A 57,671-nucleotide genomic window follows, 5' to 3' on the forward strand; every position below is an offset into this window, starting at 1 on the left:
GTACTGGTCGGTATGTTGCTTCAACTAACAACTTAATCGAGAAAATTGCACCCTGACGGGTTATATTTTTCATGAGGCAACAGTGATGTCAGGGTTAGCTTTTTAAATGAGGCAAAACGCCTGCCACATCGACGAGGAGTTGCAGATTTCTCCACTTCGGCTGCTTCGCAGCCTTCGGTCGAAATGACAAAAGATCTATTGTGGTATCAGTGCAAGAAGTTTGGGACCAAGCACGATGGCGCCGACGACTACTGCTGTAAGAGACGCGCAGAGGACGGCGGCGGCGGCGGTGTCTTTGGCGTAGCGGGCTGACTCGTGATATTCGCCTTTGGCGTAGAGGTTCACTAAGTGTTCAAGCGATGTGTTGAGGAATTCGGTGATTAGAACCAAGCCGATGGAAAATGCTAGAGAAATGCATCCCAGTGTGTCCACTTTCAGCCATACAGCTGCTGCGGCAACAGCGATGGCGGCGAGGAAGTGGATGCGGACGTTGCGTTCTTCTTTTAGTCCGACCCAGATGCCGTGAAATGCATGGTAAAAGGATTCGATCATGTTTAACGCCCGCCCTGATTTGCGCTGCCAGCTAGCCGGTACAAAAGATGTGGTCCGCGAACTGACGGTTCCCGGACGGTCTTTTACTCTTTCTTGTAATTCGGTGGCGATGGCTGGTTCTCCTAAGCCCGACTTGCCTGAATTTGCCAAGACGATAACACGCAGGTCGCCAAGGCGGCAAATGTTGTTAAGCCTTTTTCAGTTTCGGGGCTACATATATATGCAGAACAAGGGCGCATGCAATGCGCCCCTACAAGGACCAGCGACGTGTCCGGAAGCGCATGCAATGCGCCCCTACGAGTTCATAAGGAAAGTCGACCGTGGGGTTACCGCTTGATGCCGGCAGCCTTCAGTATTGCCTTTTGGCGACCGAACATTTCCTTCTCTTCGGCTGGGGTTTCGTGGTCGAAACCCAATACATGGAGGAACCCATGCACAAAAAGGAAAGCCATTTCCCGTTCAAATGAATGCCCGTATTCGCCGGCCTGCTCATGGGCTTTTTCGGCTGAAATGACAATTTCGCCAATTTCCCAGGGAGCGCCTGGGGGCGGGATTTCCAGCTCTAAGGGAAAGGACAAAACGTCGGTTGCATAGTCCTTGCCGCGCCACTGCTTGTTAAGCTTGCGTATGGCGGCATTTGAGACGATAACCAGGCTAAAGGCGCCCCTGCGCGGCATTTCAGCCAATAGGCGGGCTTTTAGGTGCTTTGGACGGTTATTTTTAAGGTTTCTAAGAGCCTCGGCGGCTAATAGGTCGACTGTTTCCTCAAACCAGGCTAGGTCCACCTTTTGGCGGCGCTGCTGATTCTGGAGCTGGATTTGAAGAGGCATAAAACCCTCAACCACCTTGAAAAATGACGAGCCGACATGCTAGCATGAAAGCCTAAGAAATCTGATTGTCGTAGACTTAAGTTAGTCTACGGCATGATGCTGTTCTAGGCGTCCAAGCTCCCTGAGCCTTCGGGTTCAAGAGATGCGGGGCGTTTCAACTGGCGTTAAGCCGGTTTTCGAGGAGGCAACCTTGCCGGCCAATCTGGACAAAGTCACTGATATCGCCGAAAGCGTCTGTAAGAAGCTTGGCTATATTTTTGTTGATGCCAGAATTGGACAAAGCGGCAGTCGTCGATGTCTGACTGTAACTATCCACAACGAAGATGGTCATATCGGATTTGAAGACTGCGAAAAGGTCAGCCGCACCTTGGAAGAATTGCTGGACAACGAGGAGCCACCTTTAATTCAAGGAGCTTTCTTGCTGGAAGTAGAAAGTCCAGGACTTGATCGAGAACTGAAAACCGAAAGGGAATTTGCCGTATTCAAAGGCTATCCTGTTGAAGTTAAAGCTCGTCAAAAACTGGACGGTATCGGAGATTCATTCACTGGAACTCTGATGGGTCTTAAGGATGGCATTGCCAGCTTTGCTAATCCAAAACCAATTGTGTCTAAAAGCAAAAATGCAAAAACACAAAAGGCAAAGTCCGCAAAAGTTCAAACTCTGACATTGCCCAAAAAGTTGGAAGTTGAACTCTCAAAACTGAATAAAGTCCGTTTATATCCGGAGGTAGAGTCGTGATTAAAATAGGCGACAAATTGCTGGAAGCAGCAGAAGAACTAGAGCGCGAGCGCAATATTCCGCAGGAGGAATTCATTTCCTATGTCTGCGATGCCATTGTTGCTGCTTATAAGAAGAAAGTGCCAGATCATGACGTAGAGGGCGTACGCGCAATCTTCGATCCGGAGACAGGCGAAATAGGAATTTTTGCACCGAAAGAAGTTGTCGAAAAGGTTGCTAACTCCTATCACCAGATTTCACTCAAAGACGCTAAGGATCTAATTCCTGACGTTGCTGTAGGCGAAGTTCTGGAAATTGAAGTTACACCAACTGATTTCTCTGAATTCGGTCGTATTGCTGCACAAACAGCAAAACAACTGATCACACAAAGACTGCGCGAAGCAGAAAAAGAGTTGATCAAGAAAGAATTCGAAGCACGTAAGGGCACCTGTACAACAGGTCAAATCGAGCGTATCGAAGTAATAAGCAACACAAGAAACAACGTCATCATCAACTTGGGTCGCGTCGAAGGCTGCATGCCGACACGTGAGCAATTGCCTGGTGAAACATATCGCGTCGGCAACCGTGTTCGCGTATACGTTCTTGAATTGCGTGACACCGGACGCGTTCCGCAAATTATTGTTTCACAAGCGCATCCTGAATTGGTGCGTGAATTGTTTGAACTCTATGTGCCTGAAATTGAAGACGGTACAGTTGAAATCAAATCAATTGCTCGTGAAGCTGGTTACAGAACCAAAATTGCAGTTCACTCCGAAGATGCCGATGTTGATCCGGTAGGAGCATGTATCGGTACTCGTGGTGTGCGTATTCAAAACGTTGTTGCCGAATTGCGCAACGAGAAGATTGACGTCATCCGTTTCTCAACAGATCCGGTCGACTACATCTCCAACTCGTTGAGCCCGGCTCGCATCACAACCGTTGCGCTGTACGAAGATGCACCGGAAATGGGCGGCAAGCGTGCTGAAGTTATCGTTCCAGACGATCAATTGAGCTTGGCGATAGGCCGTGGCGGACAAAACGTCCGTTTGGCTGCCAAACTCACCGGCTGGAAGATAGACATCAAGTCCGAAAGTCAAACTGGCGGTACGTACAAAAACGTAACGGCCGGCGTTGAAGAATAGTTATGAGAGGGCTTAGACGTAAATACTTCGAATAGAAAAGACACTAAAGCACAGGCGGTACACGACCGCCTGTGCGTGTCCTGTCGAAGTTTTGCTCCTCAGTCCCAACTCATTCGTCTAACAGCCGACAATGCCAGCGGGCAAGTAATTGCTCGTTTTGATTGCTTAACATATCCACATTCTGACAGCCCTGTAATTGGGCGCTCCGCTTACTTATGCCCGAATGCCAAATGTGTCGAAGAGGCGCTAAAGGGCACCAGGCTTAAGTTTGCCCTATCCGGCCGCAAGGTCAAAGGGCAGGCAAGTAAGCGGTCTATAACCTGGCCTCTTGAGTCACAACTTATCAATGTTTTGCTAAGTAAATTTACAGATAGGGCACAAACATGCCAAAATACTCAGGGGAAGGCAACTTCACCAATAGCAACGCAACAACCGCCCAAGGCGGGTAGTGCCGAGCGCGACAAAGCTGGAGCAAAAACAAACAAATGAACGATAGAGTTCGTATCTATGAACTAGCGCGGCAGATGAATCTTCCCAACCAGGATCTCGTCGTAACCTTACGCGAACTGGGGTATGAGGTGAAGAGCCACTCCAGCACAATCGACGGGTCAACCGTCGGGCTTTTGATTTCCGCCCTCGGTAAGAAGAAAGCCGGTGAGAAAGTCAGTGCCGCCACAACGCCGGCAGCGGCACCAGCTGCTAAGACCCCAAAAGCATCCAAAGCAACTATCGCTCCGCCTCCGGAACCAGTCGTTGTGAAGCCGCGTGTTCTTTCTCGCCGCAAACCGACCCCACCACCAGGTGAAATTGTCGCTGAACCAGTTGCCGAGCCGTTGGCTCCAGCGGCTGCTGAAGCACCAGCGGCACCGGCACCAGTTGCCGCTCCTGAGCCTACCGCTCCTACACCACCACCGGTTGCCCCAATTGCAAGACCATCACTAATTCTTCCACCTCCAGCGCCTCCTGTTGTGGCTGCTCCAGAGGCGCCCGCTATTGAAGAACAAAAGTCTGAGGGTGGTAAGAAAGACGGCAAGAAGGACAAGAAGCATCATAGAGACGACGATGATGAAGACGAGAAGAACAGCCCGTTGGTTGTGAAGGCAACTCCATCGCAGCCGGTTCGTGTTGCTGCTCCATCTATTCGCGCAACCCCACCACGTCCTCCGAAGTCACACCGCCAAGGTGGCGCAGACAGGCATGCGAAGAAGGAAGAGAAATCAAAACCGGCTGCTGCAATTCTTGAAGTGCCGAAGATCATTACTCTGACGCAGCCTCTCACAGTAAAAGAATTGGCTGAGCGCATGCTTGTTCCCGAAACAGAAGTGATCAAGCGTCTGTTTATGAAGGGCTTCATGCGTACAGTCAACCAAATGGTTGAGTTGGAATTGGCTCGCGATTTGGCCACTGAGATGGAGTACGAAGTACTTACTGAAGAGCTGAAAGCTGAAAAAGCGGAAGAAGTTGCCCTCACTGATGAAGAAAAGGCCGCTCTGGTTACCAGACCACCTGTTGTAACCATCATGGGGCACGTTGACCACGGCAAGACAAGCTTGCTTGACGCTATTCGCCAAACCAAGTTCCAAATAACCGCAGGCGAAGCAGGTGGTATCACTCAACACATCGGCGCGTATCACGTTGAAATTCCGGGTGAAGACGGCACGATAAAGCAAATCGTATTCTTGGATACACCTGGTCACGAAGCTTTTACAGCTATGCGTGCCCGTGGAGCGAAGGCAACCGATATCGCAATTCTGGTTGTTGCCGCTGATGACGGTGTTATGCCTCAGACAATTGAAGCTATCGACCATGCTAAGGCTGCCGGCGTACCAATTATTGTTGCTGTCAACAAAGTGGACAAAGCCGAATCCGATCCGGATCGCGTGCTGAGTCAATTGATGGAACATGAATTGGTTGCTGAAAAATATGGTGGTGACACGGTTACTGTTGAAGTATCGGCTAAAAAGCGTGTTGGTCTCGATCAACTCTTGGAGATGATTCTCCTTGTTGCAGATGTTTTGGAATTGAAAGCCAATCCGGATGGACCAGCTCAAGGTCTTATCGTGGAGGCCGAACTTTCACGTGGGCGTGGTGCAGTTGCTACAGCCTTGGTTCAAAACGGTACATTGCATGAAGGCGACTACATTGTTGCCGGAACCTGTCAGGGCAGAGTTCGTGCCTTGTTTGATGACCGCGGCGAAAGAGTAAAAGCTGCCGGTCCGTCAATGCCGGTTGAAGTATTGGGTCTTGATGAAGTTCCGCAAGCAGGCGATCGCTTCGAAGTCGCAAACGACATCCAATCAGGTAAAGCAATTGCCGAAGAAAGACGTCTTGTTGAAGTCGATAAGTTTAGACATCGCGTTACTCTTGAGTCGTTGCATGATTTGCTCGAGCAGGGTGAAGTCAAAGAATTGAACGTCATCATCAAAGCTGACGTGCAGGGTACTGCCGAAGCCATTGCCGAGTCCGTTAAGCGCTTGTCCAACAAAGAAGTTGCCGTGCGTGTATTGCGCACAGCCTCTGGTGATATTTCCGAAAATGACGTCAACCTGGCGGCATCATCGGAAGCGATCATCATTGGCTTCAACGTTCAGCCTGACGCTAACGCTAATCGCGTGAAGGAATCGGCCGGTGTTGATGTCCGTACGTACAGCATCATCTATCAAATCACTGATGACCTGATTGCCGCTATCGAAGGTCTCATCCAACCGTTGAGAACTGAGGTCAAGATCGGTACTGCTGAAGTGCGCCAGATATTCAAGTTCGGCAAGAATTTGATGATTGCTGGTTGTATGGTTAGCAGCGGTAAGATTACGCGTGGTTGTATCGCACGTATCGAGCGTGATGGACAAACTATCTTCGACGGCAAGCTTGATACGCTTAAGCGCTTCAAGGATGACGCCAAGGAAGTTGCGCAAGGCTTCGAGTGCGGTATGAGCTTTGCCGGCTTTACCGATATCAAGGAAGGCGATATCATCCACGCCTTTACGATCCAAGAAACCAAGCGTGAGATTCCACGCTGAGGGGGTAAAAATGTCGACTCCTCGTTCACTTAGAGTAGCTCAATCCCTTAAGCGTGAGATGTCTGCCATGCTCATGCGTGATTTGAAAGATGAGAGAATATCAGGCATCGTATCCGTAGTTGATGTTGATCTGACAGGCGATTGCCGTTCTGCCAAGATATTCATTTCTGTGTATGGTGATGAAGCTGCTCAAAAAGGCACTGTGGATGCATTGAATGAAAAGCAAGGCTATATTCGCGGTGAACTTTGCCGCAGACTTTCCTTGCGCTTTGCTCCGGAAATTGTTTTCAAACTCGATAGTTCGTTGGAGCGCGGATCACGCGTAACTGATCTCATTTCCAAGATCTCTCGCGGCGAGATTTAAGTCCTTCTCAATGACATACTTTCTCAACATCCATAAAGAGTCTGGCATGACTGCGCATGATGTTGTAGCTATCGTGCGCAAGATAACCGGCATTAAACAGGTTGGTCATGCAGGTACTCTTGATCCGGCTGCCACTGGCGTATTGCCGGTTGCAGTTGGTAAGGCCTGCCGATTGCTTCGCTATTTGTCGTCCGATAAGACTTATATCGCAGAGATATTGCTTGGAGTTTCCACTGCGACTGATGATCTCGATGGTGAAGTGCTTGAGAAAAAAGATGTTGCGTTGAGCAATGAACAAATTGCTGAAGCGCTCAAGTCTTTCGTTGGATTATTGGAACAGCGACCGCCGAATTATAGTGCCGTGCACCATCAAGGTAAGCGCTTATACGATTTAGCCCGTAAAGGAATTACAGTTGAAGATATTCCACTGCGCAAAGTAACGGTGCACAAACTTGAAGTGCTTGATATAACAATGCCTGTTATACGAGTGCGCATAGCATGTTCTGCCGGGACGTACATTCGATCAATTGCCAGAGATCTAGGTGAGAAATTATCCGTTGGTGGTTGTTTGCAGTCTTTAGTCAGAGAAGTTGCAGGACCATTTACTCTCGATAAATCAATAACTTTAGGTCAACTGAAAGAGCTATCGTCCGAAAAGCGCATGAGCGAAGTAATGACGGATCCTGGTTCAATGCTGGATTTGAAGAGCATATCTATAAATGAGGATATAGCCAAAAAGCTGTCATTCGGACAGGCTGTAACGCTGGAAATGCTCTCAAATGCTGGCATTCATGATATAACTGAGGCTTCTTGGCAGGAGCCTCACCCGGTCATTTTGAGATATGACGGACAGTCTGAGGACTCGTTGTTAGCCGTATGCCGACTAGTAACTGCTGCCGAGACGTCAGATACTTTGCTTAAGCCGGAGGTTGTAATTGTCTGAGCAGCCTAAAAACGCAGTCCAAAATATTGATAGAGTTGCGCTTCTGCAACTAACTATCTTTGTTGAAGCGTTCATTCTATTGGGCGCTACATTTTGGTCGCGAGTTTCCGAAGTAAGGTTGATTGAATTAATCGATGAAGTTACAACGCCAGATTTATTGCTTGGTCTAGGCTTAGGATTTGTTTTATCCGCTGTAAGTATTTTTCTTTTCTGGCTTGGAAAATACGTAAAACCACTTGGAGACTTGCGCTCAATAGTGGTTGATCAACTGGCACCAATATTTTGTCAGTTGACATGGTCTGATGTTTTTATTCTTGCAATAGTTTCCGGCTTTTGCGAAGAAGTCATGTTTCGTGGAGTTGTCCAACAACAATTCGGAATATGGTGGGCAAGTTTGTTTTTCGGATTATTTCACTGCCCCAGCTTCAAACACTTTTCCTATGGGCTCTGGGCACTCGCTGCCGGGCTGTTGCTTGGCTGGATTGTTGTCTACACGGGAAGTCTGTGGCCGGCGATCATCACGCACGCTGTTAGCAACGTGTTGTCGTTGATTTTCCTGCGTCGTGCCGGTAAACAGGCGACCACTGTCTAGCGTTTTGATTTGCCAAGGAAAGGGCGCATGCAATGCGCCCCTACAAAGGCAATAGTACAACGTCTGTATTTCAAAATGAAACGCGCACGAAAGGTTCTGCGTAGGGGCGCATTGCATGCGCCCGGCTGCTGTTTCCTGCTGCTGCCCCGCGCACAAAAAAATGGCGAGTCTTGCGACCCGCCATTTTTAATTGTCTTACTCAGACCTACCGATTAACGGCGGCTTTTCTTTTTGGAAGCGGTCTTCTTAGCCGGCTTTTTAGCAGCTGACTTCTTGGAAGAAGCAGACTTGCTTGGCTTGGAAGATTTGCTTTCAATTTTCGGAGCAACGAGTCTGGATTGACCGTTGATGATGGACTTCAACTCGCGACCAGCGCGGAAAGCTGGCACTTTGGCTGCAGCGATCTTGAGCTTTTGCGATGGGTTTTGTGGGTTAACGCCGGTACGAGCGCGACGGTGTCTTTGCTCGAATGTACCGAAACCAACGAGGGTAACCTTGTGTCCTTTGAGGATGGACGAAGTAATGATGTGAATGAAAGCGCTGATGTTATCACGAACAACATTTTTCGGTTGTCCTGTAATTTCTACGATTTCATCGATCAATTCTGCTCTATTCATGCGAATCTCCACAAATGTGAGAGTAAATAACGCAGGTGATACTACCACCTGCGTAACTCAACATTCAACACTTGGCGAACGGAAATTTTTGAAATTGCAAAAACAAAAAAAGGGCAAACCCTAAAGCTGGTGTTGGGCTAGGTTGCGGCTGCTACTAATGTTTACGAGCCGATCCTCCACGCCGAACCTTCGGGTCCACCCCATAGGTGGAATATACCCGTGAAAAAGTGGCAAATAACTGCATAAACATTAAGAGTAATTACGGTTTGGATAGGTCATCATAGGATATGTTTTGCACATGCAAAACACTAACGCCAGTAACGAAACAATTGCCGCTATAGCTACAGCCCCTGGAGTGGGCGCTATTGCTATTGTTCGTCTATCTGGACCCAGAGCATTTGAAATTGCGAATTCTATTTTCGCAATCGACAAAAATGTATTGTCGCAAACAATTGACTTAAAGAGTCATCATGTTCAACACGGCTATATAGTTGATCGCGATTTGCAGACTATAGTCGACGAAGTCGTTTTGATTCCCTACAAATCGCCGCGCAGTTATACAGGTGAGGATTTAGTAGAAGTCACTTGCCATGGTGGACCTGTAGTAACTTCTGCAATTCTTGCGCTCATGTTGAAAAACGGCGCCCGTTTGGCGCGCGCCGGCGAATTCACCGAAAGAGCTTTCCTGTCCGGCAAATTGGACCTAACGCAAGCCGAGGCGGTTTTAGATTTAATACAAGCAAAGACAACTCGCCAATCGCGTATGGCGCTATCAGCGCTCGCAGGACATCTGGGCGGCAATATTCAAAAGATTCGTTTGGACTTGTTGAATTTGATGTCCGCGGTTGTTGCCGGAATTGATTTCCCTGAAGAAGTTGGTGAAGCCGATGTCAATGAAGTCGCAAAAGTAAGTGCGCAAAGTCGCAAGGCGCTGGAAGAGTTAACAAAGACTGCCCGTTCGGGAAGATTTATGCGTGATGGTTTGCGCTTAGCAATTGTTGGTCGACCCAACGCCGGAAAAAGCAGTCTGATGAATCAGTTGCTTAAATTTGAACGTGCGATTGTTACCGAAATTGCCGGAACGACAAGAGACTCTTTGGAAGAACTGTTAGATCTCAATGGTATACCCGTAGTATTAATTGATACAGCAGGTATAAGACACACAGACGATACTGTCGAAAAAATCGGCATTGAGCGCAGCCGCAAAGCAGTCGCCGAATCCGATCTTGTTTTATTCGTTGTTGATTTAACAGCAGGCTTTGATGAAACCGAGCGCGATATTCTAAATGTGATTGGCACAAGACCATTTGTTTTGATCGGCAATAAAGTAGATGTCGCAAAAAACAACGGACATTTTGCAGAATCCAAATCATCCAATTGCGTGGGCGCCCTTAATATTTCCGCCGCTACGGGCGAAGGCGTCGACACTGTCGCCGGTCAAGTAGAGTCCTGGGTATTTGGTGAAAGCTCCCTGCGTAATGGGCAGGCGTCCCTAAACCAACGGCAAGCCGAACTATGCCGCCGGGCTGCAGAAGCCCTGGCTCACGTGGAAACGACCTTGGCAAGCGGGCTTCCGCAGGATTGCCTGGCTACCGACCTGAAAACAGCCGTAGACGCCCTCTCGGAGGTCTGTGGGGAGTCGGTCTCGGAAGAGGTCATTCACCAGGTGTTTGCCAACTTCTGTATCGGTAAGTAAAGCCCTTAACGCGCGACTCATTCAGGGCTCGATTGGCTACAGCAAAGTGCCGCAGCGGAGCGCAGGATTGCGACAGAGCAATCCGTAGCGAGAGCGTCCAAAGGCGTATGGCAAGCGCAGGCGAAGGCGTTTGCCGCAGCCGGAGCGTAATCGTGGCTGCCTGTCCTGCTAAAATGGCGATGCAGCAGTTTGTTCATGCTGCTATAAAAGGAGTGTAATTCAATGTCGAATGTTCAAACCCAGATTAGCGTCATTCTCCCCGATGGGTCCAAGAGAGAGCTAACCCCTGGGTCAACCGGTGCTGACCTGGCAAAGTCCATCGCCCAAGGGCTGTTTCGTAAGTCCGTTGGTCTAACAATAAATGGAGAGATTCGTGACCTCTATACGCCTTTAACTGATGGCGATACAGTCAAAATCCTCACACCGGACGATGCTGAATCCATTGAACTTCTTCGACACTCCACAGCTCACGTCATGGCGGAAGCTGTTCAGAAGATTTTCCCAGAGGCAAAAATTGCCATTGGTCCAACTATTGAAGACGGCTTCTACTACGACTTCGAAATTAAAGGTCATCCGCTAACTCCGGAAGACCTTGAAAAAATCGAAGCCGAGATGAAGCGTATTGCTTCGGAAGACCAGCGTCTTGTCCGCCATCAGATTTCTGATGTGGATAAGCAAATTGCTGAATTTAAGAGCCAAGGCGAGAAATTCAAGGCTGAGCTTCTTGAAGAGCACCGTGACCATTCGCCTACTATGTATTTGATGCAAGACAAAGATGGCAAAACCATTTGGAATGACCTTTGCCGCGGACCTCACCTGCCAAGCACAAGCGCCATCAAAGCATTTAAATTACTTAAGGTTTCTGGCTCCTATTGGAGAGGCGACGAGAAGCGCGAACAGCTTCAGAGAATCTACGCCACTTGCTGGTGGAAGCAAAGCGATTTGGATGATTACTTGCACCGCTTGGAAGAAGCAGAAAAGCGTGACCACAGAAAATTGTCAAAGCAACTGGATCTCTTTTCGCAACACGAAGAGGTTGGTCCCGGTCTAGTTTTCTGGCATCCAAATCTCGCCACCGTGCGTACCATCATTGAAGACTTCTGGCGCACTGAGCACAAGCGCCGTGGTTATCAATTTGTCTTTACGCCGCATATTGCCAGCGAAGACTTGTACAAAATAAGTGGACACTTGGAGTCATACGGCGAAAATATGTATTCGTCGATGGACATTGATGGACTGCCGTATCGCGTCAAGCCAATGAATTGTCCAGGTCACATCATGATCTACAAGTCGCGTCTGCATAGTTATCGTGATCTGCCATTGCGTTTTGCAGAACTTGGTACTGTGTATCGCTATGAAAGATCAGGCGTCTTGCACGGCATGTTGCGCGTACGCGGATTTACCCAAGATGATTCGCACATCTTCTGCACACCGCAGCAACTCGAATCCGAAATCAATGGCATCCTCGATCTCATTGAGATGATGATGGATACTTTTGGTTATACCTACAAAGCCTATCTATCAACTCGTCCGGAAAAATACATTGGTACCGACGAAGAGTGGACAATGGCGACTAATGCATTGGAAGCAGCGCTCAAATCCCGCGGTCGTGATTACGAAATTGATGAAGGTGGCGGAGTATTCTACGCGCCGAAAATTGATATCAAACTCTACGATGCGATTGGTCGCGAATGGCAAGGACCGACTGTACAAGTCGATCTCAACTTACCGAGACGCTTCGATGTAACCTACATCGGAGAAGACGGCGAGCGCCATCAAGCAATCATGGTGCACCGCGCAGTATTGGGTTCGTTGGAGCGCTTTGTCGGCGGTCTCATCGAGCACTATGCCGGAGTCTTCCCGACTTGGCTGGCACCAACGCAAGTTGCCGTTCTGCCAATTTCCGACAGACACGAAGCATACGCCCGCGAATTGCACGATCAATTGCAAGCCCGCGACTTCCGCGTGAAGCTGGACGACCGCTCCGAACGCATCAACTACCGCATCCGGGAAGCTCAAGTAGAGCAAATCCCATACATGCTCGTAGTCGGTGACAAGGAACTCGAATCCAAATCCGTAGCCGTCCGCCACCGCAGAGACGGCGACCTCGGAACAATCCCCTTCACCGAATTCGTCGAGCGCCTAACAAAAGAAGTCAACGAGCGGACATAATTGGTCCTTGCCTTGTCGTTTCGAGCGAGACGCCGAAGGTAGCATCGGTAAGCATTTTCATAATTGACTCGGCGGCGGCTTCGCCGCTGGAAACGCAGTTTGGAATTCCCGGACCCATAAGATAGTTCCCGGCTAATACAAGTCGTTTATGGGCAGCCACAGATTTTTGTATATTGTCGATGAGAGTCAAATGTCCCAAGCTGTATTGTGGCGCTGCGTGTTCATGACGAGTAAGTCTTATATGTATGGGTTCAGCAAAAATTTGCAAGTATTTTTTTAAATCCTCCTTGGCGCTCTTAACTAGATCGAGATCTTTAAGTGAATAGATATCTTTGTTCAAATAATTACCCATAAAAACGCGAATCACCACGGTTTCTTTGGGGGCCCGTCCGGCATACTTTTGACTGGCAAATGTACACGCGATAATATGACTCTTTTCTTTTGCCGATACGACGAAACCGTAACCCTTTAATTTGGGAACGTCCGATTTTTTGTACACAAGATTGAGCACGACGGACTGTGCGTGAGTGATTTGCGACAGCTGTTTAGAAATCGTTGTATCAAAATTGGACAAAATTTGGCTTGCCTGATTGGACGAGGTCGCAATAATTAGTCCGTCAGCTTTAATAGATCCGCTATTTTTCGTCTCCACAATAAATCCCATGGTGTCACTCTTGATTCCGCAAACCTCGGTATTGGTTCTGATTGCTGAGCCCAGCCTGGAAACAATTGTTTCGGAAAGGACAGCTAGTCCTCTGCTGAATGAAATGAAAGGACCCGTGCCGTCTTTTGAAGATCTCCTGGCCGACTTCATTAATCCGGAAATAACGCTACCATGGCGTTTTTCCAAATCCAGAAAGCGTGGCATGGTAGCTTTGAGACTTAACTTCTCTGGATCGCATCGGTAAATTCCGCCAACTAACGGTTGTACAACTCTTTCTAAAGCCTCTTTGCCAAAGCGACGACGAACAAACGCAGCTAAGGACTCATCATCAACTTCTTTCTTGGCAGGTAGGAATGTTTCCAGCGCCATTCGCAATTTGCCCAATGGTGAAAATAAGGTTGAGGCGAAAAACGCAAGGAAGTTTGTGGGAGCTAAAACAATGAAGCCTTGTGGTACGACATGTAATTTGCCATTCCAGGCAACATAAGTTCGGTTGTTTTGTTTTTCCGTCGCAATTACTTGATCTTCTAAACCGAGTCGGGTAATTAGGCTAAGTGCTATTGGCTTTTCTGTCAAAAGGGAATCCGGTCCTTCCTCCAGAATAAAATGTCCTTGGCGTATTGTCGAAATTGCTCCGCCACATCTATCTGATGCCTCTAGAACTGTTATCTTTAATGCAGGTTGGAGTTCGTGCAGTTTGAATGCTGCCGACAAACCGGATATGCCACCACCTATGATAACTACATGCGGGCTTTGCTTGTTGTTCGGAACTTCCATTATGTATTCAGAGACAGGAAAAACTAATTCTGTATTATCGTGCACTGACTACATTTTCGGATCGCCCGAGCGAAGTACTCCGATCATCCATTAGGATGATTTCGGAATTAATAAACGTGCTCACGTTTGCCTAATTAAACCAAACCGCTCCGCATAGCTTGAACTGCTGCTTGAGTTCGATCGTCTACCGCTAGTTTATTTAAAATATTACGGACATGAGTCTTAGCTGTTGACAGAGAAACTATAAGCCGATCAGCTATTTCTTGATTGGACAAGCCCTCCACAATAAGCTTCAATACTTCCAATTCTCTAGACGATAGTTGCTCCGGCAAAGAATTACCGGCAGTTGAAGATGGCTCTGTGTTCACCGGTGCTTCGGCTTTAGTAAATTCCCAGGCTTTTTCAGACTTTGTTTCTTGGGATAATCGATTTTTCAAAACTTTAGCCGCAATAGTGGTGTCAAGCCAGATGTCTCCTGAAGATACACTGCGAATTGCAGTGTACAGACGATCAGGTTGTACATCCTTTAGGCAATAGCCGCCGGCGCCTGCTGCTAATGAAGCTGCAATATCCTGTTCGTTGTCATGTGACGTAAGCATTATTATTTTGGCTTCCGGATTACTTACAAAAATGAGCTTGGAAGCCTCTATCCCATCCATTACTGGCATGCCTACATCCATTAGGACAACATCTGGCTTGATTGAGCTATAGGCTGTCACCGCTTCTTGCCCATTTGAAGCTTCACCAATCACCTTCAAATCGCTCGTTCGCTCTAGGACTGCCTTTATCCCGATGCGAGTCAGCAGATGATCTTCAACTAATAGAATCGTTATTTGGGTGGGCGTTTTCTCTTGATTGCTCATAATTCACCGGTCAACATCTAACAACAGAGTATTTTTGATTATTATATATTCTATGACTGAAACGCCTAAGCCAAACTGGGAGAGCAAAGACGAAATCGAGTTGCGCAAGCGCTGGCTCGAATTCGGTTCTCAAGATGAAGAAGTACTTGCTGAACTTGATCCGTTCGTGTCAGGTCAAGCACAACAACTGATTGATTATGTATATCGACACTTTCTTTCGTTTCCGGAAACCTCCGGATTTTTTCCCGATAAGGAAACGCTAGAGAGAGCGAAGTCCGCTCAAATTGCTTACTTCGATCGTCTGACAAAGGGAAGCTATGATGAGAATTACGTCAAGGATCGCTTGCGCGTTGGGTCAACACATTACCGCATTGACTTGGATCCTAAATGGTACTTGGGTGCATACAGCCGCGCTATGCAGTGGTTTTCAGATCGGCTGTTTGAGAAAATGTCCCAGGAACCGGCAAAGCTTCTAAAAGCAATTTCTGCTTTCAGAAAAATAGTTTTCTTTGATATGGGCTTGGCTATCGAAACCTATATCCGGGCAAAAGAGACGGCAATACGGTCCCATATGGAGGCACTACATGAATTAGCCACGGAAAAGAAAGTTACAAAAAGCATTCTTGAGAATGCTCCCATTGGTATTGTGAGACTTAGCAGTGAACTTGCCTGTCTCGAGTCCAATCAAAAATTCCTCGAAATGGCGGGCATTGGTCGGAGTGAAAAAATAATGGGTCGATCACTTTCCTCCTTCGCTCCTAGTTTGCCAATACAAGTCTTTGAACAGGTTCTTTTAACTGGAAATGCTTTTGCTGCTACTGCGGAGCCCCTTATCTTTAATTCCGATATAAAAGCTGTTCCTGATTATTTTGACTGGGCTGTTTGGCCTATCAAAGACAATATTGGTCGGACAGTCGGACTGGTCGCTAAATTTACTAACGCCAGTGATCGCATTATGGTACAGCAGCAACGTGAAGATTTCGTAGCGACGCTAACACATGATTTAAAAACACCGATACTCGCTGCCAATCGTGCGGTAAAACTTCTTATGGATGGCGACTTTGGTTCTGTATCCGAGGAGCAGACGAAGATTCTGCAAACAATTCATGATAGTAATTCGTCGCTTTACACACTTGTTCTAACTTTGCTAGATGTTTATAGATATGAGTCCGGTTCAAAGGAGCTAAATATTGCACCGGCTGACTTGACTGTCACGATAAGTCATTTAGCCGATGAATTAAGATCACTTGCTCAAACACAATCAATCAAACTCACGGTGGTTTTGCCAAAGACGTCTCTAAAAGTCATGTGTGATGAAGAGGAAATCAGGCGTGTAATTCAAAACCTTGTGGACAATGCTCTCAAATATACGCCAATCGGTGGAACGATTACCATCTCCATGCAGCAATCCAACGAAGAAACTCTTATAGAGGTCAAGGATACGGGCAAAGGCATAGCCGACGAAGATCAGCCGAAATTATTTCAAAGGTTCTGGCAAGCAGCAGGCAGCGGTCGTTATTATGCTGGTACAGGTTTAGGACTTTTTCTCTGCCGCAAAATCGTAGAAAGGCATAATGGACGAATTTGGTGCGAAAGCAAACCGGGTCAAGGATCTACTTTCCGATTTACTATTAGTCACATGCAAGTTCGGGCTAGCTGAATCGGGTATTGCTACAAGCCTTTGGTCTTTGCGTGACGCTCTAAGCGTCTAACAAAGAAGTACAGACTTAATACCCCTGTAAACAGCAATCCAGAAAAAATTGCGCCGGGAATAGCCGCATCATGATGTCCGGATAGATAGGCTTCTAGAGATGCTGTAAGCAGCCACATTTGAACTACCAGAAGAACAACAATGATTGCAAACGAGCCATCTATCGCTACCATGTACTGGTGTCGGGAAAGAGTTCGTTTTTCAAGATTGTCTTTACTCATGAATCTTTATACCGGTTGCGATTAATAGTCCATTTTCCTGCTCTAGTATTACACGCGGCAATGGACGAGGCGGAGGTCCTTTGAGAACTTCTCCGGTTTCGATAGCAAATGACCCTTCGTGACAGGGACATTCCAGTGTGCTTTTCTCTTTAGAAAAGTATACTGGACACGACAAATGAGTACACTTTTGACTGTATGCTACGAATGTATCAGGATTCGTGCGTACCATAATACAACGATCTTCGGCGTTCGGATAAGCAAACAGTTTTGTGCCGCCTACAGGAATTTCGGAGGCGTTTGCAATTGCTTGACGAGGAAAAACAGGTTTTCTGTACAGCCATGCTTTTCCTAATATCCATAAATTGCCTACAAACATAGCTAGGCTCGTGAGGGTAAGAAACTTTGTGAATTGCCTGCGGTTAACAAAAGTTTCGTGTGCTGACTCTATGGAAAACTCGTCCTTCCATAAAGGTTCCCCTTCAGAATGACGAACTGGTTTCATAGTCATGGCTCCTTTCCCACATGTAGTCTACGACATCAACGCTGATGGATTCCATTTCAGGCGATGTCATCATGAAGACCTTTGTTGTAACTGTCTGATTGCCGAAGTGAAAGACATTGGTCGGAATAAGCTTGCGCTCCTGCTCGATTTTTTCTTTCGGTACAAAAGCCAAGGCTTGGCTTGGGCACACTGTTGCGCACATCGGCCGCTTGCCTTGAGAGGTACGGTCATAGCACATATCACACTTCATCATCAGGTCTAACTTGGTCATCATTTTAGGTACGCCAAAAGGACAACCGAGTACGCAATTAGAACAAGCTACGCAGCGGGGTTTCAGAGATGACTGTACTACGCCGTCGTCCGTCTTCTTGATAGCATCGGCTGGACAAACCTGAGCGCACGTCGGGTCGTCACAGTGCATGCACACCGTCGGAACTGTAGCTATGCTATTTGCGCGATCTATAAAGTCAACTTGAATCATTGGGTAGCCACGATGTGTCTCACATTCGGCGCAAGCATTCTCGCAGGCACGGCACCCTATGCATCGGGATGGATCAATAAAAAACGCGAAGTCGTTCATGGTGGCACTCCTAAGTGGCCCAGGCAGGCTGTTTGTCTGCCTTGGCTATTCGACAAGCAGAGACTTTGTATTCCGGTATCTTGCTGCGAGGATCAATTGTACGATGGGTAAGTCTGTTAATACTTTTGTCGCCCGGCCAATGGTAGGGTACAAACACCGTATCCGGTCTGATTGTACGTACAACCATTGCTCTGAAGGTTAGCCCTTGCCTGCGTGTAGTGACAGTGACCCAGTCACCATCAGCGATACCGTGCTCTTTGGCAAGACGGGGGTGTATTTCAATACGTGGCTCAGGATAAATATCAACCAGAGCACCTATGCGTCTTGTTTGAGTTCCGGAAAGGTACTGACTAACAACGCGACCAGTAGTTAGATATATTGGATAATCAGAATCGACAGGATCACCACTTTGCCTATAAGGAGTGAGCATGAAATGTGCTTTGCCGTCTTTGTGAAAGAAGTGATTGTCTTCAAACAATCGTGGTGTGCCTGGATGAGCTTCCGTTGGACATGGCCAAAAAACACCCATTTGTTTGTCGATTTTTTCGTATGTGATGCCGTAATAATCTGCGTTGCCGCCCTTTGAGGCTTCTCGCAACTCGTTAAAAATTTCACGCGATGTATTGTAAGGAAAGTATTTTTCTTTACCCAAACGCCTAGATAGATCGCAGAATATTTCCCAGTCAACTCGGGCGTTACCGGGTGGGTCAACGCATTTTTGAATATGCAAGACCCGCCCTTCCACATTTGCCACCACGCCCTCGTCTTCTTCCTGAAGACTGCCGGCTAGAACTACATCTGCATAATGCGCCGTCTCGGACATAAATGGGTCAACAATGCAAACAAATTCTGCTTTTTCTAAAGCTTCCTGCGTAAATTGAACATTGGGCAAGGAAACTATTGGGTTAAAGCATATGGATACAAGCGCTTTTATTTCGCCTTTATGCAAGGCTTCCATAATCTCCATCGCCGAATAGCCGGCTTGTGGAATATCCTCAGGCTCGATACCCCAAACCTTTGCTACGTGCTTTCTTGCTTCCGGGTCGTCAATTGAACGCTGTCCCGGTAGTTGGTCACATTTTTGTCCATGTTCGCGACCACCCTGCCCATTGCCCTGCCCGGTGATCATCAAACAACCTGCACCTTCGCGGCCTATATTACCTGTGGCAAGCGCGATATTAATCAATGCGGAGCAATTTTCGACACCTTTGGAGTGGTGTTCAACTCCACGTGCGTGCATGATCATTGCTTTATCGGCAAGTCCTAGCCAGCGAGCGGCTTTCTCAATTGCATCTGGAGGCACGCCCGTTATATCAGCGGCAACAGCAGGTGTGTATTGCTGGACAGCTGCGGCAATCTCGGCAAACCCGGTTGTGTATGCATCAATAAACTCCTGCTTGTGCATTCCTTCTCGAAGAATGACATTAAGTATGCTCATGTACAAAACGACGTCCGTGCCGGGACGCACCGGAAGGTATAAATCGGTATTGCGGCTGATGGGGGTCATGCGTGGATCAACAATAATCAGCTTGCCGCCGTTATCTTTCATACGCCAGACATAATCCGTTGTGATTGGCGAGCACTCCGCTGTGTTTGAGCCTGCGATCATCACGACATCGGCGTGTGGAATGTCGGCCCAAGGATTCGGTGAGCGATCAACCCCAAAAGCGAGCTTGTAGGCAGTTCCGGCAGAGACCATGCAAAGGCGGCCATTGTAGTCGATGTGTTTCGTGCCGAGTGCCACGCGAGCAAACTTACCTAGTAGATAGGATTTTTCCGTTGTCAGCGAAGCGCCACCATACACAGCCACCGCATCCTTACCATATTTAGCTTGAATCTCTTCAATTCGCTTCACAGTCAAATCAAGCGCCTGATCCCAGGTAGCTTCTGCAAACCCGGAGTCCGTGCGTAAAAGTGGTGTAAGCAACCTGTCCTGGTGGTTGCTTTGCATATAACGCTTTACGCCCTTTGGGCAAAGCATGCCTTTGTTGAAGGGGAAATCTTCCCAAGGTTCAAAGCCTATCACCTGGTCGTCTCTAACCTTCAATTGGATTCCGCATTGCATGCCGCAAAAACAACAGTGTGTTTTAACCAGTTTGTCGGCCGGATTAGATGCTTCGTCCTGCCAGCCACCGGGTGGCTCATAGTTGAGATGCGGCCCATAAATATCATTAAGCCTGGAAATTGGCAGCGGTGGTTTGGCCATGTCTAGTTTCCTTTTGATCTGAGCTGGGCATTGGCGATGGACTTGCGTTTGCAGGGCGGACAGATTTCCTGCCAAGTCTTGGCGGTTCCGGACCCTGATAGTGAGTAATCAAAACCTAATTGGGGCAAGATCGTATTAAGATCATCTATGTGCATGCGCGATGCGAAGCGTTCTCCACAACGTCCGCAAAAAGCACCAGGATCGCGTGAGCCGACATCTTGATATAGTTTCACACCTAGCTGAGCTGGACGCTGAAAAATATGAAAGAACTTGCCGAAGGGTAAATATATGAGTGCAGACACGACGGTTATTGCGTGAATGATCGAAAGAAAGTCATAGAAAATTCCTTCGAAATAGAGGTTCGACACAGTTAATGCTATTCCGGTAAGGGATATGGCAAAAAGCATGATCAATGGCACAAAGTCCATTGCGAAAGACTGAACAGCTTGAGCTCCCTGGTCGCGTAGACGACGAAAAAGCGATAGCGCGACGCCTGCTATAACCATTACTGCGGCAATATCCAGGATATGAAAAGTAATCCAGCCGACTAAACTGTGCACAGGAAATGACATGGTTGGAAAACCAAACAGATAAGGCACATATTGAGTTGCATCATTCGGCAATGTTCCGAAATAGATCCAGCCAAACACAAGCGGGAATGTGATTGCGCCTGCAAGCATACAGCCCCAAGCAAGCATCATATGTGTAAGCCATCGCATCTTAGAGCGCCGCGCTATAAATGTCTGTGCAAATATATGCGTGAAAGAAACTCTTGCCAGTTTTACTGATGCCGAAAAGCCTTCTTGTGCTAAAAGCTGCCAGCCGCGTCTCCAATACATTTTTGTTGGCGGTTTTTGAAGCCAAACAGAGTAGTGATAGGTGACACCCCAGGTGGCAAATATGGTAGCGAATGTGTAAATTACAAGTGCCGGGTCGAAGTTCTGTAGATTTCTCGACCCAACAACTATGGCAGCAAGTAAAACACCGGTCACAATAGTCGACACAAAGCCAGCGCGTAATCTATCGGCAGTGCGTACAAGATGTGGTGGCAAAGAAAGATCATGGAGGTTTTGTTGAGAGACAAATACTTTTTCGTTAGCTAGCCACAGCACAAAAGAGAGAAAAGACAAGAGCGCAAAACACGGCCATATCATTCCTAAATATTGCTTGCTTAGTCCTAAAAGAAGCGGCGGAAAAAATCCGCCCAGTCCTCCGAATGCGCCCACCAAGCCACCGACAGTGGCGACTTGCTTTGGGAATATTTCCGGCACTAGTTTAAAAACTGCACCATTACCCAAGCCAAGAAAGAGAGCACAAGAAAGTGCCCCTACTGTAAAGGGCACCATTTGATTCCAGGCAAGCAGCGGTGCAAAAAGAGTAACTCCTAAAAATACAGCAGAGAGCACTTTGGCTCCCCCAATCCTGTCCGCCAGCCAGCCTCCTAAAGGACGAACGCCAGTGGCCACAAGAACAAAGCCGGCTGCTCGAAAGCCGGCATCGCTTGCCGTCAAAGCAAATTCTTCGCGCAAGAGCGACGGCAAGTAAATTGCAAAGGCAATGAATCCACCAAAGGTAAGGAAGTAAAACAGCGAAAGGAGCCAGCAGGACTTTTGAGTAATAAGTACATTCAGCATGTCGCTGAAAGAAACGGGTTTTACTTTCTGAGATGAATTGCTGGACATAAGGAAAAAGATAATTGCCCATATACCTAACAAACCAGCCACGGAATAGAATGCGTATTGCCAACCAAAACGATCTGCAATAAGAGGGGACAGAAATACTACGGCTGATTGTCCGATATTGCCGAGTCCATAAAGTCCAAGTGCACCGCCTTGTTTGTCAGGTGCTGTCCAGCCTGAGACGTAACCGACTCCTGCTGCAAATGAAGAGCCCGCTAGTCCAAGAAAAAATGCACCTACAAGGATTAGCGGCCATGAAGCCAAGGATGGCAGGGTGGCCGCTACCGCAGCCGACAAAAGAAGCAAAACCGTAAAAACATGCCGTGCGCCGAATCTATCCGTGAGCATCCCTACTGGTATACGGGCAAGCGAACCCAGCAATACTGGCACGGCAACAAGAGTTGCCGTCTGCGTGCTTGTCAAAGAGAGAAGTGCTTTGAAAGTAGGAGCCAGCCCACTTATTAATCCCCACGCCATAAAGCAAAGGGCAAACGAGATAGTTGCAATGAGTAAGTGCAAGTTAGAGATCCTTGAGAGTTGTTTATTTTCTCATAGCCGCACATCAAAAAAAATAGCTGCAAAGCGGACTAGCTGTGAAAATATGTCTCAAGCTGTCCGAGGGAGCAACCGACAAACCACAATAGATGCAAGAAACGAAAGCCCTGATGCAAATAAGACAATTAGCCAATCAGAAAGATCAAGGTGCGTAGTTTTCAATACAGCTTCAATGGGCCGCACGTAAATTGCTATAAACATCAAAGCATAAGAGATGAGCATGTTTACCATAAAAACCGGATTGAGATGTTTCCATCCTCCACTCATAAACGATCTATCGGAAAATGCCCAGAGCCATGCTTGGAATAGAAGCGCGCAAGAAAGCGTTGCAAAGCTTATTGTGGTCATTTTAAAGGAGTTTCCTAAGAAGTGTCCTTGGACAATAACCGCTGTAAGTGTTCCTGCCGCCACCAAAAATGACCTGATAAGAATTTGCATATACTCAGATCTGCCAAGAATTGAGTCAGTGGTTTTGCGCGGACTAAGTTTCATGACCATCTTGTGAGACGGCAAAAGAGAAATCCCAAGGGCGGGAAATACATGCATGATTAAGTTCAGCCACAATAGCTGAAGAGGTAAAAGCGGCAACCCTGTATCAAATAAGACAGCTGCTGCCACGGTCGCTACGGCTGCCAGCGAAGCTGTTAATAGATAGGCTATCGCATTTTGAATATTGGCATAGATCACACGTCCTTGTTCTATCGCTTTCACAATCGAACTGAAATTATCATCTGTAATTACAATCTTGGCTGACTCGCAGGCAAGATCGGCACCACCTTTACCCATGGCTACGCCAATGTCGGACTGTCTTAGTGCAGGGGCATCATTAACACCATCCCCGGTCATTGCCACTACTGAACCGTCTGCCTGAAGAGCTCGTACCACTTTCAATTTCATTTCAGGACTAACGCGCGCCAGTATGTTTGTTGTGCGTAACTTTGTCGCTAAATCATTCTCGTTTAGTTGGCAAATCTCTGCACCACTTAAAACAGAATCGTCGTCAATAGAGTCAATAATACCTAAGTCATCCCCAATGGATTTAGCTGTTTGAGCTTGATCGCCAGTCAGCATTACGACCCTTATACCGGCAGCTTTGCATTGCAAAATTGCTTCCTTGACCCCTTTCTTTGCTCTGTCTTGCATGCCGATTAAACCAAGAAATGTCAAATCGGACTCAATTTCTCCATCGACTGGGTCGTTTATCGATAGTTTTTTGTTAGCAATAGCAAGAACGCGTAGACCTTTTTTAGCCATTTCGAAATTGTTTTTGAGAATAGAGTTGCGCTCAGCATCATTGAGTTCGTTAATTCCATTTTCTTTCTGTATAAACTTGCATTGTTTCAAGACGGATTCTGGTGATCCCTTGGTTAGACAAATCAGTCCACCTTGTGGGACTTGATTAATGGTGGTCATACGCTTGCGTGTTAAATCAAAGGGCAACTCATCCACACGTGGATACGAAGCGGTTAACTGCGCATGATTCAGCCCAGCCTTAGCTGCTACTACAAGTAGCGCCCCCTCAGTTGGATCTCCATGTATATGCCAATCTTCTTTACCGGCATGGTCTTCTAAAAAGGCATCATTACACACAGCGGCCGTTATTAGAATCTGGTGTAAGTTGTTTTCCTCTTGGACATCTATTTTGTTTTGACGATATTGAAAATGTCCAACAGGTATATAGCCCTCACCAGATACAGTAAATTGTTTGCCATCAGAAAATATTTCAGTAACTTGCATGCGATTTTCAGTGAGTGTGCCTGTCTTATCGCTGCAAATGACAGCACAGCAACCAAGCGTTTCTACTGAGGACAATTGCCTGATCAACACGGCGCTTTTAACCATGCGTTGCGTGCCAACAGCCAGGGCGAGAGTAGCTACGACCGCCAAGCCTTCCGGAATTGCTGCCACGGCGAGAGCTATCGAGGTTTGTGTCATTTTTACAATGGGCTCATTGTGCAAGATGCCGATCACTAAAAGGACAAGACAAAGTATTAGCGTCATCCAGCATAGCTGTTTGCCTAATCCTTCCAATTCAAGTTCAAGTGGTGTTCGCCTACCGGATATTTCGGTCAATAATTTACCCAGCTTACCTAACCTTGATTGTAAGGCTGTGGCAGTAACAATAGCCCAGGCTTGTCCATCAAGAACAAGAGTACCTTGATAGACAATATCATTACCCTCATCTGTCGATGGCAACGATTTAAAAACAGCCACACTTTCTCCAGTCAAGGCTGATTCATCCACATTGATACCGCAAGTCTTAAACAGCTTCACGTCTGCAGGGACTCTTACCCCAGCTTCGAGACTAACAACGTCGCCAGGAACGAGTTCATGTGTAGGTAAGTCAATTTCCTCTCCATTGCGCCTGGCTCTAATCTTCGGTGAAGAGAGCTTCCTAAGTGTCTGAAGAGAAACCTTCGCTCTAAATTCTGTAATAAACCCGACAAACGCGTTCACGGCTACCGCAGTCAAAATTGCCAGCGATTGCAAATGTTCTGAAAATATATACGAGATTACTGCAGCCACAAGCAAAAGAACAATAACGCTTGATTGAAACTGGCGAGTCAATAAAAACAGCCAACCGTCCTCAGCAGTCGTAATGCTGATCTCATTTGGTCCCCATTGCGCTAGTCTTTTTGAGACTTGTTCGTTGCTTAATCCGCTGTTGAAATTTGTGTCGCTCAAAATGGGTTCAACTGTAAAATTGGCTTGCATACGTGTAAACCCTTACCCTGACTAACTATCTAAATCTAGTATCTTCTTTGAAAAGTGAATGTTCAATCAACCGCCCGGGCAGTTTTCCAAAGTGTGCGAAGCTAAATCACTTAAATAAACCATTCGAAAGGAGGATTCCAGTAGGTCATATACATATAAAGGCGGAGAACAAATATCATCAACTTGAGCAATAATTATCTGGGGCTACTAACGGAACCTATAGGGAAATGACGGACCTGAAACAATCAAGAGTAATTGCGGTTTTTCTTGTTTTCTCTTTAATGAGCAGCTTTAGTAACCATAACTTAGCTCTAGCCAGCCAACAAGACGTACAGGCGACTCAAACTGACGCCATTACACAAATTCAGGATCATACCGAAGAGCCAGCAATTGCTTATATAGCAACCAACGACCGCGAAAAACTGCAGCTATTAACCAACAAAATAGTGCAAAAGGAATTGGGGTTGCTCAAAATAAATACCTATTTTCGCCTGGAAACAACAGAGCAAAGCCGAATAAAACCCTGGCGTGTTTTTGCATTCAACCTTGCCGGAGCCGGTGTAGCCAATGCCGGTATTACAACTATCGCCGCTGAGCGCTGGCAAACCTGGCGCAATCCCGCCAAAGCAGATCGCACAACCCTTAAGGCAGGACCTCTTCTGCTTTTAATAAGCCATTCAATCGTCACTGCCGGACTTTTGACCGAGATGTGTTTTGATGCAGTTGGTGACTATAAGCGCAAGAAAAAAGGGATGGACATAAAGACTGCAACTAAAAAAGTAAAAGCGGCCCAAGTTGAATTACAAGACTTGCTCAGTCAGCGCGAAGCTTTGATCAAGAACTCAACAGAACTTAGCTCTCAGGATGCAAAGTTGGCGAATGCGGAAGGACTCATATTAAAGGATTTGCGTGATCTTTCTTTAGTTGAATACTCAAAATTCTATACTCGCGGTATTAAGCGGCGTGTTTCTCGCGATCTTTCCTATTTCAACGGTTTAGCCGCCGCAACAACAGGTGGTTATATTGGTTCATTATGTGGCTTGCTTGCCATTTGCGATCGCAAGCCAAAACTGGCCGGACCAGCCGGTATAGGTTTCATTTTGTCAGGAGCTTTCATAACCGTAGCTCCGATAATTAATCGATATGGCTCTAAGTTTGCCGGTAATTTGGCCAAGAAAAAAATCGCTAAAGAATTAGGCGGTTTAAATTCCACAGTAAACGCACAGTTGGGTACCGATGTAAAAAATCTGCAGGCGTATACTGTCGCAGAACAAACTGCCAACGAAGACTCATTCAAGAAACGATTGTTAGTCTATTCTGATGTGCAAGAGATACTGAAAAATCAAAACGTAATGGATGCCAAAGAGAAAGCGAAGGCAGATCGCGAGTTTCGTGAGCGTCTGTTATTCAATTCTGCAATCGGTGGCACCAAGATGGGCTGGGGCATTCAGCTCGCCAATGCAGGCTTTAGTTATCATCCGGCTCCTGCCTGGCCAAAAATTACCCGAACACTGCCCTTTGGTGGCTCAAAGGTTGTAGTAACTATACCTCGTCCGAAAGTTCCGCACACACCGGCTCAACTTTTTTCCAAACGAGTTGCTGAAGGCGCAACTACATATATACCAGGAACTGGAATCTGGATAATTGATGCCTTGCAATCAAGAGCGCGTGGAGAAATGGAAGTATTTACGATGGGCTCTCAACAAGCGCTGCCGCACCAGAAGGTTAAGCAGAGATTGGAAAAGCTTGAACAGCTTGAGTTATCGTTGAATCAACCATAGTTACCAAAAGGTAATCACTCCAGAGAACGAAGGACAATAGGCCTTTAGGTTCTGTTTCTAAGTCTAAAACAAGCCATACTTATTAGTGAACTAAGTGACACGGTCCTCCTGAGGTAAGACAAGTACCGGACAGAAACGCAAGAGACAAGATGGACAAGAAACCTCCAGTGAAGCATCGCTTTAACATCCTTGGTCCCCAATGCGCCTGTCCGGTACTTGCCGATTTTGCAAAGCAAATTCAACATGACCAATTTGGCACATAGACCGGTTATAGATTTTGACCAATCACCATTTTTAGTGTTATGGGAACTTACAAGAGCATGTTTGCTTGCCTGTCGCCACTGTCGAGCCCAAGCGATTCGTCAACGCAATGTCAATGAATTGACTTTTGCTGAATGCATAAAAGTTTTGGATCAGCTTGAGGAATTTGGCCGCCCGCTAATTGTTTTTACCGGAGGGGATCCAGCCCAGCGTGCGGATCTTTATGACCTTATCAAAGAGGCCGGCAGGCGCGGATTCAAATCAGCAGTAACGCCTAGCGCCACGCCTGTAATGACTCAAGACGTGGTTGAGAAGATGGCTGATGCCGGTGTAGATAGGCTGGCTATTAGTATTGACGGTGCTGATAGTCAAACTCACGATGCCTTTCGTAGGGTCAGAGGTTCTTTTGATTGGAGTAAATCCATTATTGACTGGGCGCACAAGGCGAAGCTTCCCGTCCAAATCAATACGACGATTTGCCGCCATAATCTACACCAATTCGACAAATTTGCTAACCTGGCTGAAGAACTCGGTGCTGTTCTTTGGAGCGTATTCTTTTTGGTGCCGACAGGGCGCGCCAGCCAAGATATGCAAATTAACGCTTCAGAAGCTGAAGATGTTCTCCAGCGTATGGCACAGCTTTGCCGGACAGCTTCTTATGACGTTAAGGCTACTGCCGCGCCACATTTTAGGCGGGTTTTGATTGAGCAATATTCGGACAAGAATAATGCTCCGGATTCAGCAGCCATAAATAAGCTAAATTCCAAATTGAAGTTAGGAGCCTTGCGCTCGTATCAATCAGTCAATGACGGCAGGGGCCTGATTTTTATTTCTCATACAGGCGACATTTTGCCTAGTGGGTTTTTGCCTCTTGCTGCGGGCAATGTGCGAAATGATTCCATAGTGTCTGTCTATCGGAAGAGCGAACTTTTTAAAAGCCTGCGCAATCCGGAATTACTTAAAGGGAAATGCGGCACTTGCTCTTATCGTCAAGTTTGTGGCGGCTCACGTGCGCGCGCCTTTGCTGAGACGGGCGATTATCTGGCTGAAGATAGTCTTTGTTCACTAGGGATTTAAATCATCAAGAATATCATTGGCTCGAGAAAGATTAGCCATCATTGATGGAAATCCAAGAGTCGTCACCCCAAGAATCATCGCTTGCCTTATTTCAGCTGCGGTCAACCCTTCATCTAAAGCCCTGCGGCAGTGTGCGTGCACGGCTCCTTCCAGTCTTGCACCGGCTGCGGTGGCAAGTCGCACTAGAGCAATTTCCCGTTTACTCAAAGGACCGGCTTTTTTTGCAGCATTGCCTAATTGATCATAGCTGTCAAAGACTTCTTTATAGTCTTTTTGAAAATCCATAAATGCCTTTGGAAGTTTGCTCATTGCTTCTCCTAATTATTTTGCTTTTCAAGACAATCTTGCTTTTTCAAGACAGATATTTTATTACATACGCAAGTTCAGTGCTGGAAAATTGTCAGCTTTTTTACTATCCGGCACAACAAGCCAATGAATGTTATAGACCAGGCTAGTAAGGCCAGGTAAATAAAATACCGTGGTATGGTCATAAGAAACGTCAGACCAGTCACCTGCGCTAGTTGGAATGTGGCAGCCGTATACATTCCGAGAGGAAATACAAGTCCCCAATAAAGGGGGTCATACGTCAAAGGAAAGCGTTTCCCGATATGTCGCCATACGGCTAAAGTGATAAGCATTGGTATCCACCAGGTGGCAGTTGCCCAGAAAAACAAAGTGAAGCCTTCCAGGAACGGCATTAAGCCACTAAGCAGTGGACTTTTGTCGGCATTGGTAATTAGTCTGGTGCCGGCAAGCGTCGTTATGGCAACAGCTCCCATATTTATCCAGTAAGGCGGCGCCAGATCAGAAGGCAAAAATTTGAAAAACGTATAGCGATAAAAGATTAGCGAAATCATCCAAATATACAGCATGCCGCCGCATAACCACATAGCCAGAGTGAAGAACAAAATTTCTTGTTCAAATGGTTTCAAGCTTGAGGCGACAAGTCCGCCCAGATTAGAGACAGCCTGTGTTGCAACTACAGCTAAGAGCCAACCGCCGTTTATCCCTTCGGCAAGAGAAGGCTTATTTTCCTTAACTGTCAAAATCGTAAAAATAGCATACGTCAAACTAAGCCAGAAGAACGTTCCTAGAAACCAGAAAATAATTGCAGTTGGATAATCATGAAAAAGCACAACAAATTGACTGCCTAAGACACAAATGGCAGCAACAATGCTGAAAAAGCCGACGCATCGATTGTGGTCCGTAAGATCAAAAACAAATGATTTCGTATAACAAAAAAGTCTAAGCGCCGTAAGCAAACAGAGGATAGCAAAGAGCACTAAATTAAGTACAAACATGGAAATAGCAATTGCACGCATGGCAAGAAATTGGCAGGCAACAGAAACTATTCCTGTCGCCATAACCAGGGCAAAATAGGCAGGATGCAATTTTTCGATTTCGTCGTAAATCGTATTTTTCATATGCCAACTATAGCAGTTGTGGACAATGGCAAAACTAAATGCAGCAGAGCAACTTAAAAGTAACCATGTTTAGTCTTTTGGGATCAGCCGAAAGGCTGAGTCTAAACAAGCAGAAAGGATGTTTGATACAGCCTATTCCTATAGAAGAATTGAAGAAGTTAAGGCGTTAGACTTAGAACAAATCGAAACTAGAACAAATTTGTATAGGGAGGCTAAGCGCAGGCTTGGATAAGTTATGAAGACACCAGAACAGAAAGCTCTTTTGTTGGGCACCCTGGCTTTTACAGTATCCTTTGCAATCTGGGGATTATTGGCTGGCTTGATGCCGATACTAAAAAAAGAACTTGCACTTAGTGCCGGGCAGGCTAGCTTATTGGTGGCAATACCGGTAATTCTGGGTTCACTGGGAAGGATTCCCATAGGAATTTTGGCCGACCGCTTTGGCGGAAGAAAGGTTTTTTCGGCGATTTTATTGTTCATGATTTTGCCGGCGGTTGTGCTGGGTTTCGTGCATTCTTACGAAGCATTTCTCATTTGTGGGTTGTTCTTGGGTGTTGCCGGCACATCATTTGCTGTAGGTGTTAGTTTTGTCTCGCGCTGGTTTCCAGCTTCCAAGCAAGGATCGGCACTAGGAATTTATGGTGCCGGCAATATTGGACAGTCAATTGCTGTTTTTGGCGCACCTGCCTTAGCCTCCGCCCTTGGTGGCATGCAATGGGCTGTTTGGGCTTTTAGTGTGGTGGCATTGCTATTTGCAATTTACTTCCTCATCAATGCTGAAGATGCTCCTTGGAAAGAACCGCCAAAGAGTTTAATGAATTCGCTTGGGCTCTTTTTTACTAGACCGCGCTGCTGGCTATTGAGCATGTTCTACTTTCAAACATTTGGCGGCTTTGTGGCCCTTTCCATTTACATGCCGATGCTGTTGAAAGACATATTTGACTTGCCAATAACTGATGCGGGTTTCCGCACAGGCATGTTCGTGTTGCTGGCAACAGGCGCTAGACCGATTGGTGGTTTCCTGTCCGACAAGTTTGGCGGCGGCGCCATACTGAGCATCTGTTATGCAGGACTTTTACCTTGCGCCTTTATGCTCACAAGTTCGGATCTTGGTTACTTTACAGTCGGCGCTTTAGGGGCGGCATTTTTGGTTGGTCTTGGCAATGGAGGGGTATTTCGGCTGGTGCCTGAATATTTCCCCAAAGATACCGGTTCGGTTACAGGTTTGGTTGGCGCAGCCGGTGGCATGGGCGGCTTTTTTCCTCCGCTTGTCCTGGGATTTTGTAAGGATCACTTCGGTACTTTCAATCCTGGTTTTTACTTGCTCGCTCTGTTTAGTCTTATTTGTTGGCTGGCTGTATATTTCACAATTCTCAAAACAAAAAAGGCATTTGAGCCGGTTCTCAATCATCCTTTAGGATGATTCGTTATCAAAATGACTGACCGTCAACTTACAAATCGACCTAATGGATGTTTTTGAGCTATAGCAAAAGATGGGATAATTCTTTGTGGTGGTAGGGGTTGCCAAAAGGTAACAGCTTAGTTGGGAGATGCAATGAAAATCCTCAAGCAACGCGATCCGGATCAATTTACATTTACTACCAAAGTTTTCGCCTTACTAGTTTGTCTATGCGGTCTCTGGGGAACAGTTAGCGTGCGAGCAGAAGAAGGTGCTCAGCAGGCGCAACTTTTTGGTGAGAAATGTTCCGGTTGCCACACGGTTGGCAAAGGTAAATTGGTCGGTCCTGATTTGCAAAACGTTGTAAATTGGCCAACCGCTGAATTAACTGCCGCGGTTAGTCGCATGCAAAAAATGGCCGGACCCCTAAGCGATGCTGAAACTAAAAGTTTGGTTTCTTTTTTGAAGAACGTCAAGGCTCCTGAGCTGGTGAAAAAATCAGAGGAGCATGCCTTGGCTGAGGCTACAACGGCAGCTCCTGCTTCTGCCGAAGTAGGCAAGGAGCTTTTCACAGGGAGCAAGGCATTCGTAAACGGTGGTCCTTCATGCATAGCTTGCCACCAAACGGAAGGCACCGGTGGCACGCTTGGTCCTAATCTGACTAATGCCTTTGATAAATTCGGCGAAAGCGCCCTGGTATCAGCCTGCGAACAAACAAATTTCAAAATCATGAAAGCAGCATACAAAGATCATCCAGTGACCAGACAAGAAGCGTTGCATCTAACTAAGTATTTTGGGTCTATTAAAGGTCGAGAAGTGAAAAATACTGATCCGCCAATTAATGCCATTGGCTTTGGCGGCGCTCTTATTTATCTTGCTGGTTTGACTTTGTTCTACAGACGGCGTAAGGGCGACGCGCGCGATAAATTACACAGGAGATAAGTCATGTCCTGGATTAAAGACATATTTGCACCGAAAGAAAGACAGTGGGAAGATTTTTATCGAAACCGTTGGTCGTACGACAAGATAGTGCGCAGCACTCACGGCGTAAATTGCACGGGTTCTTGCAGCTGGAATGTCTATGTGAAACAGGGAATTGTTACCTGGGAATTGCAGGCTCTGGACTATCCGATTTTCAATAAGGAAATTCCACCGCACGAGCCACGTGGCTGCCAGCGCGGCATATCTTGTTCCTGGTATGTTTACAGCCCGTTGCGAGTGAAATACCCTTACGTTCGCGGGGCTTTGCTCGATCTTTGGCGGCAAGCAAAACAAAAGCATGCAGGCGATGTTGTATCTGCTTGGTCGGAAATAGTAAGCACTCCGGAGATGCGTTCTCGCTATCAGCAGGCGCGAGGCAAGGGAGGCTTCCGGCGCGCCTCCTGGGATGAAGCTAATGAGCTCATCGCAGCAGCTAATGTCCACACAATTAAAAAGCACGGACCGGATCGCATCGTCGGCTTCTCGCCAATTCCAGCTATGTCCATGGTCAGCTATGCGTCCGGTGCTCGCTTTCTGCAACTAATGGGCGGCGTTTGCTTATCCTTTTACGACTGGTACTGCGATTTGCCGCCGGCATCTCCTGAGGTTTGGGGTGAGCAGACAGATGTTGCCGAAAGCGCTGACTGGTATCACTCTAAGTATGTAGCCGTTGTCGGCTCCAATGTTTTGATGACACGCACTCCGGATGCTCACTTCCTTGTTGAAGGTCGCCACCGTGGCTCAAAAGTTGTCGTGTTTTCTCCTGATTTTTCCCAGGCTTCTAAAATTGCCGACGAATGGATCCCTGTTCACCAGGGGCAGGATGGTGCATTCTGGATGGCCGTAGGTCACGTAATTCTTAAGGAGTCTTACAAAGACAGACAGGTTCCATACTTTATTGACTATGTAAAGAAGTACAGTGACTCGCCATTTTTAGTGAAGCTGGAAAAAGATAGTTCAGGAGCATATAAACCTGGTAAGTTGCTGCGTGCAGCAGAAATTTCCGCCACTGAGTCTCTTGATAATGCCGACTGGAAAATGTTTGTCATTGATGAACATAGCGGTGAATTGAAAATACCCAAGGGCACAGTGGGGCATCGTTGGCAGAAGAAAAAAGGCGAATGGAACTTAAAACTAGAAGACAGCATTACAAGTGAAAAAATTGATCCTCTGTTGTTTTTATCAGATAAATCAGATGCTTCTGCTGAAGTAATATTTGATGATTTCTCAAATAGCTTAAGCACGGAAGCTTTTAAGCGTACGGTACCAGCCAAAAAAGTTGAGACAAAAGATGGAGTTGTGCTTGTTACAACGGTTATGGAACTGCTTATGGCACAGTACGGTATTGATAACGGACTGGAAGGCGACTTTCCGAAAAACTATGAAGATGATCAAAGTCCTTTTACACCTGCTTGGCAGGAGAAATTCACCGGCATAAAATCATCCGTTGTGGTTGATTTCGCTAGAGAATGGGCAAAGACGGCAGAAACCAGCAGAGGTAAGTGCAGCGTCATAATAGGCGCCGGCGTAAATCACTGGTATCACAACAACTTAATTTATCGGGCAGCCATTAATGCTTTGCTCTTCTGCGGTTGCGTGGGAGTTAACGGTGGCGGGCTTAATCACTACGTCGGACAAGAGAAACTGGCTCCTATTGCCTCCTGGATGCCGATTGCTTTTGGCACTGATTGGTCAGGGCCTCCGCGCTTGCAAAACGCCCCCTCTTTCCACTATGTAAATTCCGACCAGTGGCGTTACGATCCGGAATTCACAGAAATATGTGCTGTCTCGGATAAGAATCATGTGATGGCTCAGGGACACACCATCGACAAGCAAATAATGGCTGTGAAAAACGGCTGGCTGCCTTGTTATCCCCAATTCGATCAAAGCGTATTTGAAGTCATTGCCCAGGCTCAAGCAGAAGGCGCAAAGACCGACGATGAAATAATTGCCTTTGTGGTAAGGCAACTAAAAGATAGAAAGCTCAAGTTCGCTATGGAAGATCCGGACTCGCCGGAAAGCTTCCCGCGTGTATGGTACATCTGGCGCGGCAACGCCTTAATGGCGTCAGCCAAGGGGCATGAGTACTTCCTTAAATATTATCTGGGCACGCACAACAACTTAGTGGCCAAAGAAATAGCTAAGGATTCTGTCAAGGAAGTGACTTGGCACGACAAAGTTGACTTAGGAAAATTAGACCTTGTAGTCGATCTCAATTTCCGCATGGATACCTCAGCACTCTACTCAGACATCGTATTGCCGGCAGCAAGTTATTATGAAAAAAATGATTTGAACAGTACAGATATGCACACGTTTATTCATCCACTGCAAGCAGCTGTTCCGCCAGTTTGGGAAGCAAAACCGGATTGGGATATTTTTAAAGGCATTGCTTTGCACACAGCAAAACTCTCTGAAAAATATTTGCCGGAAATACAAAAAGACATTGTGCTTACGCCATTGATGCACGATACACCGGGGGAAATTGCTCAACCAACTGTTCAACAATGGTCAAAAGGCGAATGTGAAGCAATTCCTGGTAAAACGATGCCTAACATGAAAATAGTGGGACGCGATTATGTCAATCTCTATAATCGATACATCTCACTGGGCAGGAACTTTCGAGATAACGGACTGGCTGTGCACGGCACACATTATGATGTCGACGATGAGTACGACAAACAATTAAATGAATCGCCGACTGAGACGTGGGGTGGCAAAACCTATCCATCCTTAAATAGAGACATTGATGTCTGCGAGACAATTCTTACTTTCGCCGCCGAGACTAATGGAGAAATGGCCTATCGTGCTTTTGCTGCTGAATCGGTTAAGACAGGAATTGATCACACACATCTAGCATCTGACACGCGAGGTGTGCGGTACAGATTCCAGGATTTAGTAACACAACCTCGCCGCATACTGTCATCTCCTTTCTGGACAGGTATTGTAAATAATGGACGCACGTATTCGGCTTACTGCCAAAACGTAGAAGAGCATATTCCCTGGAGAACACTAACAGGACGTCAACACTTGTACTTTGATCATGAGGCTTATATTGCTTACGGCGAACATCTGCCGACATTTAAACCGCGTGCCGATGCTCGGACGACAAGGGATTTGGAGGAAAGCAAAAATCATGGCCCGTCATTGACCCTCAATTATTTGACGCCTCACGGAAAATGGCATATTCACTCAACTTTTGGCGATACATTAAGGATGAAGACTTTATCCAGAGGTATCTATCCAATCTGGCTAAATGACAAGGATGCTGATCTGATAGGCATTGAAGATAACGACTGGGTTGAAATTTACAACGATCACGGAGTTGTCTGCACACGGGCAATTGTTAGCGCCAGAATTCCGCGTGGAGTAACTCTTATTTATCACTCGCCTGAACGCACACTGTCTGTTCCGAAATCAAAAGAACGCGGCATGCGCAGGGCCGGTGGTCACAATAGTCTGACGCGCACGAGGCTTAAGCCGTTGTTGATGGTCGGTGGTTATGCGCAATTTTCTTATGGTTTTAATTACTGGGGTCCAACCGGTGTTAACCGTGACACCTACGTCATTGTTAAGAAGATGGGCAAACCGGTATTTTAGGGGAGGACGTTATGGATGTTAGAGCGCAAGTCTCAATGGTCTTTCATCTAGACAAATGCATCGGCTGCCACACGTGTAGCGTTGCTTGCAAAAACGTCTGGACCGATCGTGCCGGCGCTGAGTATATGTGGTGGAATAATGTGGAGACCAAACCAGGTACAGGATTTCCCACGCTGTGGGAAGATCAGGAGCATTATAAAGGCGGCTGGCAGCTCAAGAACAATGGTCAGAAGGACCTTGAGCTGCGCTGTCAAGGCAAAGCCGATGCTTTCTTAAAACTCTTCTACAATCCCAATCAACCTGGTTTGGAAGATTACTACGAACCATGGACTTACAAGTATCAGGATTTATTTGATGCGCCGGAAGGCGACGACCAACCAACCGCTATTCCTATTTCGCAAATTACCGGTGAGCCCATCGATATTGAAGCTGGCCCTAACTGGGATGATGACCTGGGCGGTTCTCCCCTGTATGCAGAAAATGACCCTAATCTTGAAGGATTAACGCCTGAAGAAAGAGAACAATTATTTGAAATCCAACGTGTTTCTTTCTTTTACCTGCCGCGCATATGCAATCATTGCGCTAATCCTAGTTGTGTTGCTTCTTGTCCTTCCGGTGCATTATATAAACGTGGCGAAGACGGCATTGTCCTCATTAACCAGGAAGTATGCAAGGGTTGGCGAGCCTGTGTTTCAGCCTGCCCTTACAAGAAAATTTACTACAACTGGAAAACGGGCAAATCAGAAAAGTGTATTCTATGCTACCCACGACTGGAAACAGGACAACCCCCATCCTGCTTCCAGTCGTGCGTAGGCAGAATTCGTTATCTTGGTGTTTTGTTATATGATGCTGAGCGAATTCCCGATGCCATGAAAGTACCAGATGATCAATTGGTGGAATCGCAGAGAAATGCATTATGCGATCCCTTTGATCCAAAAGTAATTCAAGCGGCAAGAAAAAATGGCATTAGCGAGGAATTTATAACTGCGGCTCAAAGGAGTCCAGTCTGGAAATACGTGATGGAATGGAAGCTGGCTTTGCCTCTACACGTTGAATATCGCACCATGCCTATGCTTTTTTATGTGCCACCGCTCCTGCCTGTTATGGGAAAATCGGGCGATGGACCCTATGAAAACAACAAAGACGGCTTCTTCTCAGGACTGGAGACGGCGCGTCTGCCAATTAAATACTTAGCCAATTTATTTAGTGCGGGCAATACTCAAATAATCGAAGACGTGTTGAAAAAGCTGATGGCCGTTAGATACTACAAGCGAGCACTCGACATGGGTGAATTTGATATCAAGCAAAGCACCAGTATCTTAAGAGAAGCAAAAACTACTCCTAGCGAATGTGAACAAATCTACGCTTTAACAACGCTTGCTACTCCTTTCGATAGATATGCATTACCGCCAATTCAAAGAGAAGAAGCACTAGAGGGCACTTGCAATCCGGAAATATGCAAAGGCTCCTGCGGGCTTGGCTTTAGTGAATCTGCTGAGAGAGGTCCTTAATGTTGAAAGACACCATTAACATAAAAAATACCATTGAGACAAATAGACAGGCTGTCCTAGAAAAAATTGCCATCTTATTTGATTACCCAACTAGCAGCTATCTAGAAACAGCCGAAGATTTGGTAAATAAAAGTCGTGATAAATATCCTGAGCTTTCAAAGTTGCTGGTGGAGTTTATCGATGCTCTTAAGCCACTTAGTCCAGAGGAGCAGGAAGAGGTTTTCACCAGGACTTTTGATATAGCTCCAATCTGTGTGCCTTACTTAAGTTCCTACACGTTCGGAGAAGAAAGTTATGAGCGTGGTGATTTAATGGCAAAATTAAAGGAGATATACGCTATTGCCGGGTTTCAATCAGGCAATGAATTGCCTGATCATATTAGGGTTACTTTGTCTTTTCTATCTACCTTGGATGATCAGGCAGGTGCTGATCTTGTTCATTATGTACTTGCCAAGCCGATTACTGAGATGTTCGATAAGCTCAAGAACGCCAACAACCCATATTCATTGCTTATGAACGCTGTTATAAACCTACTAGAAGTCGATTTTTCCCAGGAGGACAGGAATGCTTGATTCCTTTTTGTTTGTCGGACTTCCCTATATTTCTCTTGCCGTTTGTGTTCTGGTGACCTTTTACAGGCTGCGCCACCAACGATTTGCCCAATCTGCTTTGTCCTCGCAATTTTTAGAGAATAAACAATTGCTGTGGGGATCGATGCCCTGGCATATAGGCATAGCCGTCATATTGTTAGCCCATTTTTTCATCCTTGCTTTCCCAGGACTTTGGCAAGCTCTTGTCGCTAATAAAACTGTTCTTTATATTTTCGAATCGGCCGGGATTGCTTTGTCGATGCTAGCTTTGGTTGGACTTGCCGTTTTACTTGTTCGCCGTATTACCTCAGCCAGAATACAGGCAGTAACAACGACGATGGATCTGGTGATTTTGCTTCTTTTGCTGGGGCAGGTCGTCTTAGGTATGGCTACAGCTGGACTCTACCGCTGGGGGTCAGCCTGGGCTGTTAATACAGCTGTTCCATATGTTTGGAGCCTGATTTTATTCAAGCCGGAAATTGCCTATGTAACTGACTTGCCGCCTCTTATGAAAGGACACATAATTGGCGCCTGGTTGCTTCTCTTGCTTATTCCATTTTCCAGGCTTATCCATGTCTTTGCTTTGCCATTGCAATACCTCTTTCGTCCTCCTCAAAAGGTAGTCTGGATGGACAGTCGTCATCAAGAAGGTGAATTATCGCTTGCTGAGGCTCAAGAATCTAGACGCTATTTTTTGCGTGCTGCTCTCGGCATAGTAGGAGGCGCATGTCTGCTTTTTGTGGGCGCTGCTGATAAACTATTTCGCTTTTTCTTCGGTCCCCGATTGAGTCAGAAAGAAGAGGCGTCCATTATGTCCGAGCGCCTGTCTCTTATGCAAAAGACAGTTGAGCAAAAGAAATATGAATTGGAACGACAACAAAACGACTACATTTTCATCTCTAAACTTTCCGATCTAAGCGCACAAAAAGGGAAATATTTCATCGATTACGCGATGACTCCGGCACTTGCCTTTCTGGATAAAGACAACTTACCGCTTTTGCTGTCGGCAAAGTGCACTCACCTTGGTTGCACAGTTGGCTCCAATGTTGACGCTGATGGAAAAATTCTTTGTCCATGTCACATTTCATATTTCGATATTCATTCGGGCATGCCCAATCCGGATTCTCCGGCGAAGGCTCCACTTCCCCACATTGGCTGGGTGCTTATGGATCAATCCGGAAAAATGGTTGCCAGCAAAACTGCCAATGGCAAAGTTACGGGCAATCCTGATTTAACTGATCTAAGTCAGTACAGTGTGTTCGTTGCCAGATATCAGAAGGAGGATGCCTAATGAGCTCCGGTTCAGCATTTAGTGCGCTGGCTAACTTTTTTGCCGAACGGTTTCCTGTCGACAAACTTGATTTTCATTCACTTATCGAAAAAAAGGAAGTGCCTGTCCACAAAATGACCTGGGGGTATTACACAGGTGGGCTGACATTGTTTTTTTTCCTTGTTCAAGTGGCAACCGGTTTACTTCTGCTCTTCTATTATCAGCCAACGGTTAGCGACGCTTATGTATCCGTTAAATACATTAGTGAGCATGTTGTCTGCGGCGCTCTCATACGAAATATGCATGCATGGTCGTCATCGCTGATGATTTTCTTTGCCGTCGTTCATTTGCTGACAAGCTTTGCTATGAAAGCCTTCGCTAAACCCAGAGAAATTACCTGGGTAGCAGGCGTTCTTCTTTTATTCATTACTTTTACGTTCGGTTTTACCGGTTACCTTTTGCCCTGGAATCAAATTGCCGTCAATGCCACCAAGGTTGGACTCCAGTCTATTGAACAGGCAGGCGCCTATTTGCCGGGTACACTTGCTGAGTTGCCTCGCTATCTGCGCGAGACATTTCAAGGCGAGGCAAGTGTCGGTCAATCTACTTTAGGCCGATTCTATACCATGCATGTGGTTCTATTGCCGCTTGCCTTAGTTGCCGTATTGGGCTTGCACTTGTTGCAGGTGCAATTGCACGGCATGAGTCAAGGTGTTGATAAGGCGGCTGTCAAAACAGAGAAGTTTTTCCCTATCTTTTTCTCCAAGGACTTATGTGTTTGGTCTGTAGCCTTGTTTGTTTTATTTGTATTGGCGCTTTGCTTGCCGTTTGAGTCGTTTTTGCCATTCCCTCTTTTGGAAGCATATAATCCTCTTGGTTCAACACCTGCCGGAATAAAACCGGAGTGGTATTTTTACTTTGTGTATTACCCGCTGGAGCTTTTGCCGTTCTGGGCAATCATGCTTGCGATGGGAGTGCTTACATTGGTACTTTTCTTAGTGCCCTGGATATTTAAGGGCACCAGTCGTAGAACACTTTCAATGTTGGCAATTGCTGCCGGCATTTATCTGGTGGCAATGACGGTCTTTGGTGAACAGATATATCAACTCTTTAAGGGTGGTGCCTGATGATAATGAAATCACGCTTGGTGCAATGTTTTAGTCTTTTAACTGCCCTTGTTCTCCAGCCCATAGGAACAGCCGCCTACCCTGAGTTCCAATCTTTTATCGAGAAAAATTCGGGACGCACTGTTAACTGTGCAATGTGCCATACAAACCCTGATGGGCCTATAGGCGACGGTGAAGGACAATTAGGCAGCCTCAAGGATGAGCAGCTAAAAAATGTCAATAAGGCCAGATCCGCTATGGAACCCGGTGTTGATGTAGATAGTCCAATCATGAACGAATTTGGAAACTACATTATTAAAAATGTCGGCATGAAGAAGGTTTTGGAGGCAAAAGCTAAGCCGCAGTTGCTGGCTGAGGCACTAGGAGATAAAAGTGATTTAGATGCTGACGGTATTGCTGATGCTCACGAGTTTCTTGCCGGAACTGATCCAAGGAACAAACTTCACGGCTCGCCGGCTTCACTATTTATGATCAACCTCAGCCGCCAGAAATTTCACATCGTTATGGCTCTAGTGGCAAGCGTATTGATTATCTTTGGGTTTTTGAACTTTATAAAGGCTCTTCACATTCTAGATAACCGTAAATCGAAACGATAAATAAAGACTATTTGTCTGCACAATTCTCCATTGCCACCAGAGGCGGCTTGAGAAATGTCACTAACATATTGGCAGCGAAAATGACCACTCCGGTAAGTTCAAGCGTGGCAGAAATTGGCAACAATAACCACGCCGAAGAGGCGTAATTCTCATATGCCGATATCTCCGACAAAACTCTCAAGAAACAACCAATATTGATAAGAACAAGAGAAAGAAACATGAGCCCCATGCTATAGAGCGCTTTCTTCCCTAAAAAGGCCGGTAGAATGCGTGGTCCGATAGAAAATACCATCGTCATCAAGAAGCCGACTGTAACAGCGTGCCTTGCTGAACCGGTTATTCCTGAAGATTCCGGTTGCAAGGCTGCCCAGATATTAAGCAAAGAAGAAACTAATAGCCAAACATAGGATATACGTATGAACGAGGGGAAAGTCTTGTGTACGCCTTGTGTTTTTGCTTTGTCAATGGCAGGTTCGAAAATGCGCAAGGCAAGAGCAACCAAAAATGCCGCGCCGCAAAGTAGTGATGCTCCTATTAGCGAATCGCCGAGAAGGTAAGAGATGACTCCGACAATAGCAACTATCAAAGCGGCAAGTAAAAAGTTGCTTCTTAAGGGTTTTAAGCTTAAAAACACGGGAATCCAGTGAGCCGAAAAACCCCAGGCGATCATCACTGGAAAACCCCAAATAGAAAGCACCAGAAATCGGCCGTTAAAATCCATTGGAAACTGAGGCGCGGCTCCCCATAGAGCAATTTCTACACTTTCAAATAGGTTTGCGCACATCGCAATAACCAAACCAACGGTGCCGGCAATAACAAGAATTGCCCAGGTCTCGACTTTCTGTTTCGATTCTTGCCCAAATCTATGCCCTTGTATTGAACAGGCAAGAAATAACAACACTGCGCTCAATTCCAAGAGAGCAGACACAGGAAAGAGAAACCGCCACTGCCACTGATAAAAACCAGCAAACCAGTGCAGGGCAACACCAACAGTCCATAATGCCCAAATGAGCCAACCTATGGCAAATGAGGCTTTGGAAATACGGCGCAAATTAGGAATGGAATAAAAACCAATGCCCAGGATAAAGCTGCCTATCCAGCCAAAAACCTGCGCATGACCGTGAGCCTGGATCAAGGCAACAGGTATATTTGCTGTTGAATGGCTGCTACTTATGCTAAATAAATTCCAAACACCTAAAAAAGTGCCGGGAAATATCATGAATAAAATGCCCGTGATTAGAAAGGCTTCTAGAAGAAGAATCAATTGCCTTTCACGGGCAATTGTCGGCATGGAGGAAATCTTTGACTCAGCCATGACCTGATTACCTTTAATAACCTACCTTATTTTCTACTAAATCATGGTTCTAGTCATCAACCCGGCGGAGGATTTACCTGTAAAAAACGACCGATCATTCTTTGGATGGAGGATACCGTCTCTTAATCATGTTACGTTTTGATTCAGCAGCTCCTAAAGGGTTCTCATAATGGAAGATGCTCATATAGATCCTTTGCAGTGTCCGATTACGTTTGTTCTGGATATCTTAAGTCCTAAGTGGACAATAGAGATCTTGCGAGAACTCTTCACTCAACCAACGCGTACCAGGCAATTTCTCAATCTCATTCCTGGATTAAGCATGAAAAGTCTGAGAGAAAGACTGAAGGTTTTGGAAATCGAAGGTATTCTCATTCGCACCGTCTATGAAGATTCACCGCTTCGCGTGGAATACAGCCTCACGACCAAGGGCAGAGAATTGTATTCAGCGCTTATGAGTCTCAAACGATTAGGTGAAGCCTGGCTTAACAAAAAATGCCAATGCCCATTTGATCTCGAGCTGTCTCAAGACGATATTGTTTGTCCTAACAAGAACTCTTAAATATCAAAGCTTATTGCTCTTGCTTCGAAATCCGCTATACATATTTGCTTTGGCTGTAAGTCTTGATTGATAGGACAAAAACGCGCCTGAAAAAATCGCAAGGTCTGCGGTTCGTAGGTCATTTGCAATCCCTTTATCGATTCGCGCTCTTCATATAGCCGGATAACGGAATCTGCCACCACATCCATGTGCCCTTGACTGTAGACTCGTCTTGGAATGGTTAAGCGGACCAATTCCAATTCAGGATAGTGATTTTGACCGGTGACGGGATCGCGACCTGCTGATACTATGCCTCTTTCCATCGCTCTAATGCCGGAGTCGACATAGAGGCTTGCGCATAACGACTGGGCAGGAAATTCATCCTGTGGTATGTGCGGCAAGAAACGCTTAGCATCCAGGTATATTGCATGACCGCCAAATGGTTCAACCACAGGGACACCGGCTGCCACCAGTTGTTTGCCCAAGTAATGCACCTGTCCTATGCGGTTTGTCAGATGCTCGTCCTTAACCGCTTCTTCGAGCCCGCGCGCCATTGCCTCCATATCGCGTCCTGCCAATCCGCCATAGGTATGTAATCCCTCGAAAAGAACGACTAGTTCGCATGCTTTCTCATAGAGTCCCTGGTCACGTAATCCAAGGAAACCGCCGATATTGACCAGCAAATCTTTTTTGCCGGACATAGTGCAAGCATCGGTAAGATCTGCGATTTCCCTTAAGATCTCGGCGCATGATTTATTGGACTGTCCGTCTTCCTGCTGCTGTATGAACCAAGCATTTTCCAGAGCCCTTGTCGCATCCAGTACAACGCGAATATTATTTTTCCGACAAAGGGAAGCAACTTGTCTTAAATTGCTAAGGGAAAATGGTTGACCGCCGGCCATATTTACACAGGCTTGCACATTTATATACGGAATTCTATTGGCGCCTGCCTGAGCTATCAGTTGCTCCAATTTAGATAGGTCAATATTACCTTTGAATGGCTCTAGGCTTGTAGGGTCGTAAGCCGCATCAACAATTACGTCCTGAAAGGAGCCGCCTGCAAGTTCTTGGTGGGCTCGTGTTGTTGTGAAGTACATGTTGCCTGGAATAATGTCGCCTTGCTTAATAAGCAACTTGGACAATAAATGTTCAGCGGCTCTTCCCTGGTGTGTCGGTACTGTGTAGCGGTACCCATAATATGTATGAACTGCTTTTTCCAGATTGTAAAAATTTTTCGAGCCCGCGTAAGCCTCGTCGCCAACCATCATGCCTGCCCACTGATAATCGCTCATAGCTGATGTACCGCTATCGGTCAGCAAATCGATATATACATCTTCGGAACGCAGAAGAAATGTATTGTAGTGGGCTTGAGCGATTGCTTCTTTTCTATATTCCGGTGTTGTTATCTTTAAAGGCTCAACCATTTTGATCTTGTATGGTTCTGCCGATGGTCTTGGGCGATAAGCGGTTATCATAAATTACTCTCCACGATGGTAGTTGCCGCCGGTATGGTATCAATAGTGACCGGCTGAAAGCGGGCAGTAAAGTGTGGTAGCACATCAGGTTTTTCTATGATTCTCACGCCGCTCACACTCTTTCGTCGCCTAAATATGTTTCCAACTGCCTCGATAACATAGTCGTAATGGCTCTGTCCGTATACACGCCTGGGTAAAGCTAAGCGTACCAGTTCCAAACGCAACATATTTTGCTCTCCAATCTTTGGTGAATCTGTGCCGAACATTACTGATCCGATTTCGCAAGAGCGAATCCCGGCTTCCCTGTAAAGTTCAATAACCAGACTTTGTCCAGGATAATAATCCAATGGCAAATGCTCCATAAACCGTTTTGCGTCAATGTATACAGCGTGCAATCCGTGCGGTTGTACAATCGGCACTCCGGCGTTCATAAGACCCTTGGCTAAATAACCTGCAGAATGTTCACGATAATGTAAATAGTCTTCGCACAACGCCTCTTCTAAGCCGACGGCTATTGTTTCGAGATCGCGTCCTGACAGTCCTCCATAAGTTGTAAATCCTTCCGTTAATATCAAAGACTCTCTTATTCGTTCTGCCAATTGTTTATTGTTTAGGGCAATGAACCCGCCAATGTTGGACAGTCCGTCTTTTTTTGCCGACATCAAGCAGCCATCGGCATAACTGAATATTTCTGCGACGATGGATTTTATGGTCCTGTCCTTAAGTCCAGGATCGCGGCTCTTCATCAACCAGGCATTTTCGGCAAACCGTGCTGCATCAATGAAGAACGGGATTTTGTGCTTGGATAGTAGCCTGGCGTATGCCGCTATATTTGAAAGCGATGCCGGTTGCCCACCAATGGTGTTGTTGGTGAGGGTTATCATTCCCAATGGAATAATATCCTTGCTGTATCTGCCAATTAGCTTCTCCAGAGCAACAAGATCAATATTGCCTTTAAATGGATACCGGCTTTCCAGGTTGAAGGATTCCGGGCAAGGCAAATCAACTGCCTCTGCTCCCTCATTTTCCAGGTTGCCCCGAGTGGTATCAAAGTGGTTATTACTCGGCACTACTTGTCCCGGCCAGACAAGAACTTCGAAAAGCAATCTTTCAGCTGCACGCCCTTGGTGCACCGGGAATACATATTCAAATCCAAATATGTCCTTAATTGTCCGACTGAAGCGCTTATAGCTGGAGCATCCGGCATAGGACTCATCGGCTTGCATAAGGGCAGCCCATTGTTTTGAAGACATGGCGGACGTGCCGCTGTCCGTCAGCAAATCAATTGTTACATCCTCGGCATCAAGGTGAAATAAGTTGTAGCTGCATTTTGCCAGTAAGCCTTCACGCTCTTGCCTGCTGGTAAAACGAATTGGTTCGGTCATTTTGGTCCGAAAGGGTTCAATTATGGTTTTCATTATGCCTTAACCTTCTTCTCGGACATAATTTGTCATATCCGGCGCGGCTTATAATCGTCCAAACGGTGGATTACCTTTAGGTAACTACAAAGCTAACCCGTAGCTAAATTCAATTGATTGCTACCGGTCGATACTGGTCCTAAGAGATAATTTAAAACGTCTGCCGCTGAATATGAGTTTTTACCTGAAAGACAGCGTTTTATAGACATCAGATCCTTGCCGGCGGTTACTAATGGTAATTCTCGATAACCGCATTTCTGTATTTGCGCATATCCCACAGTAGATGTCAGTCCATTACACAAACATTTTTTGCCGATGGTATCAATCAAGTTGCCGCCTTTATGCAAATAATCGTCAATTGGCTCAGCTGGGCAACGAAAACCAACGACACCATCTGACTTCTTAAAGGGCGTCCGCAAATATCCTAGATCGCATAGACGGGGTCTTGCCTCGTAGAGTTTTCTTTCTGAAAGTGATCCCTCTAATTTAACTACTTTGAAAGGATAGCCTGATGCTGAGGCAAGAATGTCCGTATAGGAACTGGTGTCATCACTTATGACCTTATTAATCACTGCTTGTTTGATGTCCGTGCTTATTCCGGATTCATTGCAAAAAGCAAACGCGGTGCCCACCTGGATGCCTTGCGCTCCTTGCTTTTGTGCTGACTTTAGTTGTTCAGGTGAACCATATGAACCGGCCAACCAGAAAGGCAGTCCTATTTTTCTCATCTCGGCAAGGTTGCATTCATCTTTTGCTCCATAGAGCGGTTCACCTGTTAAATCCACTTTCAATTCTCCACGCGGCGGCGCATTATGTCCTCCTGCCGTATGGTGCTCGACGACAAAACCATTCACGTGCGACCGCTTGGACAAAGCCCAGGCAAGTGTTGATGAAGAGACAATAGCAATGAAGAAAGGTCTTTTCATAGACCTTATATTATGAAAGCCAAATTCTTTAGGATCAAAAACTGTCTCAAACACTTCATCACTTTGGGCACCTTCCACGTTGATACTCATTGTTGCTCTCTCGTTTCGGCTACATTTGTCGAGAATGCCGGGAATTGCTTTGGGAATTCCTGCTCCCATGAGCACATAATCGACACCGGCGAGCATTGCACCATACAAGGATGGAAGTATTGGTAATTCAATTTTAGTCAGGTAATTGATTCCCACAACACCTTTGTGCCCATACTTAGCCAAGAATACCTCCACGAAATTAGCTACTACTGTCAGTTCAATAAGACTGCGTGGACTGTTTAAGGTATGCATTGCTACAGCTTTGTACGGCTGGTTGGCTAGTCTTCCACCCGGAATGTAATAAGAGTCAATTATTCTTTGCGCCATGTCAGGTAAAGGAAAATGCGTAAGAGCTTGTCTTGTGTCGCCTGTTAGATCACCATCCTGCAAGCGACGCGTCAAGATGCCGTCTAGAAATGTTCCGGAGACAACTCCTAATTGTCCTTGCTGTGATACTGAACGCGCCAGGCGATAGTTGGACACCGCCACACCCATACCACCTTGAATCACCATTGGATTATTCATTACTACTATCTCTATTTCTACCCTGCACACAAATTAAGAACAGACAACTCTAGCACTCTTGCTCAGGCTGGCAACTAGGCACTAAATAGTGGCCATAAGCTCATCCTGGCGATTATCAATATCATCCGTAAGGATGATATGTGGCACCTTCTCTGCATGACAAAATTGGTTTGTTTAGCGCTTGAGTTATTTATGTGCAGATCAGCAGGCTTAATTAGTTTAGGGGCTTATTTGCCGGCAAAAGAAATAAGCGGCAAAAGAAAAGACTTGCTTCTCGAATTTTTAGCAGGCACTCTATTGCCTCAATCCTACATTGAAGAGATTAGCAAAAATAGCAAATTGCCGGGCTCAATTGAATCTAACTATGACGGCTGGATGAAGCAATCATGGTATCAAACATGGCTAAATAATTTGCCGGCAAGCAAGCAGGATAACCCCTTTCAAGGCACCAAAGAGAGACGTCGCGTACCTGTAGATCCTGATTCTTTACGAGAATCGGTTAGTCCGCATCCCATGTTGCCTTCGGATGCAGAAACTCTTGCTTGCGCCATAGCTCTGGCTAACAGCAACATTGACAAGGATGAAATTGATCTTGTCATTACCGCATCGCAAGTACCTGATTTACCTTTACCGCCGAATGCCTCATTGGTTCAACATAAATTGCAATTGAAAAATGCTGGAGCCTTCGAAGTTGATTCGTGTTGCTCTTCGTTTGTCACGGCATTGGAGGTAGCTGAGGGTCTGGTACGCGCCGGTATTAAAGAAAAGGTCTTGATTGTCGCAAGTTATATTGACTCGATGGTTACCGATAAATCGGACTATTTTTCCGTCAATACAGGAGACGCGGCTGTAGCCGGTATTGTTGCAGCCGTAGACGATGACTATGGCTATGTAACTTCACATTCAACCAGTCATGGCAGTCGTCACAATGCCATCATCTTGCAAAGGAGATCCCCACAACTTGCCAAAAGAAATGGTGTAGGTTCTCGCTACGAACAGGAATTCGTCACTTTTTACAACCCACAAGCCACCAAGGAAATAGCCGCGCATACCAAAGCGGATATGAAAGACGCAGTAGCTCGTGCCCTTGCCAAAGGAACGCTTTTGATGGCTGAACTGGATTTTTTAGTTACTCACCAGCCTGTTCACTGGGCCGCCGATGCTTGGCGTCAATCCCTTGGCTTTCCGGAAGATAAAGCTTACCAGTCGTTTGAGAAATACGGCAATATTGCCAACTGCAGCGCAGCGGTAAATTTGTTGGAGGCGCTGGAACAAGGATTCATAAGAAAAGGAGATCGCGTCCTTATAGCTTCTTCAGGGGCAGGTGAAAATCATGTTGCTCTGGTTGAAAGAGTCACAGCGGAATTGTGTGAGTCTGTTGTAGATAAATACGCTATGTGTCAATTTAGCGGAACGGAAAGCAATGATCGATTCTCTTGCTGCCATTGAGCATAAGATACAAACAGGCGAGCGCATAACCAAAGACGATGCAAGACTTCTTTGGCACAAGTCATCCGAGAAAAACCTTTGCCGATTGGCAACGAGCGTACGTAATCGGTTTCACAAAACGCATGAAGCCACATACATAGTTATGGGCATAGTTAATTACACCAATATCTGCGTCGCGAAGTGCGACTATTGTGCCTTTGCTCGAGCGCCTAATGCCAGTGATTCTTACGTGCTTTCTAAGGAGCAGATCTTTGATAGGATCGAACACCTCATTAGACGAGGCGCTGAACTCGTCTGCTTTAACGGCGGTTTTAACCCCCGCCTGAAGATCGATTTTTATTGCGATCTGTTTGCTTCAATTCGCAGCCGTTTTGGTGGCAATATCGAGTTCTACGCCCTTACTGTTGCCGAGCTCATTTACATAGCGCGTACTTCAAATAAAAGTATCGAAGAGTCCCTTGATTTGTTGAAGAAGTCCGGAGTCAAATGGATCACAGGTGGCGGAGCAGAAATTTTAAATGACAATTTTCGGCAAAGGCATAGCCCATTTAAATACACTGTGCCCGAGTATTTTCGTGCACAAAGACAAATTCTTGAAGCCGGTCTAAATTCGACGGCGACTATGGTTATTGGTTTTGATGAAACATTGACGGAACGGCTCGAACACCTTGAATCCTTACGCAGATTTCAAGACGACGTAAAAAAAGACCTTCAAAGAGGGCTTTCCAGTTTTTTATGTTGGACATATAAACCGCAGAATACTTCTCTTGGCGGCACTGAAATTGAGAGCAGTGAGTACTTGCGCCACTTGGCGATTTCACGAATTTACCTGGACAACATACCCCATATTCGCGCCTCTGTTCTTACGCAGTCAACGGAAGCTGTCAGAGGTCTAAGTTTTGGAGCAGATGACTTTGACCTGCCTCTGGAAGACGAGGTCACGGAAAAGGCAGGAGTAAAAATTGAATGTGACTACAGACAACTTTTAAGGCAGGTTGAATCGGTAGGCTTTGTGCCGCTAAAAAGAACAGCCAGCCTCTGTATGCAAAATTAGTCATATGAAAAGGAATTGCCAATTTCTAGTTTCATGGCTTTTGTATCCGGCAACAGACCTGATCGGTCAGCTCATCACTTCTAACTTCAACCCATATCGTCTAGTGGCGCTGCTGTTGGCAGGCGGGTTGGTTTATCAATATGAAATACCCACTTGGTTTAACAGGCTAAGTGAAGTCTGTTTGCCAAAAAAAGTCGCTGGGCTTCCCGTGCTTCGGCATTTAACTGAAAACCGTGACGAGCAACTAGGGCTTAACGGCCTAGCCAGAACAATAGGTGCAGTCTTTTACTTCAATCCATTTTGGATTGCCAGACACATGCTATTTATCAAACTTGCTACAACTTCTTGGTCGGAACTAATGCCAACCATGGTTTTATTCTGGGCTATTATTTTAGCGACCAAAATGTTTATCCTAAATCTTCCCATTGCCGTTATGGGCAACTTTATCATACAGGACAAACTGCCGCTCCACTTACGTTACGCAGGTAGCATAATACTTTCCACAATATTTTCCATAACGTATGCACTTGCTTATGCGTGGGCAAAGTGAAATGTTTTCGATAAGTGTTATGTATCGTCGCTTGTCGAGCAGCTGGTTTCTAGGGCGATTGCTCGAGGAAACAAAATATTATTCTCCAGGTGAACATGCTCATGCATTTCAGAGGTGATTTCCGCCAAACCGTCCAATAACGCCCTGAAACTGTTGCACGCATCAGCAGGTGGGGTGAAACTATTGGTTAGCTTGGACATTAGCTCAAGATCGGCGCCGGCTGTGTCATGCTCAAAGCGCATTACCTGTATTGGGTTGGCGATGCCGCCGCAGTGAAAAGCATGAATTGTTTTCGATGACTCTATTTTTTTGCACAATGGAAACAAAATCATCTCTTCTTTTTGCATGTGCATTTCCAAGTCGTTTTTAAAGCGTAAGAAACAGGTGGATAAATCCTTGAGTTCCGGGTGCGCCTCGCCGTGCACGCCTGCCACTTTTTTCAGCAAAGATTCCAGCCGTTTAAGCTCCTCTCGCAATGTATTGTGATAAGCAGAGACAATGTGATCTATTAAGTCCGCCAGGCTGGCATCAGACCAATTGGTTTCGTCGTGAGCCACATTATCATTGGCAGTCAATTCAGTTATTACAACATTGACGTCCATGCCCTTTTCTAGACATGCCTCTGATAGAGATTTTTTACCGCCGCAGCAATAGTCGATACCAATCTTCTCAAAGATTTTTGAACGACTCGGCTTCTCCGCAACTAGCTGCCCGACAGTTGTACTAGGTTCTAATTTACTGTGCATTTAGTCCTCCTGATTGTTTTTCAGCAAGTGTTTCTATCCGTATTGCTTCAGAATCCCTGCCTGATTTTCTAAGCAAATATGCATACAACTGCAATTTGTCATTCAGCTCCAAGGAGCCAAGCCCGGCAATTTGCAGTCTGCACGCAAGCGCCTGTCTGCAAAGCGGCGTTGCCTCTTCAAAGCCGTCTTTGGCGCAATAGACATCCGCGAGTTCGGACAACTCGTTGGCGAGCTTTTCTCTTTCCGTCATCGAGACTTTATTGGTAAACTGCTCTCTGGTTTCCAGAGCCTGATGGCAATAGGACTTCGCTAGACTGTGTTTTCCCTGTGCGCATAATGAAAGCCCAAGCTCATTGGCGGTCCAGACGGCTTGTGGATTTCCTTCAGATTGCTGACTCTTGAACGCCTTTAAATAGAGCTCCTCCGCCTCGTTATAATTTCCTTGAAAATAATTAGTAAGTGCCAAGAATGTTAGCAACTCGGCCACGTCTGGATGATTACATCCATATTTTTCTTCCGCTATCCTGAGCAATTGTCCATAATTGCGTTTTGCATTTTCATATTCCTGGCAAACAAGATATGTTGCTGCCAACTTGCGTCTTGTTACCTGCACGGAGGGAAAGCTACCATGTTTTTCTAAAAGTTCGATTGCTCTTTCTCTTAATCGCGTCGATTCCTCGAAACGTCCCTCTTCACACAGACAAGTAGCATGGCCTTCCAAAATGCCTGCTGAAAAATAATCGTATTTTGCCGTTTGCGCCGCAGGATTGCTTTCCAGTTTGTCTCTTTCTAGTTCGACTATAGAGAGGGCTTCATTATATGAATTATTAGATTCCACGTAGCGACCCTGTTCTCTATATACGTCGGCAAGACGTTGCTTTAGTCCGGCAATTAAAATCGCCGGTTCGCTCAAGAAGGACTCCATCTCATCCACTGCATCAGACAGGATAGTTTCGGCACGTTTAACGTCACCTTCCTGAAGCGCTTTATCGGCTGTCCTCATGTAAAGTTCGCACAATTTGGATTCCCTAGATTCAATCATGTTCGTCCCTCATTGTTTTTCTGCACACAACTTAAGTCTAAATTCGCAAAGAATTCGGCACATCAGTCTATTTGGCTATTTACTCAAGTCCCGGAGATCTCCGGTCATCCCAAAGAATGATTGAGATTTTGAATTTCCCCTTGCCTTTACTTTCAAAGCCGAGAATCGTGTCATCATGAACCAACAAATGGGAATGACTCCTCCTAGCAAGAACAAATAGCCGCCAACGGCTCTCAGCCAGGTGAATGTCTGGAAGCCGGTACCATCTATAAATATTTGAGATCGTCCATACCAAAGCCCATGGTCAAGAACGGCTGAAAGCTGTAAGATGCCAACAGGGAAAAGATCCATGACGACCATAAGTAAAAGTCCAATATTTAGTGACCAAAAGGCGCAGCTGATAAGCGTGGAATTCCAAAATTCCACCTTAACCAGGTATCGACAGCAGAAAAACAGTGATGCTAGAGCTAAGTTGCCGTAAACACCCATCAAGGCCGCATGACCGTGATTGACCGTCAAATATGTACCATGCTCATAGTAATTAACAATGGGCAGGTTGATGATAAAGCCAAAGACGCCTGCCCCCAAGAAATTCCAGAAATTTACAGCCAACAGAAATAAGAACGCATCGGCTTGTCCAAATGGATAAGTAACTTTGCTTTCCTTTAGCGCCTCTGCCGGCAATTTGCGAAAACGCCACGCATCCAGAGTAAGCATTAGCAAAGGTATTACTTGCAGAGTGGAAAATACGCTGCCCAAGGCCAGTGTTATGATCGGTTTGGCATTCCAGTAAAAATTATGCGAGATACCAATTATGCCCGAGCCGAGAAATAATAGGGTAGCGAGATAGACAACTCGAGATGCTGATTTACGACTGACTAGCCCCATAAAGTACATAAAATAGGCAACTATTGATGTGGTGAACACTTCGAAAAATGCCTCCACCCACATATGAATGACACACCACCGCCAAAAGTCGGCGATAACAAAATTCGTGCGCGGAGTAGCAACAAATCCTGAACAGAAAAGAATAAGCACGGACAAAACCGAATAAAAGATCCAGCTAGGTAATGCTAAGAATTGCTTGCGTTCGAAAATGGGTTTGACGCCTCTGTAAAGAATTACAGCCCACAACAAAAATATGACAAATAACAAGACTTGCCAGAGCTTTCCCAGCTCGACAAATTCCCACCCCTGATGTCCCAGCAAATGCCACCATTGATTTAGATAGCCCATAGGACCAAGGAAAATCCCTGCCGAGCTGCCTAACACCAAAAGCACGAATAAACCAAACAATAAATTCATGAGCTGGAGCTGACCCTTTGGTTCTTCGCTGCCGGCCATCGGCAATACGAAAATAGAGGCGCCTATCCAGCAAGCTGAAATCCAAAACAAGGACAGCTGAATATGCCAGGAGCGAGTAATTGTAACCGGCAATATATCTGCCATGTTCACGCCGAAAATATGCGTAAGCTTGATGAAGTCGTGAATTGTGAGCGCTCCTGCTAAAACTTGCAGCAGGAACAAAATAGCTGCAGCAGCAAAGAATTTGTAGCTGGCAAGTTGAGTTGGTGAAGGGACGAACTCACGAATGGCTTCACTGTGTAAGGCAGTCAACTTCTCATTGCCTGAGCCGGGAGTTAAGGCAGTATCAAGGCGTCCCCGTAAATAAAGGACAAAACCAATGCCTACCATTAGTCCAAGCGAGCCAAGCACGCTCCACAGAAGAACAGGAGCACTGGGCAGATTGCCGGCAGCAGGATCATAGGGCCAATTGTGTGTGTAACTGTAAGACTTGGAAGGACGTTCTGCTGCACAAACCCAAGCTCCCCAAAAGAAGAAACTGCTTAATTGTCTGAGTTCAGTTTGGTTGTTTATATAATGATCTGAACTAAACGATCGTTGTCCCCCGCCGGTAAACATTTTCTGGTAATAGTCAACTAAATTCTCAAATGCATATATCTCGGCTGCCGACATCAAAACTTCGCCGTTGGTGTAATTATTAGTTTTGAGATCGGATATTGTTTTGGCTTGGGCCACATCCTCATCTATGGTCCCGTCAGCGGCACTTCCTTCTTTGTAGTATTTGTTCATGGAGGCAGCAATGTTATGCAGCGCTTCTGCCGTGAAATCTGGTCCGCGCGAACCGCCGTCGCCGAACATACTGCCATAGTCCATGAGAGCGTATTTTTGAAAAACAACTTGTCCGGCTAGAATATCTTCGCGACTAATTGCCGTTTTACTTTCGGAATCGACAAAATCCGGTATTGGTGGAGCATCCTGATAAGTGCAAATGCCCATGTACATAACTGTGGCCAATCCCACAATCATTACCACAAATAGCGGCTGCCACCAGTTCTTGCCGTTCACTATGTATTCCCAGAAGTTGAATATTTTTGAGTTTAGTCAAGGGAAACGATAGTTACATCATTCGTCAGGCTGAGCACAGGAAGGTAACCGGTCTATCGGACAGCTAAAGTAGTTCTTTGACGGCAGCAATAAGTAGCACAAAAGCCAAAAGCACCTGCAGCTGTCTTGTGGGAATAAACCTTGCTCCTAATTGCGAGCCGGCAAAGCCGCCAAATAAGGCGGCAAAAAGCAGGGGCCCAAATTGAGTCAGAACGACACCATTATGAAGGGCTCGACCGGCAAGGGCCGCTATTGAATTGGCGACAATAAATAGAGCTGCAGTAGCCGAGGCAGTCTTTGTATCTGCCCACCGTCTCAGAAGAATTAGAGGACTTAAAAGGACTCCCCCGCCAATTCCCACCAAGCCTGATAAAAAGCCGATTACTGCGCCTGCTACCAACATGGCAATTAAAGGGCGAGACTGGACCGGCGAATTTATAGATGTCGGCATGAATAGACGGACTGCAGCAATTATTAGAACCACCCCAAGCACGAACTCATAAATGCCGGTATCTACTTTTAGCAAACCGGCAATGAAGGCCGCCGGCACGGAAGTAACAATAAATGCTGATGTGAAGCCAATATCTAAATAACCAGCGCGAGCATAAGAAATGCAAGCAAGACCAGCCACAAGCACATTTAGGATAAGAGCCGTGCTGACTGCTTCTACTGGATTGGCGCCTAGAATTGATAAAACAGCTAGATATGCTGAGGCGCCACCGTGTCCGACGGATGAATAAAGTCCCGATGTCAAAAACACGGACAATATTGATAGATCACAAGACTTAAATACAGAGACTATGGCCATTATCCTCGAAGTTTAGCAATTGCCGACCAATTTTCCTATAGATCATCATTTCGATGGATACGTCTGGCGCAACTTTCGGCTAAGAATGAAATTAGGATCTACTTTAGTGGAAGTTTCAATGTCGGCTTTTTCAACGCTACTTATCCTTGATGGTTCTGCTGAATGTTTGCAGGCCGCTGAGTTATTGTGGAAAGTGGGAGTTAGTCAAGACATAGGAGTAGATGCGCAATTTGTCGTAGACTCTCCCGGAATATGGGAATTTCTCAGCTTTGATGTGCCTGGGTTGATTGGCAGCGGCCCATACTTGAAAGTTCACGAAGCTGTCAGACAGGAATTGCTTTCCCTTGGTGATACTCTTGCGGAGATGTACTCGGTACATTCAGGCTCACTGGCAATCAAGGGTGATGTGTTTATTGATGAAGGCAATCCGGTTAGAGAAATATGTAGCCGTGCTAGGTCCTATTCATTAACTGCCATAGGAAATAAGTCCAGCGGTATAACCTCTCCTGCTCAAGACAGGCGAGCGGTGCCGCGTCGTTCTTTGGCGGAGAAACTTGCTCATTATATCGAAAGCCCTCTTCTAATTATCCAAAATGCCTGTACGCCCTGGCAGAGCCTTGATGTATACATTGATCCGGCTGATGATTTTCAAAATACACTGGACGGCGCGTTTTTTGTTGCCTCGTTCTTGAATGCACAAATACGTGTTGTGCCCTGCATAGATCAGCCACATAATCAGACTGGACAGGCTGGATTGCTCAACTATCTGCAACTTCAACGTGAGAACTTTCCACAGGTAACGGTTGAGCTTATTAGCGCCGATACAATGTCTGTCATAGCCAGTATTGCTTCCCGCACTGATATCACGAGCTTACCTGTAATTTCATCGTTTGCAGGACCTAAAGGCAGGCACGATCCTGTCGGATTGCTTGTAGATCAAACTATCCGTTATTTAAGTGTACCGTCCATCTTGTTGTGGCCGGCTGAATTCAGTCTACGGAAACTCAAGGAACAACCGGCTGCAACTAACAGAAACAAAGCTCACTGATATCGATGTAAGTGCTGAAGCATGAAGTCAAAAACATAGGGCGCCATGTTACTGCAGTCAAGGGGATCGGGAATCTCTGTCCGGGGATGCACCAGTCCGGTCTTAGCCTTATAGGCTTCTACGTCCGTTTCAATTCCAGATGTAACTTGCTTTATCATCTCCGCGCATCCGCCTTTAGACAACTGACTGCAGTGTTGTTTGAAATATGCCTCAACTATTTGTCTAGATGCGGACAACGAACCGCATTTTTGGCAATTGCCATTGTGCGACAGTGATCCTTCAGTAATCAAACCAACTGCATACGCGCCTCTAATAAGAGCCTCCGCACAACTAATTCCTTCTTTGTGCAATAGGTCTAAAATAAGCAGTCTGCCGTTTGGGTACCTTAAATTCACTTGGACATTCCGTTGCTAATAGCAAAAAAAACACACGATTCTATTCTTAACTGAATCGTAAAGTTGCACATCATTCCCAAGAAGCATTACGAATAACCAAATCATCCTTTCGGAGGATAAAGGCTCTAGCCTGCCGGCACTGTGTGCTTGGCATCGGGCGCAAAGACCATATGAGGTTCGGTCTATGCGACAATAAGTTCGTGTTAGTGAATCAGCGGCATGAAAATCGAAGGTGAGGACAAGCCAAGGCTAATGAATCAACTGATTGATAATTATGGTAGAGAGCATACTTATTTGCGAATATCGGTTACGGATAGATGCAATTTGCGCTGTTCTTATTGCATGCCACCGGAAGGTCTTAAGTGGAAAACCAAAGATAATATTCTGACTTTCGAAGAAATTATTCGCATCGCAAGAGTCTTTGTAGATCTGGGAATATCGAAAATTCGTTTAACCGGTGGCGAACCGCTCGTTCGTAAAGACTTGCCTTTTCTTGTGCATCAACTGTCCAGGCTTGAAGGTCTTTCGACAATTGCCATGACAACAAATGGGGTTTTGTTATCTGGGCAAGCTCAAGTACTGAAAGACGCCGGCTTGACCTCTTTAAATATTAGCCTCGACACACTGGACAGAATCCGTTTTGCGGAATTAACTAAGCGAGACGATTATGAAGCTGTGATGAAGGGAATTAACGCTGCTCTAGAAATTGGATTCTCTTCCTTGAAAATGAACATGGTAGTGATCAAGGGAGTCAATGACGATGAAGTAGTCGACATGGTCAATTGGGCAAAAGATAAACCAATCAATGTGCGCTTCATCGAATATATGCCGTTTAAGGACAATCACTGGCGACCACAAGGTGTTTTCTCGTATTGCGAAATGCGCGATGCAATTGAAAAACAGTTTAAGCTCATACCGCTTGAACTGACGCCGGGCGCCGTTGCCAAAGACTTTGCTATTGAAGGACATATTGGCAAAGTTAGTTTTATTACGTCAATGACGGAAAGCTTTTGTAGCTCATGCAACAGGTTGCGATTGACTGCAGACGGCTCCGTCAAATCTTGTCTTTTCTATTTGCCTGAAGTCAATTTGAAAGATGTATTGCGCAAGGGGATTTCAGATTCAGAGTTGGCTCTTCTGATTCAGTCCG

The 57,671-nt window shown here is 46.1% G+C and carries 48 protein-coding genes and 1 pseudogene (1 of these 49 running past the window's edge); 26 read left to right on the plus strand and 23 right to left on the minus strand.

Translation table 11 applies throughout. From position 1 onward, the window contains the following. Positions 1-195: 195 nt before the first annotated feature. Positions 196-702: a diacylglycerol kinase family protein gene (locus K2Y22_16915; protein ID MBX9880143.1), complete on the minus strand. Its 507-nt coding sequence runs from the start codon at positions 700-702 to the stop codon at positions 196-198. Between the two features lie 176 nt (positions 703-878). After that, positions 879-1,382: an rRNA maturation RNase YbeY gene (gene ybeY, locus K2Y22_16920; GenBank protein MBX9880144.1), complete on the minus strand. Its 504-nt coding sequence runs from the start codon at positions 1,380-1,382 to the stop codon at positions 879-881. Positions 1,383-1,572: 190 nt separating this feature from the next. Here ybeY and K2Y22_16925 point away from each other — a divergent pair, with 190 nt between their 5' ends. The 7 genes from K2Y22_16925 (at position 1,573) to K2Y22_16955 (ending at position 8,161) form a co-directional block, all read left to right on the plus strand. After that, positions 1,573-2,121, plus strand: coding sequence for a hypothetical protein (locus K2Y22_16925; GenBank protein ID MBX9880145.1), 549 nt, complete (start codon positions 1,573-1,575; stop codon positions 2,119-2,121). After that, entirely contained in the window at positions 2,118-3,242 is a 1,125-nt protein-coding gene (gene nusA, locus K2Y22_16930; GenBank protein MBX9880146.1) for a transcription termination factor NusA, read from the plus strand. Before K2Y22_16925 ends, nusA begins: the two co-directional genes overlap by 4 nt. A gap of 75 nt (positions 3,243-3,317) precedes the next feature. Then, complete coding sequence (locus K2Y22_16935) at positions 3,318-3,731, plus strand: YlxR family protein (protein ID MBX9880147.1); 414 nt, start codon at positions 3,318-3,320, stop codon at positions 3,729-3,731. Continuing rightward, on the plus strand, positions 3,728-6,262 hold the full coding sequence (gene infB / locus K2Y22_16940; GenBank protein MBX9880148.1) for a translation initiation factor IF-2: 2,535 nt from the start codon (positions 3,728-3,730) through the stop codon (positions 6,260-6,262). The genes K2Y22_16935 and infB overlap by 4 nt, the downstream gene beginning before the upstream one ends. A 10-nt stretch (positions 6,263-6,272) precedes the next feature. Next, positions 6,273-6,626, plus strand: coding sequence for a 30S ribosome-binding factor RbfA (gene rbfA / locus K2Y22_16945; GenBank protein MBX9880149.1), 354 nt, complete (start codon positions 6,273-6,275; stop codon positions 6,624-6,626). A 46-nt stretch (positions 6,627-6,672) separates the two neighbouring features. Beyond that, complete coding sequence (gene truB, locus K2Y22_16950; protein MBX9880150.1) at positions 6,673-7,569, plus strand: tRNA pseudouridine(55) synthase TruB; 897 nt, start codon at positions 6,673-6,675, stop codon at positions 7,567-7,569. Then, positions 7,562-8,161, plus strand: coding sequence for a CPBP family intramembrane metalloprotease (locus K2Y22_16955; protein ID MBX9880151.1), 600 nt, complete (start codon positions 7,562-7,564; stop codon positions 8,159-8,161). The genes truB and K2Y22_16955 overlap by 8 nt, the downstream gene beginning before the upstream one ends. A 212-nt stretch (positions 8,162-8,373) precedes the next feature. Here the strand turns inward: K2Y22_16955 and K2Y22_16960 are convergent, their stop codons facing one another. Further along, positions 8,374-8,778, minus strand: coding sequence for an HU family DNA-binding protein (locus K2Y22_16960; protein MBX9880152.1), 405 nt, complete (start codon positions 8,776-8,778; stop codon positions 8,374-8,376). 298 nt (positions 8,779-9,076) lie between these two features. On the opposite strand from K2Y22_16960, the gene mnmE reads away from it, so the two are divergent. Both mnmE and thrS read left to right on the plus strand, forming a co-directional pair. Continuing rightward, positions 9,077-10,474: a tRNA uridine-5-carboxymethylaminomethyl(34) synthesis GTPase MnmE gene (mnmE, locus tag K2Y22_16965; protein ID MBX9880153.1), complete on the plus strand. Its 1,398-nt coding sequence runs from the start codon at positions 9,077-9,079 to the stop codon at positions 10,472-10,474. Between the two features lie 222 nt (positions 10,475-10,696). Beyond that, positions 10,697-12,646, plus strand: coding sequence for a threonine--tRNA ligase (gene thrS / locus K2Y22_16970; protein MBX9880154.1), 1,950 nt, complete (start codon positions 10,697-10,699; stop codon positions 12,644-12,646). Here the strand turns inward: thrS and hemG are convergent. Both hemG and K2Y22_16980 read right to left on the minus strand, forming a co-directional pair. Beyond that, positions 12,630-14,132 (minus strand): protoporphyrinogen oxidase, encoded by a 1,503-nt coding sequence (gene hemG, locus K2Y22_16975; GenBank protein MBX9880155.1) that lies wholly within the window; start codon positions 14,130-14,132, stop codon positions 12,630-12,632. The two genes, thrS and hemG, sit on opposite strands and share 17 nt — an antisense overlap. Before the next feature lie 89 nt (positions 14,133-14,221). After that, positions 14,222-14,950, minus strand: a complete 729-nt coding sequence (locus K2Y22_16980; protein MBX9880156.1) for a response regulator transcription factor — start codon at positions 14,948-14,950, stop codon at positions 14,222-14,224. A 52-nt stretch (positions 14,951-15,002) separates the two neighbouring features. Here K2Y22_16980 and K2Y22_16985 point away from each other — a divergent pair, with 52 nt between their 5' ends. Then, the gene (locus K2Y22_16985; protein ID MBX9880157.1) at positions 15,003-16,610 is read left to right on the plus strand and encodes a hypothetical protein; all 1,608 of its coding nucleotides are present in this window, start codon (positions 15,003-15,005) and stop codon (positions 16,608-16,610) included. Positions 16,611-16,621: 11 nt separating this feature from the next. Here K2Y22_16985 and K2Y22_16990 read toward each other — a convergent pair whose 3' ends face one another. From K2Y22_16990 to K2Y22_17020, 7 genes and pseudogenes are all read right to left on the minus strand, one after another. Beyond that, complete coding sequence (locus K2Y22_16990) at positions 16,622-16,882, minus strand: hypothetical protein (protein MBX9880158.1); 261 nt, start codon at positions 16,880-16,882, stop codon at positions 16,622-16,624. Beyond that, the gene (locus K2Y22_16995; GenBank protein ID MBX9880159.1) at positions 16,875-17,384 is read right to left on the minus strand and encodes a Rieske (2Fe-2S) protein; all 510 of its coding nucleotides are present in this window, start codon (positions 17,382-17,384) and stop codon (positions 16,875-16,877) included. Before K2Y22_16995 ends, K2Y22_16990 begins: the two co-directional genes overlap by 8 nt. Beyond that, a complete protein-coding gene (locus tag K2Y22_17000; GenBank protein ID MBX9880160.1) occupies positions 17,362-17,658 on the minus strand; it encodes a hypothetical protein in 297 nt (98 codons plus the stop codon). Before K2Y22_17000 ends, K2Y22_16995 begins: the two co-directional genes overlap by 23 nt. Positions 17,659-17,895: 237 nt before the next feature. Beyond that, positions 17,896-17,964, minus strand: a pseudogene (locus tag K2Y22_17005) (4Fe-4S binding protein). 10 nt (positions 17,965-17,974) lie between these two features. Next, positions 17,975-20,170, minus strand: coding sequence for a nitrate reductase (locus tag K2Y22_17010; protein MBX9880161.1), 2,196 nt, complete (start codon positions 20,168-20,170; stop codon positions 17,975-17,977). Positions 20,171-20,172: 2 nt separating this feature from the next. Continuing rightward, complete coding sequence (locus tag K2Y22_17015; GenBank protein MBX9880162.1) at positions 20,173-22,368, minus strand: MFS transporter; 2,196 nt, start codon at positions 22,366-22,368, stop codon at positions 20,173-20,175. Positions 22,369-22,455: 87 nt separating this feature from the next. Further along, positions 22,456-25,119: a cation-transporting P-type ATPase gene (locus K2Y22_17020; protein ID MBX9880163.1), complete on the minus strand. Its 2,664-nt coding sequence runs from the start codon at positions 25,117-25,119 to the stop codon at positions 22,456-22,458. A gap of 227 nt (positions 25,120-25,346) precedes the next feature. Here K2Y22_17020 and K2Y22_17025 point away from each other — a divergent pair, with 227 nt between their 5' ends. Continuing rightward, positions 25,347-26,900, plus strand: coding sequence for a hypothetical protein (locus K2Y22_17025; protein ID MBX9880164.1), 1,554 nt, complete (start codon positions 25,347-25,349; stop codon positions 26,898-26,900). A 243-nt stretch (positions 26,901-27,143) separates the two neighbouring features. Continuing rightward, the gene (locus tag K2Y22_17030; protein MBX9880165.1) at positions 27,144-28,238 is read left to right on the plus strand and encodes a TIGR04053 family radical SAM/SPASM domain-containing protein; all 1,095 of its coding nucleotides are present in this window, start codon (positions 27,144-27,146) and stop codon (positions 28,236-28,238) included. Here the strand turns inward: K2Y22_17030 and K2Y22_17035 are convergent. Next, the gene (locus K2Y22_17035) at positions 28,227-28,547 is read right to left on the minus strand and encodes a carboxymuconolactone decarboxylase family protein (protein MBX9880166.1); all 321 of its coding nucleotides are present in this window, start codon (positions 28,545-28,547) and stop codon (positions 28,227-28,229) included. The genes K2Y22_17030 and K2Y22_17035 overlap by 12 nt on opposite strands. A gap of 74 nt (positions 28,548-28,621) precedes the next feature. Continuing rightward, positions 28,622-29,662, minus strand: a complete 1,041-nt coding sequence (locus K2Y22_17040) for a tellurite resistance/C4-dicarboxylate transporter family protein (protein ID MBX9880167.1) — start codon at positions 29,660-29,662, stop codon at positions 28,622-28,624. Positions 29,663-29,897: 235 nt separating this feature from the next. On the opposite strand from K2Y22_17040, the gene K2Y22_17045 reads away from it, so the two are divergent. The 8 genes from K2Y22_17045 to K2Y22_17080 all read left to right on the plus strand — a co-directional run bounded on the left by K2Y22_17045 (position 29,898) and on the right by K2Y22_17080 (position 40,733). After that, positions 29,898-31,085 carry an MFS transporter gene (locus tag K2Y22_17045; protein ID MBX9880168.1) on the plus strand — a complete coding sequence of 396 codons (1,188 nt, stop codon included), beginning with the start codon at positions 29,898-29,900 and terminating at the stop codon, positions 31,083-31,085. A gap of 132 nt (positions 31,086-31,217) precedes the next feature. After that, on the plus strand, positions 31,218-32,003 hold the full coding sequence (locus tag K2Y22_17050) for a cytochrome c (protein MBX9880169.1): 786 nt from the start codon (positions 31,218-31,220) through the stop codon (positions 32,001-32,003). A 3-nt stretch (positions 32,004-32,006) separates the two neighbouring features. Further along, positions 32,007-35,639 (plus strand): nitrate reductase subunit alpha, encoded by a 3,633-nt coding sequence (locus tag K2Y22_17055; GenBank protein ID MBX9880170.1) that lies wholly within the window; start codon positions 32,007-32,009, stop codon positions 35,637-35,639. 11 nt (positions 35,640-35,650) lie between these two features. Continuing rightward, positions 35,651-37,150: a nitrate reductase subunit beta gene (narH, locus tag K2Y22_17060; GenBank protein MBX9880171.1), complete on the plus strand. Its 1,500-nt coding sequence runs from the start codon at positions 35,651-35,653 to the stop codon at positions 37,148-37,150. Next, a complete protein-coding gene (gene narJ, locus K2Y22_17065) occupies positions 37,150-37,722 on the plus strand; it encodes a nitrate reductase molybdenum cofactor assembly chaperone (GenBank protein MBX9880172.1) in 573 nt (190 codons plus the stop codon). The genes narH and narJ overlap by 1 nt, the downstream gene beginning before the upstream one ends. Then, positions 37,715-39,031 (plus strand): respiratory nitrate reductase subunit gamma, encoded by a 1,317-nt coding sequence (gene narI, locus K2Y22_17070; GenBank protein ID MBX9880173.1) that lies wholly within the window; start codon positions 37,715-37,717, stop codon positions 39,029-39,031. The genes narJ and narI overlap by 8 nt, the downstream gene beginning before the upstream one ends. Further along, entirely contained in the window at positions 39,031-40,137 is a 1,107-nt protein-coding gene (locus K2Y22_17075; GenBank protein ID MBX9880174.1) for a cytochrome b N-terminal domain-containing protein, read from the plus strand. The genes narI and K2Y22_17075 overlap by 1 nt, the downstream gene beginning before the upstream one ends. Beyond that, positions 40,137-40,733, plus strand: a complete 597-nt coding sequence (locus K2Y22_17080; GenBank protein MBX9880175.1) for a hypothetical protein — start codon at positions 40,137-40,139, stop codon at positions 40,731-40,733. The genes K2Y22_17075 and K2Y22_17080 overlap by 1 nt, the downstream gene beginning before the upstream one ends. 7 nt (positions 40,734-40,740) lie before the next feature. Here K2Y22_17080 and K2Y22_17085 read toward each other — a convergent pair whose 3' ends face one another. Continuing rightward, the gene (locus K2Y22_17085) at positions 40,741-42,048 is read right to left on the minus strand and encodes an NnrS family protein (protein ID MBX9880176.1); all 1,308 of its coding nucleotides are present in this window, start codon (positions 42,046-42,048) and stop codon (positions 40,741-40,743) included. A gap of 169 nt (positions 42,049-42,217) precedes the next feature. Here K2Y22_17085 and K2Y22_17090 point away from each other — a divergent pair, with 169 nt between their 5' ends. Beyond that, positions 42,218-42,607: a helix-turn-helix transcriptional regulator gene (locus K2Y22_17090; GenBank protein ID MBX9880177.1), complete on the plus strand. Its 390-nt coding sequence runs from the start codon at positions 42,218-42,220 to the stop codon at positions 42,605-42,607. Here K2Y22_17090 and K2Y22_17095 read toward each other — a convergent pair. The 3 genes from K2Y22_17095 to K2Y22_17105 form a co-directional block, all read right to left on the minus strand. Continuing rightward, the gene (locus K2Y22_17095) at positions 42,604-44,061 is read right to left on the minus strand and encodes a tyrosine phenol-lyase (protein MBX9880178.1); all 1,458 of its coding nucleotides are present in this window, start codon (positions 44,059-44,061) and stop codon (positions 42,604-42,606) included. The genes K2Y22_17090 and K2Y22_17095 overlap by 4 nt on opposite strands. Then, positions 44,058-45,479: a tryptophanase gene (locus tag K2Y22_17100; protein ID MBX9880179.1), complete on the minus strand. Its 1,422-nt coding sequence runs from the start codon at positions 45,477-45,479 to the stop codon at positions 44,058-44,060. Before K2Y22_17100 ends, K2Y22_17095 begins: the two co-directional genes overlap by 4 nt. A 92-nt stretch (positions 45,480-45,571) precedes the next feature. Beyond that, entirely contained in the window at positions 45,572-47,020 is a 1,449-nt protein-coding gene (locus K2Y22_17105) for a nitronate monooxygenase (GenBank protein MBX9880180.1), read from the minus strand. A gap of 156 nt (positions 47,021-47,176) precedes the next feature. Between K2Y22_17105 and K2Y22_17110 the strand changes: the two genes are divergently transcribed. Genes K2Y22_17110 through K2Y22_17120 form a run of 3 tightly spaced genes read left to right on the plus strand, consistent with a single transcriptional unit; the run spans position 47,177 to position 50,073 of the window. Next, positions 47,177-48,469: a 3-oxoacyl-ACP synthase III family protein gene (locus tag K2Y22_17110; GenBank protein ID MBX9880181.1), complete on the plus strand. Its 1,293-nt coding sequence runs from the start codon at positions 47,177-47,179 to the stop codon at positions 48,467-48,469. Further along, a complete protein-coding gene (locus K2Y22_17115) occupies positions 48,444-49,523 on the plus strand; it encodes a radical SAM protein (GenBank protein ID MBX9880182.1) in 1,080 nt (359 codons plus the stop codon). The genes K2Y22_17110 and K2Y22_17115 overlap by 26 nt, the downstream gene beginning before the upstream one ends. Before the next feature lie 40 nt (positions 49,524-49,563). Then, positions 49,564-50,073, plus strand: coding sequence for a hypothetical protein (locus K2Y22_17120; protein MBX9880183.1), 510 nt, complete (start codon positions 49,564-49,566; stop codon positions 50,071-50,073). 17 nt (positions 50,074-50,090) lie between these two features. Here K2Y22_17120 and ric read toward each other — a convergent pair whose 3' ends face one another. From ric to K2Y22_17140, 4 genes are all read right to left on the minus strand, one after another. After that, positions 50,091-50,819 carry an iron-sulfur cluster repair di-iron protein gene (gene ric, locus K2Y22_17125; GenBank protein ID MBX9880184.1) on the minus strand — a complete coding sequence of 243 codons (729 nt, stop codon included), beginning with the start codon at positions 50,817-50,819 and terminating at the stop codon, positions 50,091-50,093. Then, a complete protein-coding gene (locus tag K2Y22_17130) occupies positions 50,809-51,861 on the minus strand; it encodes a tetratricopeptide repeat protein (GenBank protein ID MBX9880185.1) in 1,053 nt (350 codons plus the stop codon). Before K2Y22_17130 ends, ric begins: the two co-directional genes overlap by 11 nt. Positions 51,862-51,936: 75 nt before the next feature. Beyond that, positions 51,937-54,231 (minus strand): cbb3-type cytochrome c oxidase subunit I, encoded by a 2,295-nt coding sequence (locus tag K2Y22_17135; GenBank protein MBX9880186.1) that lies wholly within the window; start codon positions 54,229-54,231, stop codon positions 51,937-51,939. Between the two features lie 103 nt (positions 54,232-54,334). Beyond that, the gene (locus K2Y22_17140; GenBank protein MBX9880187.1) at positions 54,335-55,078 is read right to left on the minus strand and encodes a sulfite exporter TauE/SafE family protein; all 744 of its coding nucleotides are present in this window, start codon (positions 55,076-55,078) and stop codon (positions 54,335-54,337) included. Positions 55,079-55,196: 118 nt separating this feature from the next. On the opposite strand from K2Y22_17140, the gene K2Y22_17145 reads away from it, so the two are divergent. Then, positions 55,197-56,126: a hypothetical protein gene (locus K2Y22_17145; protein MBX9880188.1), complete on the plus strand. Its 930-nt coding sequence runs from the start codon at positions 55,197-55,199 to the stop codon at positions 56,124-56,126. Here K2Y22_17145 and K2Y22_17150 read toward each other — a convergent pair. Then, positions 56,120-56,521, minus strand: coding sequence for a hypothetical protein (locus K2Y22_17150; GenBank protein MBX9880189.1), 402 nt, complete (start codon positions 56,519-56,521; stop codon positions 56,120-56,122). The genes K2Y22_17145 and K2Y22_17150 overlap by 7 nt on opposite strands. A gap of 252 nt (positions 56,522-56,773) precedes the next feature. Here K2Y22_17150 and moaA point away from each other — a divergent pair, with 252 nt between their 5' ends. Next, positions 56,774-57,671, plus strand: the 5' portion of a protein-coding gene (moaA, locus tag K2Y22_17155; GenBank protein MBX9880190.1) for a GTP 3',8-cyclase MoaA. It continues 86 nt past the right edge of the window; the window shows 898 of its 984 coding nt (coding positions 1-898); its start codon is at positions 56,774-56,776; the stop codon falls past the right edge of the window.

Source organism: Candidatus Obscuribacterales bacterium, assembly GCA_019744775.1.
Classification (GTDB): domain Bacteria; phylum Cyanobacteriota; class Vampirovibrionia; order Obscuribacterales; family Obscuribacteraceae; genus SBAT01.

Excerpts from the sequence above, each read along its gene's own strand:
- ybeY (MBX9880144.1), bottom strand. The coding sequence starts at position 1,382 with ATGCCTCTTCAAATCCAGCTCCAGAATCAGCAGCGCCGCCAAAAGGTG.
- infB (MBX9880148.1), top strand. The coding sequence starts at position 3,728 with ATGAACGATAGAGTTCGTATCTATGAACTAGCGCGGCAGATGAATCTT.
- rbfA (MBX9880149.1), top strand. The coding sequence starts at position 6,273 with ATGTCGACTCCTCGTTCACTTAGAGTAGCTCAATCCCTTAAGCGTGAG.
- truB (MBX9880150.1), top strand. The coding sequence starts at position 6,673 with ATGACTGCGCATGATGTTGTAGCTATCGTGCGCAAGATAACCGGCATT.
- K2Y22_16960 (MBX9880152.1), bottom strand. The coding sequence starts at position 8,778 with ATGAATAGAGCAGAATTGATCGATGAAATCGTAGAAATTACAGGACAA.
- mnmE (MBX9880153.1), top strand. The coding sequence starts at position 9,077 with ATGCAAAACACTAACGCCAGTAACGAAACAATTGCCGCTATAGCTACA.
- thrS (MBX9880154.1), top strand. The coding sequence starts at position 10,697 with ATGTCGAATGTTCAAACCCAGATTAGCGTCATTCTCCCCGATGGGTCC.
- K2Y22_16980 (MBX9880156.1), bottom strand. The coding sequence starts at position 14,950 with ATGAGCAATCAAGAGAAAACGCCCACCCAAATAACGATTCTATTAGTT.
- K2Y22_16985 (MBX9880157.1), top strand. The coding sequence starts at position 15,003 with ATGACTGAAACGCCTAAGCCAAACTGGGAGAGCAAAGACGAAATCGAG.
- K2Y22_16990 (MBX9880158.1), bottom strand. The coding sequence starts at position 16,882 with ATGAGTAAAGACAATCTTGAAAAACGAACTCTTTCCCGACACCAGTAC.
- K2Y22_16995 (MBX9880159.1), bottom strand. The coding sequence starts at position 17,384 with ATGAAACCAGTTCGTCATTCTGAAGGGGAACCTTTATGGAAGGACGAG.
- K2Y22_17000 (MBX9880160.1), bottom strand. The coding sequence starts at position 17,658 with ATGATGACCAAGTTAGACCTGATGATGAAGTGTGATATGTGCTATGAC.
- K2Y22_17010 (MBX9880161.1), bottom strand. The coding sequence starts at position 20,170 with ATGGCCAAACCACCGCTGCCAATTTCCAGGCTTAATGATATTTATGGG.
- K2Y22_17020 (MBX9880163.1), bottom strand. The coding sequence starts at position 25,119 with ATGCAAGCCAATTTTACAGTTGAACCCATTTTGAGCGACACAAATTTC.
- K2Y22_17025 (MBX9880164.1), top strand. The coding sequence starts at position 25,347 with ATGACGGACCTGAAACAATCAAGAGTAATTGCGGTTTTTCTTGTTTTC.
- K2Y22_17030 (MBX9880165.1), top strand. The coding sequence starts at position 27,144 with ATGACCAATTTGGCACATAGACCGGTTATAGATTTTGACCAATCACCA.
- K2Y22_17035 (MBX9880166.1), bottom strand. The coding sequence starts at position 28,547 with ATGAGCAAACTTCCAAAGGCATTTATGGATTTTCAAAAAGACTATAAA.
- K2Y22_17040 (MBX9880167.1), bottom strand. The coding sequence starts at position 29,662 with ATGAAAAATACGATTTACGACGAAATCGAAAAATTGCATCCTGCCTAT.
- K2Y22_17045 (MBX9880168.1), top strand. The coding sequence starts at position 29,898 with ATGAAGACACCAGAACAGAAAGCTCTTTTGTTGGGCACCCTGGCTTTT.
- K2Y22_17050 (MBX9880169.1), top strand. The coding sequence starts at position 31,218 with ATGAAAATCCTCAAGCAACGCGATCCGGATCAATTTACATTTACTACC.
- K2Y22_17055 (MBX9880170.1), top strand. The coding sequence starts at position 32,007 with ATGTCCTGGATTAAAGACATATTTGCACCGAAAGAAAGACAGTGGGAA.
- narH (MBX9880171.1), top strand. The coding sequence starts at position 35,651 with ATGGATGTTAGAGCGCAAGTCTCAATGGTCTTTCATCTAGACAAATGC.
- narJ (MBX9880172.1), top strand. The coding sequence starts at position 37,150 with ATGTTGAAAGACACCATTAACATAAAAAATACCATTGAGACAAATAGA.
- narI (MBX9880173.1), top strand. The coding sequence starts at position 37,715 with ATGCTTGATTCCTTTTTGTTTGTCGGACTTCCCTATATTTCTCTTGCC.
- K2Y22_17075 (MBX9880174.1), top strand. The coding sequence starts at position 39,031 with ATGAGCTCCGGTTCAGCATTTAGTGCGCTGGCTAACTTTTTTGCCGAA.
- K2Y22_17080 (MBX9880175.1), top strand. The coding sequence starts at position 40,137 with ATGATAATGAAATCACGCTTGGTGCAATGTTTTAGTCTTTTAACTGCC.
- K2Y22_17085 (MBX9880176.1), bottom strand. The coding sequence starts at position 42,048 with ATGGCTGAGTCAAAGATTTCCTCCATGCCGACAATTGCCCGTGAAAGG.
- K2Y22_17090 (MBX9880177.1), top strand. The coding sequence starts at position 42,218 with ATGGAAGATGCTCATATAGATCCTTTGCAGTGTCCGATTACGTTTGTT.
- K2Y22_17095 (MBX9880178.1), bottom strand. The coding sequence starts at position 44,061 with ATGATAACCGCTTATCGCCCAAGACCATCGGCAGAACCATACAAGATC.
- K2Y22_17100 (MBX9880179.1), bottom strand. The coding sequence starts at position 45,479 with ATGAAAACCATAATTGAACCCTTTCGGACCAAAATGACCGAACCAATT.
- K2Y22_17105 (MBX9880180.1), bottom strand. The coding sequence starts at position 47,020 with ATGAATAATCCAATGGTGATTCAAGGTGGTATGGGTGTGGCGGTGTCC.
- K2Y22_17110 (MBX9880181.1), top strand. The coding sequence starts at position 47,177 with ATGACAAAATTGGTTTGTTTAGCGCTTGAGTTATTTATGTGCAGATCA.
- K2Y22_17115 (MBX9880182.1), top strand. The coding sequence starts at position 48,444 with ATGATCGATTCTCTTGCTGCCATTGAGCATAAGATACAAACAGGCGAG.
- ric (MBX9880184.1), bottom strand. The coding sequence starts at position 50,819 with ATGCACAGTAAATTAGAACCTAGTACAACTGTCGGGCAGCTAGTTGCG.
- K2Y22_17130 (MBX9880185.1), bottom strand. The coding sequence starts at position 51,861 with ATGATTGAATCTAGGGAATCCAAATTGTGCGAACTTTACATGAGGACA.
- K2Y22_17140 (MBX9880187.1), bottom strand. The coding sequence starts at position 55,078 with ATGGCCATAGTCTCTGTATTTAAGTCTTGTGATCTATCAATATTGTCC.
- K2Y22_17145 (MBX9880188.1), top strand. The coding sequence starts at position 55,197 with ATGTCGGCTTTTTCAACGCTACTTATCCTTGATGGTTCTGCTGAATGT.